This window comes from Streptomyces sp. NBC_01591 (assembly GCF_035918155.1).
Lineage (GTDB): Bacteria > Actinomycetota > Actinomycetes > Streptomycetales > Streptomycetaceae > Streptomyces.
In genome coordinates this window covers 1,095,533-1,151,071 of record NZ_CP109327.1, presented here as the reverse complement: position 1 = coordinate 1,151,071, position 55,539 = coordinate 1,095,533, and the positions used below count along the sequence as shown (strand labels likewise).

Sequence of the window (55,539 nt, the reverse complement as noted above, 5' to 3'; positions counted from 1 at the left end):
CCCTGCCCGCCGATGCCTCGGAAGCGGATCAGGAGCGGGCCGCCCGCGCCCGCCGCGATCTCGCCGTCGAGGGCTTTCTCGCCCTCCGCCGGACCACCGAAGCGGGCGACCCCGAGCCGCTCGCCGCGTTCCATCGGGCCGCGGCCGCACTCGTACGCCCGAAAGCCGAGGACTGGCGTGCCCGCTGGCAGCGGGGGGCCGCCGCCGCCTCCGAGGTGACCGGTGCTCAGCTCGACGCCGTGGCACGCGGCGACGCCGATTACCTCGCCGACGCCTGTGTACAGGCCGAACAGCCCTCCGCATACGGAAAGTTCGGCATGTGCGGCCGCCTGGACGTCTACCGGGGCTGACCGGCTCCGGCGGCGTCACGGGCGGTTCCGCCGGTGGCGTCGTCGTCGGCGGCGGTGTCTTCGAGGGCGTCGAACGCGGCGGAGCGGGTCAGGACCCGGGTCGTGGTGCCGTCATCCTCCACCGTGTCCCGGACATGCCGGAAACCGATCCGGCCCAGCAGCGCCAGTGACGCGTCGTTCTCGGCGGCCACCGTGGCATGCACCTCGGTGAGCCCGAGCGTGTCGAACCCGTACCCGGTCAATGTCTGTGCGATCTCGGTGCCGAACCCCTGCCCCCACGCGGTGGTGGCCAGCGCGTAGACGATCTCGTGGCCGTCCACGTCCGGGGACGGCTTGATCTCCGCGTGGCCGACGAACCGGCCTTCGTGCCGAACCGCCCAGACATCGAACAGGTCCTGTGCGTACACCTTGCTGAAGATCCGTCCGAACAGGGCGCGGTCCTCGGCCTCGGTCTGAGGTCCTTCCCCCATCCAGCGGGAAACCCGGGTGTCCTGGAAGAGCGCGACGAAGTCCTCCTCGTCGTCCGGCGTGTACGGCTCCAGGCGCAGGCGTGCGGTGTGCAGGGCAAGGGTGGTCATGGCCGGTGACGGTACGCAGGGCCCCGGGCGGCCCGCAACGCAATACTCACCGCCCTGAGGCGGCTGCCGCCCCGGGGCCGGATCCGCGAACCCACCTGTGGAACCACGTCGGTTCGCCGGCTTTGGTTGACTGGTCCCCATGACCTCATCAGTGTTCGAGACTGCCACTCCCGACGCGTTCGTCTACCTCGATCGGGTCGCCGCGACCGACCTGGGCCGGTCCTACAAGAAGCACATGCTCGACGAACTCGGAATCCGTCCGGGCGAGACGGTGCTCGACCTCGGCTGCGGCCCCGGCACCGACCTCGGCGCGCTCGCCGAGGCTGTCACCCAGACAGGCACGGTGATCGGCATCGACCACGACCGGGCCACGGTCGACGCCGCCAGGGACCGCACCGCGGAGCGGGGCAACGTGACCGTTCGGATGGGCGACATGCACGATCTGCCGCTGCCGGACCGCACCGCCGACCGGGCCCGCACCGACCGGGTTCTCCAGCATGTCGCCGATCCTGTCGGCGCGCTCCGCGAAGCCCGGCGCGTCCTCCGGCCGGGCGGGCGGCTCGTCATGGGCGAACCGGACTGGGAAACCCTCACGGTCGACCATCCGGACAGCGGCCTGTCGCGCGCCTACACCCAGTACGTTGCGGACGAGGCCGTCCACAACGCCCGCATCGGCAGTCAGCTCGCCCGACTGGCAACAGGCGCGGGATTCGCGGTGCCCCTGGTCATTCCGGTCACCCCCGTCTTCAGGGACGTCCGGGCCGCCGACGGAATTCTCGGTCTGGAGCGCACCGCGCGGCGTGCCATCGGCGCCGGATACTTCACCGAGGAAGCGGCACGACGCTGGCTGGATCACCTCACCGACGGGCCCTTCCTGGCGACCGTGACGTTCTACATCGTCGTGGCCGAGGCATAGGGCGTGTGACGGAAGTGGCGCCGTCCGCCCGGAGAGCCTCAGGCTGTAGGGGCGGACGGGCCGACGAGTGTGCCGGGCCGGCGAACGTACGGGGCCGGCCGGCCGGGCGAAGGGAAGAGTGGAGCGATGACGAGCGGGATCGAGGACGCCGAGGGGCGCGGGGCAACCCTGGACGTGGCCCCCGTCGGGGCGCGGGTCGGGATCAGGGCCGCGGCGCCGTCGGGGGAGCTGTCGCTGATCTGCACCCCCGCCCGGGCCCGGGAGCTGGCGGCGGCGCTCGCCCTCGCGGCGGACGAGGCCGACAGTGCGCGGTCGGCGGAGCCCTTCACCGTCAAGGCGCGCGAACTGCGTCGGGGGGACGTGCGGGACGGTGACCGGGCCATGACGGTGGACGACATCAGGGTCGACGGGTCCACCGCCCACGTCACATGGAAGTCGGGTGCCGGCCGCAGCTGGACCCAGGGCTATGACGCGGACGCCGACATCACGCTCCGGAGGCGCGCCGGGAGCCACTGACCCCGCACCTGTGGCTCCCGGGGGAGGTGAGCACCCGGTCCCGGGCGGCCCGAGTCCGTTGTACGAGAGGCATCGTAATTTGACGGGTGTCGTAGTACGGGATGTATCGTACTAGCGATCCTTCCGTACCCGTCGAAACGGAGTCCGATGTGAGTGCCCTCTTCGAGCCCTACACCCTGCGGTCGCTCGTCATTCCCAACCGGGTCTGGATGGCGCCCATGTGCCAGTACAGCGCCGCACCGGAGGGGCCGGACGCGGGCGTCGCGACCGACTGGCACTTCGCCCATCTCGCGGCGCGCGCCATAGGCGGAACCGGGCTCATCCTCACCGAGGCGACGGCCGTCAGCCCCGAGGGCCGGATCAGCCCCGCCGACCTCGGAATCTGGAACGACACCCAGGTCGCCGCGCTCCGCCGGATCACGGAATTCATCAAGGGACAGGGGTCGGTCCCCGGCATCCAGCTCGCCCACGCCGGGCGCAAGGCCTCCACGGCGGCCCCCTGGCTGGGTGGCGCTCCGGTCGGACCGGAGGCACACGGATGGACGCCGGTCGCCCCCAGCCCGCTGCCGTTCGACGACGGCCACCCCGTGCCGCACGAGCTGACCGTGGACGAGATCCGGGGCATCGTCGACCAGTTCCGCGAGGCCGCGCACCGCGCTCTCGACTCGGGGTTCGAGGTCGCCGAGGTGCACGGCGCCCACGGATATCTCATCGGACAGTTCCTCTCCCCGCACAGCAACCGGCGCACCGACGAGTACGGCGGCAGCTTCGAGAACCGCATCCGCCTCGCCCTGGAGGTCGTCGACGCGGTGCGGGAGGTCTGGCCGGAAGAGCTGCCCGTCTTCTTCCGGATCTCCGCGACGGACTGGCTCACGGAGAACGACGAGGACGAGCGTGAGGGCTGGACCGTCGACGAGACCGTGCGGCTGGCCGCTCGGCTCCAGGCCCATGGGATCGACCTGCTGGACGTCTCCAGCGGCGGAAACGCCCCGCGCGCCCGCATCGGGACCGGGCCGGGGTACCAGGTTCCCTTCGCCGAGCGGGTCAGGGCCGAGACCTCGCTGCCCGTGGCGGCGGTGGGCCTGATCACCGAGCCGCAGCAGGCCGAGAAGATCATCACCGAGGGGCGGGCGGACGCCGTACTCCTCGGGCGCGAACTGCTGCGCAGTCCGTCGTGGGCCCAGGAGGCGGCCCGCGAACTGGGCGGTGAACTCCGCAAGCCGGAGCAGTACCTCCGCGCGGTCTGACCGAGACGCCGCAAGGCCGCAAGGGCCGGTGCGTTCCGACCACAGGACCGCACCGGCCCGCCTCCCGCGCAGCAGGAGCAGGACCGCGACATGCTGCGCCACGAGTGTGACCACCCACCGGGGCGCACGTTCTGTCCATCCCCTCACGCGCCTGACCATCCCAGACCCGGGAGGTCGAGGCACCGGTGGCCCGGCCCGGCGCCTGACGCCGTCCGACCGGCGAATTCCATCCGGCAGGCGCCGAACACCGGCCGCGGCACGTGCTGTTCGTTCACTCCGCGTTCACCGGGGATGTCGTTCCCGGCGTTCCCTCCAGCCCCACGGAGATCTACGCTCAGCGGCGAATCGGTCACCGGACACTGTCACCATCCGGCCGTCGGTCAAGTGGAGACAACGTTGTCCACGCTCCTTTGGAAGGTGCTTCGCCATGCCGCCCGGATGGTTCTCCCGTAGATCGTTCTCCCGCAGGCCGTCGGCCCCCGGATCACTGCCCGCCGCAGCGACACGCTTCGCCGTGCGAACGGCCGCCGTGATCGTCACCGGCGCGCTCGCCGCCGCGGTCACGCCCCCGGCCGCCGAGGCGTCCGCCGGCCTCGTCACGCACCCCACCGCCTACGTCGACCCGCTGATCGGCTCCGCGAACGGAGGCAACACCTACCCGGGTGCCACACTCCCGTACGGCATGATCGGCTGGTCCCCGACGAGCACCAGAGGGGACCAGACGAGTACCGGCGCCGCCAACGGTTACGACTACGGCACCACCCGGCTGCGTGGGCTGAGCCTCACCCATGTCAACGGTGCCGGATGCAACCCCGGCGCGGCTGGTGACGTACCGATCATGCCGTTCGTCGGGGACGTCACCTCCTCGCCGTCCGCCGACACCAAGGACGCCGTCTACGCCGCGGACTTCTCGCACGGCAACGAGCGTGCGGTGCCCGGCCGTTACACCCTGGGAATGGACTCCGGTGCCACCGCCGACCTCGCCGTGAGCCGACGTGCGGGAGTCGCCGACTTCGCCTTCCCGGCAGGCAAGCCCGCCAACCTCCTGTTCAGAGTGTCCAATTCGCTCAACGGCAGCGAGGATGCCCAGGTCGACATCGACAGGGTGAACCGCAAGGTCACCGGTTCGGTACTCACCGGCGCGTTCTGCGGGCGCCGTGCCAACGGCGGCACCAACAACCGCAAGAGCTACTACCGGCTGTACTTCAGCGCCTCCTTCGACCGCGACTTCTCCTCGACCGGCACGTGGCACGACGCCACGCTCGCCCCGGGCTCCACCTCGGGCAGGGGCGGCGAGGGATACGCCACCGGTGCGGACCGGGCCGGCCGGGGATCGGGCGGCTGGGTCGGCTTCGACACGAGCGCGGACCGCGATGTCCACATGCGGATCGGCATCTCCTACGTGAGCCTGGCCGGCGCCGAGGCCAACCTCAGGAACGAGATCGCCCCGCGCGCCGGGGTCGACGACGTCGCGGCGGCCGCCACCCGCACCTGGGACCGTGAACTGAGCTCCGTACGCATCGGCGGAGGCGGCACCGCACAGCGCACCACCTTCTACACCGCGCTGTACCACTCCCTCATGCAGCCCAACCTGATCAGCGACACCGACGGCCGCTACCCCGGCATGGACGGGGTGCCGCACCGGGTGAAGGGGGGACAGGGGGCGCAGTACAGCAACTTCTCCGGATGGGACCAGTACCGGGCCCAGATCCAGCTCCTCGCGCTGCTCAAGCCGGAGATCGCCGGTGACTTCGCCCAGTCGCTGTACAACTTCGCGCGGCAGAACGACGGGGTGTGGGACCGCTGGGTGCACATCAACGGCGCCACGCACGTCATGACCGGAGACCCGACGGCGGCCACTCTGGCCACCTTCTACGCCATGGGCGTACGCAACTTCGACTACGAGGGCGCCTTCGAGTCCCTGGCCCGCCAGGCGACCGTGCCCGTCGACGACGGCCTCTCGGACGCGGGTTGCCCCGGTCAGTGCACCGGGCAGCGGCCCAATCTGGCGCAGTACCTGAAGTCGCACTACGCACCCCAGGACGTGTGCCACTGCTGGGGCGGGGCCGCCGAGACGCTGGAGGACGCGGTCGCCGACGACGCGCTCGGCCGCTGGGCCGGGCTGCTCGGGCGCGACGAGGAGGCGAAGTCCTTCAAGGAGCGCGGCGGCTGGTGGCGCAATGTGTTCAACGCCGAGGCCACCGACGGCGCCGGAACCACCGGCTACATCCAGGCCCGCAACCTCGACGGATCATGGCTGTCCCCGTTCGGCCCCGGCAGCGAGCGCGGCTTCGCGCAGGGCACCAGCGCCACGTACACCTGGATGGTTCCCCAGGACGTCCAGGGGCTGGCCGAGGCCATGGGCGGCCGGGACACCGCGGTGCAGCGGCTCGACGGGTTCTTCCACAAGCCCGACGGATCCTGGTCGGTGAAGGGCGGCGACCCCCTGCGCTACGACCCGACCAATGAGCCCGGCATCCACGCGCCGTGGCTGTACAACGCGCTGGGTCAACCGTGGAAGACGCAGGCGACGGTCCGCGAGATCGTCGGCACGGTGTACGGAACGGGCCCCGGCGGCCTGCCCGGCAACGACGACCTGGGCACCATGTCCGCCTGGTACGTCTTCTCGGCGCTCGGCCTCTACCCGCAGACGCCGGGCAGCGCCACGATGCTGCTGGGCGCACCGCTCTTCCCGAGCGCCGTCATCGACCGCCCGCACGGCAGGGACATCACGATCAGTGCCCCGGCCGCCGACGCCACCCACCCGTACATCGGCTCGGTCTCGGTCAACGGCCGTACCCACGACCGGTCCTGGACGGACGCGGACCTGGTCACCCGAGGGGGTTCGGTGAACCACCGGCTGTCCGAGGAGCCCGACACCGGCTGGGCCACCGACCCCTCGGACCTCCCGCGGTAGTCCTGCCCGGCAGATGGAGCAAGGCGGCGGCGAGTGCCTCCGGCCTTGCTCCATACGGGAGTTCGGCATTGTGCAAGGCGGGTTCGGCACCTCGCAGAAACCACTCGAAGACGTCTTGCCGCTCGTGTCACACCGCCTGTATAACGTTGTAAACGAGCCGCCATGCCTCCACCGCACGCCGGCGAGCGTGCCGTCCTCCCGCCAAGGAGCGTCCCGCGCATGATGATCCAGCGTCGATCCGTACCCTCGCCGTGGCCTGTCTCCTCGCCGTTACCGCCGCGCTGACCGCCTCCGGCTGCGCCAAGTCGGAGACCCTGGAGAACGCGGGGCCGATCCAGTGCGCACCGGTGCGCATCGAGCCGAGTCAGGGAGTGCCGTGGGCGTCAGCCTCAAGGACGTTGCACAACGGGCGGGCGTGTCCATCAAGACCGTGTCGAACGTGGTGAACAACTATCAGCACGTCACACCGAAGATGCGCGCCAAGGTGCAGCAGGCCATCGACGAACTCGGCTACCGGCCGAACCTCACCGCACGCCATTTGCGCAAGGGCCGCACCGGCATCATCGCGCTCGCCGTGCCGGAGTTCGGCAACCCGTACTTCGCGGAGCTCGCGGGCGCGGTCGTCGACGCGGCCGCCCGGCACGACTACACCGTCCTGGTCGACCACACCGCCGGCCTCCGCGAGAAGGAACTCCTGGTCAGCCAAGGCTTCCGGTCCCATGTGATCGACGGACTCATCCTCAGCCCGATCCATCTGGAGACCGAGGACCTCATGGCGCGCACCGAGACCGCGCCCCTGGTCCTGCTCGGCGAGCGGGAGTACGAGGCCCCGTACGACCACATCGCCATCGACAACGTGGCCGCCTCCCGCGACGCCGTACGCCATCTCATCGACCGCGGTCACCGCCGGATCGCCTTCCTCGGCTCCCGCACCGGACGCGAGCGCCAGCCCGCCCATCTGCGGCTGCGCGGCTGGCGTGAGGAACTCGCCGCGGCCGGCATCGAGCCCGACGAGTCGTTGGTCGTGGTCACCGACGGCTACGGACGCGAGGACGGCGCCAGCGCCATGGCCGCTCTCCTGGACCGGGGAGAGCGGCCCGACGCGGTGTTCGCGTACAACGACCTGATCGCCATCGGCGCCATGCGCACCCTCGCCTCACGAGGGCTCCGCATCCCCGAGGACGTCGCCGTCGTCGGCTTCGACAACATCGAGGAGAGCCTGTACGGGGCCACCACGCTCACCACCATCGCCCCCGACAAGGAAGCGATCGCACGGCTCGCCGTCGACAGCCTCGTCGAACGGCTCTCCGGCAGCCCGGTACCCGAACCACGAAGGCCCCGCCCCGGCTACCGACTCGTCGTCCGCGAATCAACCGGTCCTGGTTGAGGTACGGACCCGCCGTGCCGACCTTGCCGGGCGCCGCGTTCCTGCCGCCCAGGTCGAGGACGCAGACGCGCAGATTGCCCTTGCCGGGTGCGGCGACCGAGAGCTTGCCGTTCGGTGAGGGAGTTACCTGGGCGTGAAGGTACGTAAAGAGGTGCGGCGCGACCGGTGGCGCGGTTGCGGGAATGGCGGAATACGCCCTGGGGTTGGGACGTTCATGACTTTCTTCGTTGATGTGACCGTCCGGGGCTACGAGCTCGACACGCAGGGACACCTGAACCAGGCCGTCTATCTCCAGTACGCCGAGCACGCACGCTGGGAGCTCCTGCGCGCCGCCGGCCTGCCGCAGGACAAGCTGCTGGCCGGCGGCGTCGGGCCGGTCGCGCTGGAGACGACGGTGAAGTTCCTGCGGGAGCTCCGGGGCGGCGACCGGGTACGGGTGACCTGCCGGTTCGTGTTCGGCGAGGGCAAGACGTTCACGGCCGCGCAGCAGATCCTCAAGGAGGACGGCACCGTCGCGGCGGAGGTCACGGGCGTGGCGGGCATGCTCGATCTGACGGCCCGCAAGCTGATCGCCGATCCGGCCGGACATCTCGCCTCACTCGCCGAGCACCCGGACCTGCTCAGCGAGTGACGGACGGCGGCCGGTCGATGACCGGCCCCACCGTCCGCCGAATGCGGAAACTACGACGAGTCTCGTATTATGGAGGACCGAGCAACCCCAGGAAGTGGAGCCGTCGTGACCCCCGCCAGCGCCCCTGCCGCAAGCGCCGCCGAGGCGGGCGGTCGCGTACTCGACCACCCCGCGCGGGACGAAATCCGCATCGAAGGGGTGCTCCACGCGCTCTCCGACCCGATGCGACTGCGCATCGTCCGCGAGCTGGCCGCCGCCGATGCCGAACTCACCTGTTCCTGCTTCGAACTTCCGGTGTCCAAATCCACCTCCACGCACCACTTCCGGGTGCTGCGCGAGAGCGGCATCGTCCAGCAGATCTACCGCGGCACGGCCAAGATGAACGGGTTGCGACGAGATGATCTGGAGGCGCTGTTCCCCGGGCTCCTCGACAGTGTCCTCGACGCCACGAACCGGCAGGTTCAGCGCATCGGCGAGGACCGGTAGCCTCACGCTCCGTCCCGGCCGCCACTCCGTGCGGCGCTCAGCAGCCCCGCCCAGTCCGGGATCTTCACCCGCTCCCGGCCCAGCGACCGGCCGAGCGCCGCCTCCGCCCGCTCGATGGACAGCCAGCCGTCCCACTCCACCGGGCGCAGCCCCCATGCCCGCAGCGCGGCCACCGGGTCGGGCGCAGGCGCGCGCCGAGCGAGCAGTGGGGCGTCGTCGAGCAGCGAAGCCACGGTCTCCTTCGCGCACGACCGGTTCGAGCCGATCACCCCGGTCGGCCCCCGCTTGATCCACCCGGCGACGTACTCCCCGGGCGACGGCACCCCGTCCCGCAGCACCCGCCCCGCCAGATGCGGCACCGTCCCGCGCACCGGGTCGAAGGGCAGGCCGGGCAGCGGGATCCCGCGGTAGCCGACCGCCCGCAGCACGAGCTGCGCGCCGATGTCCTCGTACGTACCGGCATCGCGCACACCCCCGCTGCCGTCCGGCACGGTACGGGCGAACCGGACCCCGGCGACCCGGCCGTCCCGCTCCAGCAGCTCGACGGGACGCAGGAAGAACCGCAGGTGGATGGTGCGCACCGGTTGCCCGCCGCGGCCCGCGCCCTCGGGGCCGGCCGCGGCCCAGCCGCGCAGGACCTCGACATTGCGCCGCGCCGCCGCCGTCAGGGGCGGCGCGTTCGGCGGCGAGGACAGGGCGGGGACCGGCCGGGCGGACGGATCCGCGTACGCCGGATCGAGGGCGAGCTCCGCCTCGTCCACCACGACCCGGGCCTGCGGCAGACCACCCAGCTCGCGCAGCTCCTTGGTGGTGAACCTGGCCTGTGACGGGCCGCGTCTGCCTGCCATGTGGACCTCGCGCACCCGGCTGCCGGCCAGTGCGCCGAGCGCACCGTGCGGCACGTCGGTGGGGCACAGCTCCTGCGCGCTCCGCGCGAGAATCCGTGCCACGTCCACCGCCACATTGCCGACCCCGATCACCACGACCGAACGGGCCCGGAGCGCGAAGCCGTCGGCGGCCGCGTCGGGGTGTGCGCTGTACCAGGAGACGAACTCGGTGGCGGAGCAGCTGCCGGGCAGATCCTCGCCGGGAACGGCGAGAGCGCGGTCGGTCGCGGCGCCGACGCAGTAGACCACCGCGTCGTAGAGCTCGCCGAGCCGCTCGGGCGGGATCCCGTCGCCGCCCACCTCGACATTCCCGAGGAAGGTGATCCGCTCGTGCTCCAGAACGGCCCGCAGACTGTTCTGCAGAGACTTGATCTTCTCGTGGTCCGGCGCGACGCCGTAACGGACCAGGCCGTACGGGCAGGGGAGCCGGTCCAGCACATGGACCCGGACATCGGGAACCCGGTCCTGCGTGACCAGGGCCTGAGCGGTGTAGACCCCGCTGGGACCGGAGCCGACGACGGCGACACGGAGCACGGCGCACCTCTTCCCGGAGGATGCCTCCCAGCATGGCACCGGCGGGCGGAGCGGGGGAGAGGCGCGCCCGGGGCTTCGTCAGGACGACATCGTGCGCATTCTGTTGATCTCCACCGTCTGCTGCGCGACGACGTCCCCGGCCATCTCCTCGACCTGCACGTTGTTCCCCTCCGCGAGCGCCTCGGTCGCCATCGTGATCGCCCCTTGGTGGTGGGTGATCATCAGCTTCAGGAAGAGCTTGTCGAAGGCGGTGCCGTCCGCCTCGCGCAACTCCTTCAGCTGGGCCGGGGTCGCCATCCCGGGCATCGCCGAGTGATCGTGGGTGGAGGGGCGCTTCTCTCCGCCGTTGTGTTCGAGCCACCCCTCCATGGCGCCGATCTCCGGCTTCTGGCCCGCGCTGATGCGCTCGGCGAGCCGTTTGACCGAGGAGGATCCGGAGCGCGACGGGGTCAGCTCGGTCAACTCCAGTGCTTGCACGTGGTGTTGGATCATCATCTGCACGTAGCGGTAGTCGGCCGAGTTGGGGGTGTCGTCCCCGGCCGCCTTCGCGGCCTCCTCGGCGGAAAGAGTCCGTGCGGGCTCACCCGGCTTTCCGGGCGCCACCACCGAAGGCCCCCCGCCCGCCTGCGCCTTCGTACGGCTGTCACCGTCTCCCGCATCGCACGCGGCGAGGGCGAGGACGGCGGAGACGGCTGCCGCGACGAGAACGGATCTGCGTACACACATGGTCTGACGGTGGATCAACAAGCGGACCTCCATGGCCGTATGGGTGGTTGCCAACCGTCCTGACACGCTTCCGAACGGCAGTGATCGGTAACTTTCATTACGTCTCTGTTGCCATCTGTTGGGATCACGATGGCAAGGACGATACTGCCGAGGACCGTGAACCGTTCAACTACGTTCGGATGCATGGGAGGACTCAGTGATTTCGTTGCACACGAGCCCGGTGCGGCGCAGACGCCTCGGCGTGGCTACGGCAGCCGCCGGCCTGCTGGCCACTCTGCTGATGGCCGGACCCGCGGCCGCGACGCCCGACCCCGGTGACACCGGCGCGGCCCGGACCGATGTCTCCGCCGCCCAGGAAGCCGAGGCCACGGCCGCCATCAACAGCGGCGAGATACCCGGCGTGGACGAGATCGTCCACAGCGGCAACATCACCCATCTGGCCAACGTCCCGAAGGACGCGCTCAAGGGCACCAACACGGACCTGGCCTTCCAGGGGAAGTACGCCTTCGCCGGAAACTACGACGGCTTCCGGATCTTCGACATCAGCAATCCCCGGTCCCCGAAGACGGTCTCGCAGGTCCTTTGCCCCGGCTCACAGAACGACATCTCGGTCTCGGGCGACCTGCTCTTCCTGTCCACCGACTCCTCGCGCAGCGACAACTCCTGCACCAGCACCACCCAGCCCGCCACGGAGAAGTCCTCCTGGGAGGGCATGAAGGTCTTCGACATCAGCGACAAACGCAACCCGAAGTACGTCGCCGCCGTCGAGACCGCGTGCGGATCGCACACCCATACCCTGGTCCCCGAGCGCAGGAACGTGTACGTGTACGTCTCCTCGTACGCACCCAGCGCGACGTTCCCCGACTGCCGGCCGCCGCACGACGGGATCTCCGTCATCAAGGTGCCGCGCAACGCGCCCGAGAAGGCCGCGGTCGTGAACTTCCCGGTGCTCTTCCCGGACGGCGGCAACCCGGGTGCCCCGGACAACCCGGGCGTCTCGAAGACCACCGGCTGCCACGACATCACCGTGCTGCCCTCGAAGGACCTGGCCGCCGGTGCCTGCATGGGCGACGGCCTGCTGTTCTCCATCAAGGACCCGGAGAACCCGAAGATCATCGACCGGGTGCAGGACAATGTGAACTTCGCGTTCTGGCACTCGGCGACGTTCAACCAGACGACGGACAAGGTCGTCTTCACCGATGAACTCGGCGGCGGTGGCGCGGCCACCTGCAACGAGGAGATCGGCCCGAAGCGCGGCGCCAACGGCATCTACGACATCGTCGGCAGGGGTGACCACCGCAAGCTGGTCTTCCGCAGCTACTTCAAGATCGACCGCCCGCAGGCCGACACCGAGGTCTGCGTCGCCCACAACGGTTCGATCATCCCGGTCAAGGGCCGCGACCTGATGGTCCAGGCCTGGTACCAGGGCGGAGTGTCGGTGTGGGACTTCACCGACTCGTCGAAGCCGAAGGAGATCGGCTACTTCGAGCGCGGCCCGGTCAGGACCGACGCCGTCACCACGGCCGGCCCCTGGTCGGCGTACTACTACAACGGCTACATCTACTCCAACGACATCGCCAAGGGCTTCGACGTCCTGAAGCTCGACGACCGGCGGACCGACCCGGCGAAGCGGGTGCAGCTGGACGAGCTCAATGTGCAGACCCAGCCGGAGTACTTCGACCGCTGACCGGCCGGATCCTCCACCCGGCCGGCGACAGCCGGCTCCACCGCGCACCGAAGGCGTCCCGCACGGCGGACCCCCGCCCTGTGGGACGCCCGGCGATCCGGACAGAGGAGGAGGGCCGCCTCAGGCGGCGGATCTGGCGCTGCCGCCCGTCGCCGCGGCCCACTCCACCAGCAGCCGCTGGTAGTGCTCCTCGTCCTCCGGGGACAGGCAGCCGCCGGAGCGCTGCCACAGGTCGCGGATCTCTTTGTTCACCACAGCGGCAGTGCGCGTGGAATCGGAGGTGTGTGGAGAGCGGGACATACATATAGGCTAAGGCCCCGATGTGACAATCGGACCCATTGGGCGTCAGGGACATCTCTCACATGTCTGTCAGGCAACGCCCGGCACCAGTCCCAGCGTCCGCAGTCCGTCGGGCCGCTCATTCACCGGCAGATGGTGTACAAACCGCACGTCACAGCCCAGTGCCGCGGCCCCGCCGTCCGCATGCCGGTCGTCGCCGACCATCACCACATCCGCCGGATCCAGCCCGAGATATGTGCAGGCCATGTGGAAGAGCCGTGAGTCCGGCTTCTGGACGCCGTGCTCGTACGACAGGACATAGGCATCGATCAGGTCGTCCAGGCCGTGCGCCCGGAATACCGGCCGCAGGTCCCAGCCGATGTTGCTGACCACCCCGATCCGGGTGCCGCTGTCGCGCAGCGCGCCGAGCACCTCCGCCGTGTCCGGGTACGGCTGCCAGGCGGCGGGTGTCCGGTGCCGTTCGTACAGCGCGTCGTACAGGCCGGGATCCGGCAGGGCCACCTGCCGGGCCAGCCCGGTGTACGCCTCCCGGTGCAGCTCCGCGCTCTCGTCGCGGGTGGCCCACGCGGAGGAGAGCCGGGCGGGGACGTGCCGGGGAGACGGGCCGCCCGGCAGCGCCCCGGCGGCCTCCAACTCGCTCACGTACCGTTCGAAGTCGGCCTCGCCCACCGCCACCCCCCGCTCGGCGAGGACCGCGCGCAACCAGGACCGGACCGACTCGATACGGAAGAGGGTCCCGGAGAAGTCGAAGAGCACACCCTTGATCTGCATGTCTGCGATCCTCCCCGGTGCGGGGGCGGCGCGACAAGGCCGGTCGGTGCCGGTTCGGGCGGCGTTCCGCGGCCGGGCCGGCTCAGGAACAACCGGGCGTGCGCGGACCGCCGCGCCGCTCGTACCGGGCGTATCCGGCGATCGAGAAGGCGACCAGGGCCGCCCCCAGCAGCCAGCCGCCCAGCACGTCGCTCAACCAGTGCACACCCAGGTAGAGCCGGGTCAGGCCCACCCCGACGACCGAGACGAACGCCACGACCAGCGCCGTCCGCCACAGCCGGGGCCCGGTGCCGTGCCGGCGCAGCAGCCAGAGCAGCAGGCCACAGCTCACCAATGCCGTCATCGCGTGACCGGAGGGGAACGCCGCGTAATGCGCGGAGTCCACCGGGTCGGGCCACTGCGGCCGCTCCCGGCCGACCGCGGACTTCAGCCCCTGCTGCACCAGCGTGGCCAGCACGCTCGTCGCCGCGACCCACACGGCGAGCAGTCGCTCCCCGCGCCACCACAGCACCACCACGGCCACCGTGATCAGGCCGCGCATGGTCCACGGATCCCAGGCCCAGTCGGTCAGGATCCGGTTGGTGTGAACCAGGCCGGGCTCGGTCACCGCCCTGCGGTGCAGGGCGTCCGCGATGTTGCGGTCCAGCGTCATCAGCGGTGACCAGCGCACGGCGACGAGGGTCAGCACGACCAGTGCGAGGAGCGCGCAGACCGTACCCGTTCCGAAAGGTGTGACACGGGAACGGGTACGGGCTGGCGGGGAGAGCTGAGGGGACGACATGGGGCGATCTTCGCGGAAGGCCGGCGGCCCTGGCTATCGCAGCGCACTGAGTCCCGGAATGAAGGCGATCAGAAGCGGAACCACCGGGACCAGCGCGGCCGCCGCGGTCAGCCGGAGCCGACGGCCCGCGGTGAGCCGGTTTGCCGGGGTCAGCAACCGGTTCACCCGCAGCGGCAGCTGTGCGTCCGGCGCCGGGCAGGGACCGAACACGCCCCGGTCCTCGTTGAGTTCCACCAGGGCCAGGGCGATCGTCAGCCGTCCGAAACGCTTCGACGCCACATCGTCCGCGGCCAGTTCGACCAGTCGGTACATCTCGTCGCGGAACGCCGCGAACACCGGCACCTGCGGAAACCCGGTCGCGAGCGCGCCGGAACAATTCAGCAGCCAGTCGTGCCGTGCCTTCGCGTGCCCCTGCTCATGGGCCAGCACCGCATCCAGCTGACGGCCTTTCAGGCGCCTGAGTGCCGTGGTGGTGATGACCAGTTGAGGTGCGGCGCCCGGCAGCCACCAGGCATCCGGACGCTCTCCCTCCAGCACGACGAGACGGCCACTGCCGGGCTCCTCGCCGGGCATCAGCGGGGCGCGCACCAGCAATTCGGAGCGCCGCTGCCTGCGACGCACCTGGGCCCGGTGGATCTCCCGGGTCAGCATCACCGCCGACCACACCCCGCCGAGCGCCAGCAGCACGGCCATGGCGGCCGACCACCGCCCGTGCCCGCCCAAGGCGTACGCCTCCACCACGGCACGCGGGGCCGGTGCGAACACATGCCCGCGCACCGCCTGCCAGGCAGCGGCCGCGCTGAACGTCATGGAGAGCGCGAAGGAGAGCAACACCCCGGCCACCACGCACTGCCATACCCACAGCGCCACCACGGGCTCACGCTCCGGCCACCGGGCCCTGGCCATCAGCCGCGGGGTCAGGACGGCGGCCAGTGCACCGAGCAGCAGCAGTGCGAGGGAGACCAACATGACGTCAGCCTATGAGGGGCGCGGTACCCACGGGTATGGCTGTGCACGGCAAGTGACGCAGACCACGGTTTGCCGCGCCGGCTGTCTCACAGGGTGAGCAGCATCGCGAACATGGCCATCCCCATCGTCAGCCGGCAGGCGAGCGCCAGCTCGGGCCGCGTACCCCACGTACCCCCGGCAGCGCCACCGCCGCCGCCCGCCGTGGCGGCGGCCATCGGTATCAGCCGGGCGCCCGACCGCAGCACGTACACCGCGTAGTAGGCCAGCAGCAGTCCGGTCAACAAGGGCACGCCCCCGGCCGTCGCCGCGACCCCGTGACCCGTGTGCCCGCCATGTCCGCCGTGTGCCGCCCCACCGCCCGGTGCCATCGTCAGAGCCATGTAGACCATCGCCGAGGACCCGACCAGGTGGTGCAGATGGTGCCCGCTGCGCCGGGAGAACCACAGCGCGCGCAACGACGCGGCGCCGAACAGCGCCGCGTACACCACCCATCCCCACGCGGGGGGTGTCACCACGGCCGTCGGCACCGCCATGGCGGCCATGCCGAACCCCATCAGCGCCTCCGCGCGCGCTGCCCTGCGGCCCTCCCCGGTCTCGCTGCGGGTGCGCAGCAGACAGTACGCACCCGTCGTCGCGCACAACGCCATCAGCAACCAGCCCGACATCGCCGTTCCGTGCACAGCGCACCTCCCCCTGGCCGTACGACGCGGTCCCCTCGGTCGATGCCCGGTCGGGGAGTGTTGTACGCGGCGCACTGAGGTACAAGGGGAGCGCGCGGAGGGGGTGTTCCCGCCGCGCGCTGTGCTTCCGCCCCCTCGTCAGCCGAGCGTGAGGGACTTGAAGGCGCGTGCCTGCTCGGTGATGGCGCGCTCCGTGGGCAGCCGTTCCATGGACGAGGCGCCGAAGAAACCGGCGATCCCGGAGGTGTGGTCCAGGACGTAACGGGCGTCCTCGGGTTCGGCTATCGGCCCGCCGTGACACAGCACGATGATGTCGGGATTGACGCGCTTGGCCGCGTCGTGCATGTCCTGCACGGCGGTGGCGGCCTGATCGAGCGTGAGCGCGGTCGAGGCACCGATGGACCCCTTGGTGGTCAGCCCGACGTGCGGCACCAGGACATCGGCACCGGCCCGCGCCATTTCGGCGGCCTGCTCGGGGTCGAACACATAGGGCGCGGTGAGCAGATCGCGCTCGTGGGCCTGGCGGATCATGTCGATCTCCAGACCGAAGCCCATACCGGTCTCTTCGAGGTTCTCGCGGAACTTGCCGTCGTACAGTCCGACGGTGGGAAAGTTCTGTACGCCGGTGAAGCCGACGGCCTTCAACTGGTCGAGGAAGTTGCCCATGATCCGGAACGGGTCGGTGCCGCACACCCCGGCGAGCACCGGGACGTCCCGCACCACGGGCAGGACCTCGCCCGCCATGTCGAGCACGATGGCGTTGGCGTCGCCGTAGGGCAGCAGGCCCGCCAGTGAGCCCCGGCCGGCCATCCGGTACCGGCCGGAGTTGTAGATGATCAGCAGGTCGACGCCGCCGGCCTCCGCGCACTTGGCGGACAGACCGGTGCCCGCGCCTGCGCCGATGACGGCCTTGCCTGCTGCGACCTGCTCGGTCAGGCGCGACAGGACTTGGTTGCGGTTCACGGATGTACTCCTGTTTCGGTCGGTGTGTTCTCGCTGCTCAGACGTTCGGGTGCGAACGTTCCTGAGCGGTGATCAGCTGGTGGAGGTGGTCGGCGGCGGCGACGGCGAACGACGCGTCGTTGAGATGGGCACCGATCTCGCGCAGATCGACGGCGCTGCCCCGCAGGGCCGTGCGCAGGGACGCCAGCCCGGCCGCGTCGGCCTCCGGGTCGTGGAACGGGCCGCCCGGTGCGTCCACGGCGGAGACGCCGCCCAGCGGCCAGAGCACCGCCGTCGGTCCGTGCGCCGAGGCCAGCTTGTGCCCCATGGAAGCGCCGAGTTCGGCCATCTCACCGGCCGTGGTGCGCATCAGGGTGACGGTCGGGTTGTGTACGAGGAGCCGGCGTTCGGCGAAGCGTTCCGGGACGGTCTCGGCGGCGCCGAAGTTGACCATGTCCAGTGCGCCGGGCGCGACCACCTGCGGCAGGCCCGCCCGGCCTGCCGCGGTGAGCCGGTCGGGGCCGGCGCTCAGCACGCCGCCGACCAGCTCGTCCGCGAGCTCGGTGGTGGTCAGGTCGAGGACACCGGCGAGGAACCCGCCCGCGGCGAGCTTCTCCAGTGCCCGGCCGCCCGCGCCGGTGGCGTGGAAGACCAGGACCTCGTAGCCCAGCTCGTCCAGCCGCTGCCGGGCGGCGTCGACCGCGGGAGTGGTGACGCCGAACATGCTGGCGCCGATCAGTGGACGCCCTTGGGGCTCCGACCGCTTCAGGCTCCGCTCGTGGTGGATGGCCATGCCGGCCGCCGCGGCCGCCGCGTTGCCCAGGATCTGCGACGACACGGAATTGATGCCCGCCATGTCGACCACGCTGTACATCATGGTGATGTCGCTGCTGCCCACGTACGGCGACACGTCCCCGCTGGCCATGGTGGACACCAGCACCTTCGGAACGCCGATGGGCAGCGCCTGCATGGCGCGCGCGGCGATGAACGACCCTCCGCTGCCGGCCACGGCCAGCACCGCGTGCACCTGCCCCTCGCGGTGCAGATCACTGACGATCCGTTCGACACCTTCGGCCATTGCGGTCACTGCCGCACCGCGGTCCCCGGCGGCACGCAGCGCCTCCAGGCCGTGCCCGGCGCGGCGCGCGACGGCCGAGGCGTCGATGTCACCCGTCGGGGTGCCCACGGGCGCAGGCATCACTCCGGCATCGACGAGCACCACGTCGCAGCCCGATTCGCGAAGCCGCGCCGAGAGCCACGCGTACTCCGCCCCCTTGGTGTCCAATGTCCCGACGAGCACCACGGTCGCCATGTTCTTGCTCCTTTGCAACGGCGTTCTCCCGATCATGTGTGAGCCGCCGGAGGGCGGCAAAGACCACTTGAGGGCAATTGGCCTGCGGCGGGCGATGGATGATGGGGTGCATGGACCGCATTCCTCCCACCCGGCTGTCGCGTCTGCTGACCGGGTGGTCCAAGGACGGCACGGGTGCGATGCCGCAGCTGCTGGCGGAGGCGCTGCGCGAGCTGGCGCAGCGCGGAGACGTGGCACCGGGCACGGTGCTTCCCTCGCAGCGAGCCCTGGCGACGGCGCTGGGTGTCAGCCGCTCCACGGTGACGGCCGCGTACGGCCTCCTGGAGGCCGAGGGGTGGCTGGAGAGCCGGCAGGGCAGCGGCTCCCGGCTGCGGGGTTCCGGCGCGGTGGGCGAGCCCGCGACCGAGGGTCGGCTGGCCAGCTTCGGGACCAGGGACGGCGGCATCGACCTGTCCAGCGGCGCGCTGGACGGCCTGCCCGCGGTCGCCGCGGCGGTCGGCGACCTGTCCGCCGACGACCTCACCGCCGCGCTGGCCGGCGACGGCTACCTCCCGTACGGGCTGCCCGAGCTGCGCGAGGGGATCGCCGAGTACCACCGGTCGGCGGGCCTGCCGACCTCTCCGGAACAGATCCTGGTGACCGCCGGATCCCAGCAGGCCGTCTGGCTGATCACCCAGGGCCTGGTCGAGCCCGGTGACACGGTGATCGTGGAGGACCCGACCTACCGCGGCGCACTCGAAGCGCTGCGCGCCCGCGGCGCCCGGCTGGTCCCGCTGCCCGCGGACGGGGCGCACGGCGCCCGCGCACTGGAACGGCTGGCCGGCCACGTCCGGCCCCGCCTCGTCTATCTGCAGCCGTCCGTCCACAACCCCACCGGGCGCGGCATGGACGAGCCCACCCGTCGTGCCTGGGCCGCCGTACTGGCCGAACAGGGCCTGTACGTGGTGGAGGACAACGCCTACGCCGAACTGTCCCTGCACGGCGACGCCGCGCCGGTCGCCCTCGCCGGGCTGCTGCCGCCCGCCGCCACGGCCACCGTCGGCACCTTGTCCAAGCTCTTCTGGGGCGGCCTCCGGCTGGGCTGGATCCGCGCCTCCACCACCGTCATCCGCCGCCTGGCCGACATCAAGAAGTCCGTCGACCTGTCATGCCCGGTGGTGGACCAGATGCTGGCCGTGAAGCTGCTCCGACAACTGCCCGAGGCCCGGTCCCGGCGCCGCTCCCGGCTGCGCGAACGTCTGACGGAGACCGAAGAGCTCCTGTGCGACCGCCGGACCGGCTGGCGATGGGAACGCCCCGACGGGGGCTCCGCCCTCTGGGTGGAGATGCCCGGCGCCGACGCCGAGGCCACCGCCCAGCTGGCCCGCCGCGCGGGCGTACTGATCGTCCCCGGCCCGGCCTTCTCCGCCGTGGACGGCTTCCGCCACCATGTGCGGCTCCCGTTCGCCGACCACGACGGCAGCCTGGCGAAGGCCCTGCCCGTGCTCGTCGAGTGCGCGGAGCGAAGCCGCACCCCGCACTGACAGCGCCACCGCCGACCGGGCACGAGCCCGGCATGGTCCGAACGACGCGCCCTACGGGCGGTACCGCAGCGGATGGTCCGCCGGTACTTCCACCATGACGATCCGGTGCCCGTCCGGATCGCGGATCCACATCTCGACCAGACCCCACGGCTCGCGCACCGGCTCCCGCAGCACCTCGACGCCGCGGCCCGACAGCTCCTCGTGCGCCGCCCGCACGTCCGCGACCTGCATCCACAGTTCGAGACCGGGCACCGGCGGCTCGGCGGCGCGCCCGGACACCTCCAGGAAGCCCCCGCCGAGGAAGTAGACCGTGCCCCGCTCGGGGCCGGTGCCGAACTCCCGGTAGACGGGCAGCCCGAGGGACTCCCCGTAGAAGACCCGCGATCGCTCGGGATCGGCAGGGCGCAACAGGATCCGGCTGCTCAGCACATGCACCATGCGCCCGAATCTAGTTCGGGACACCCGGGTTACGCTGCTCCGGCACGGCCACAGCACGAAACGGAGAGCCATCGCCATGGACATAGCCCCCGCCCGGAACTCGGGACAGCTGACCTTCCGCGACGCGGCCGACGCCGATGTGCCCGCACTGGTGACGCTGATCGAGTCGGCGTACCGCGGAGATTCCAGCCGGGCCGGCTGGACCACCGAGGCGGACATCCTGCAGGGGCAGCGGACGGATCCGGACGGTGTTCGACAGGTGCTCGAAGCGCCCGGCAGCCGGCTGCTGCTGGTGGAGCGGGACGGTGCGCTCGTCGCCTGCTGCCAGCTCGAACACCGCGGCGACGCCGCGTACTTCGGGATGTTCGCGGTCCGTCCCGAACTGCAGGGAGCGGGGCTCGGCAAGGTGATCATCGCCGAGGCCGAGCGCACCGTCCGGGAGCGCTGGGGCGTGAGCGAGATGCACATGACCGTGATCTCCGTGCGCGAGGAGCTGATCGCCTGGTACGAGCGGCGCGGCTACCGCCGTACGGGAAAGCTCAGCCCGTTCCCGTACGGCGACGAGCGCTTCGGAATTCCGCAGCGCGACGATCTCGCCTTCGAGCTGCTGGTCAAGGGCCTGGTCTGACCGGGCCCGTGATCAGGCGGTGAAGCGGCCGGCGCGGCGGATCTCCGGGTAGTCGGTGGTCGCGCCGTCCAGCCGCAGGGCACGTGCCAGCCGCAGATGGTCCTGGGTGTTCACCACCCAGCCGATGACCTTCAGCCCCTCGGCGTGCGCCTGTTCGGCCACCTCCAGGGTGAGACGGCGGATGTTCAGTGCCAGCGTCGCCGCCCCCACCGCCTTTGCCCGGTCCACCACATCGCTCTGCCAGCGGCTCGCGATGAGCACGGTCCGTACTCCCGGCACCAGCCGGGCGATCTCGGCCACCGCCTCGTCGTGGAACGAGGACACCTCGACCCGGTCGACGAGATCGCGTCGCAGCATCACTTCGGCCAGCGCGCGGGCCGCGGCCGCGTCCTTGATCTCGGCCTGCACGGGGGACCGTACGGCGTCGAGCACCTCCTCGAAGACCGGCACCCGCTCGCCCTGCCCGGCATCGAGTTCACGCAGTTCGGACAGGGTCTTCGCGTTGATCGGCCCCTTGCCGTCCGTCGTACGGTCCACGTCGGCGTCGTGCATGACGGCCAGTGCGCCGTCCTTGCTCAGATGAAGGTCCAGCTCGATCGCGTCCATTCCGGCCCGTTCCGCGTGGACGAACGAGCGCAGGGTGTTCTCCGGCTCGACACCCATCACTCCGCGATGTCCGATGGTGAGAAAAGACAAGGCAACCCGCTTCCGTCGACGGCGTCTTCCCGCGTGCGGCCCCTACCCACGAGGCACTACGGCATTACGGCAATTCGGCAGCCTAACGGCCTCCGGGGCGGAGCGAAGGGCGGACACCGGCAGCGCGCGCCCGGCCGACGGAAGTGGCTGCCCGGTGCGTTCCGAACGGGAAAAATCGCGGTGACCATGGGGGGTCCGCAGGATAATTTTCTGGGGCCCACTTGTCTCAAGGAACCGCACATGGATACGGTTGCTTAACGCGAGGTTCTCCCGTGGAGGAAGTGTGATGACGGAAATTCTTGTGCACGACGTCGCCGCAGGCGGCATAGCTACGGACCGGCGGGTGGTCGATCATCCCGGCTGGCCCGCGCTCAAGAATGCCGTGGAGGAGATCCGCCCCTGGCAGTCGAAGGACGGTTCCATCGACTTCGAGGCCGAGGGTGCGCCGTCCCCGGAGGCCGCCCGGTCGACGCTCGACCGCGTGATCGCCGCCGTCGAGGAGCTCTCCCCGCTGCTGCCGCACGACGCCGCGTACCACCGCGCCCTTGCCGAGGACCTGCGCCGCTGGGCCACGGACGGCTTCGGCGTGCCGGACTTCCTCGACTCGCTGCTCGCCTTCCAGCCGGCCAAGGACCGCACCGACGGGCTGCAGCACCTGGTCGTCTTCGCGATGTACACGCAGAACGGCAACCCGGACCGCAACCTCGAAGCGGTCGTGCTGCGGATGGTCTGGCCCGAGTGGCTGGCCGAGCTCGAAGCGACCCGCTACGACAACCCGCTGTTCTGCGGCATCACCTTCGAGGACTTCACCGCGGGATACGACACCAACTCCGCCGTGCTCTTCCCGGAGACCATCGCCGTGCGCGAGGCCCCCGAGCGCTTCAGCTGGGGCGGCATCTTCTGCGACCGCGAGGCGGCCCGCTTCCGCCGGGTCACCGAGGCGTCGGTCGAGCTGCTCGGCGTCGAGCTGCCCGACGACATCCGGGAGATGGTCGCCGACCAGCAGCGCTGCGAGCAGGCCTTCGTGCTCTGGGACATGGTCCACGACCGCACGCACAGCCACGGCGACCTGCCGTTCGACCCCTTCATGATCAAGCAGCGCCAGCCGTTCTGGATGTACGGCCTCGAAGAGCTGCGCTGCGACCTCACCGCCTTCAAGGAGGCCGTGAAGCTGGAGGCCGACGGCTTCGCCCAGGGCCGTGACGTGCAGTACGCCGTGCTGTTCGACCGGATGTTCCGCTTCCCCGTCACCGGCGAGCGCGTCCGGAACTACGACGGCCTCGGCGGCCAGCTGCTCTTCGCGTACCTCCACAAGCACGATGTGGTCCGCTGGACCGACAACACGCTGAAGATCGACTGGGACCGGGCCCCGCAGATCACCAACCAGCTCTGCGCCGAGATCGAGAAGCTCTACCGCGACGGCATCGACCGCCCCAAGCTGGTCCACTGGTTCGCCGCGTACGACCTCGTCTCGACCTACCTCGCCCCGCACCCGGGCTCCCGCTGGGCCAAGGGTCCGGACGCGCTGGACCTGTCGCAGCCGCCCCGTAAGCTCGTCGACGATGTGCTTCCTGACGAGTTTCCCCTGAGCATGTTCTATGAGGCGCTCTCCAAGAAGCTGAAGAACGTGATCGCCTCGACCAAGGGGATCACCGCCGCGGATGCCGAGCGGGCAGCCGCGTGAGCGCCGGGTCTGAGGAGGCGGTGGCCATGAACGCAAACGGCAGGGGCAACGGGAGCGGTGCTCTCGAAGGTGCCGTGGTCGCGGTGGCCGGGGCCGCGGGCCCGGCCGGCCGGGCCACACTGATGAGGCTCGCCGAGGCCGGTGCGACGGTCGTCGCCTCCGACGCGGACGCCGCCCGCCTGGCCGAGGCGGTCGACGCCGCGCGCTACGCCCACGGCGGCGCCACCGTCACCGGTGACACGGTCGATCTGCTGGACCTCGGTGCCACCCGTGAATGGGCGGACAAGACCGAGAAGGAATTCGGCCGGATCGACGGCCTGGTCCACCTCGTCGGCGGCTGGCGCGGCAGCGCGAGCTTCGCCGAGACCGACCTCGCCGACTGGAACCTGCTGGAGAAGCTGCTGATCCGCACGGTCCAGCACACCTCACTGGCCTTCCAGGAGGGTCTGCAGCGCAGCGACCGGGGTCGCTATGTGCTGATCAGCGCGGCCGGGGCGAGCAAGCCCACCGCGGGAAACGCGGCCTACGCCGCGTCGAAGGCGGCGGCCGAGGCCTGGACGCTCGCGCTCGCGGACGCGTTCCGCAAGGCGGGGGGCGACGAAGGGCCGAGGACCGCGGCTGCGATCCTGATCGTCAAGGCACTGGTGCACGACGCGATGCGCGCCGAGCGCCCCAATGCGAAATTCGCGGGCTTCACCGACGTCAAGGAGCTGGCCGATGCCATCGCCGGCGTCTGGGACCGGCCCGCCCCGGAAGTGAACGGAAAGCGCCTGTGGCTGACCCCACAACCGTAAGGACCGACGCGCGGCGCCATCACGACCCGCAGATCCGAGGCTTCGCCAGCGACAATTACGCGGGCACGCACCCGGAGATCCTCGCGGCCCTCGCCCTCGCCAACGGCGGTCATCAGATCGCCTACGGCGAGGACGAGTACACCGAGCACCTCCAGCGCGTCATGCACAGTCACTTCGGCCCCACCGCCGAAGCCTTCCCGGTGTTCAACGGAACCGGTGCCAACGTCGTCTCCCTCCAGGCGATGACCGACCGCTGGGGCGCGGTGATCTGTGCCGAGTCCGCCCATATCAATGTGGACGAGGGCGGCGCTCCGGAGCGGGTGGGCGGCCTCAAGCTGCTCACCGTGCCCACCCCGGACGGCAAGCTCACCCCCGACCTCATCGACCGGCAGGCATACGGCTGGGACGACGAGCACCGCGCCATGCCGCAGGTCGTCTCGATCACCCAGAACACCGAACTGGGCACGGTCTACACACCCGACGAGATCCGCGCCATCTGCGACCACGCCCACGGACACGGCATGAAGGTCCATCTGGACGGGGCCCGGATAGCCAACGCCGCGGCGTCGCTGGACGTACCGATGCGTACGTTCACCAACACCGTCGGCGTCGACGTGCTGTCCTTCGGCGGTACGAAGAACGGGGCGATCTTCGGCGAGGCCGTGGTCGTCCTGAACCCGGACGCCGTCCGTGCCATGAAGCACCTGCGCAAGCTGTCGATGCAGCTCGCGTCGAAGATGCGCTTCGTCTCCGTACAACTGGAGGCGCTGCTGGCCGGGGACCTCTGGCTGCGCAACGCCCGGCACGCCAACGCGATGGCCCAGCGGCTCGCCGAGGGCGTGCGGGCGGTGCACGGCGTGGAGATCCTCCACCCCGTCCAGGCCAACGCTGTCTTCGCCCGGCTGCCCCACGAGGTGAGCGAGCGGCTGCAGAAGCGCTTCCGCTTCTACTTCTGGGACGAGGCGGCCGGCGATGTGCGCTGGATGTGCGCCTTCGACACGACGGAGGACGACGTCGACGCGTTCGTCCTCGCTCTGAAGGAAGAGATGGCGAAGTAGCCAGAAGTGAATAGATATGCGGTCGACTGGAAGGTCATTGACTCCTGGTCGGCCGCACATCTACGCTCGGCGACCATGGAGCTGATCCAGCAGGTCCCTGAACTCTCCGCTTACCTCGCTGCCGACGAGGTCATCGACCACGAGCATCCGCTGGTGCGGGAGACGGTCGCCGAGCTCCGTGGCGACACGGCCGACGCATATGCATACGCATCCGCCGCCTATGCCTTTGTGCGCGACGCCATCGTGCACTCTGCCGATTCCGGCGACATGCGGGTCACCTGGCGCGCCTCCGACGTCCTCGCGACGCGCAACGGCATCTGCCATGCCAAGTCCCACGCCCTGGCCGCCCTCCTGCGCGCGGCGGGCATCCCGACCGCTCTCTGCTACCAGGCCCTCGCCGACGACAACGGGGAGCCCGATCCCGTGCACGGGCTGATCGCGATCCGGCTGCCCGGCCGTGACCGCTGGTACCGGCAGGACCCCCGCGGCAACAAGCCCGGTGTCGACGCGCAGTTCTCGCTCGACGAGGAGCGGCTGGCCTGGCCCGTCCGCCCCGAGGCCGGCGAGGTGGACTACCCGCTCCTGTACGCGGCCCCGCATCCGGCGGTGCTGCGCGGCCTGCGGTCCGCCGGGGACCGCCCGCGGCTGTGGTGCACTCTTCCCACGGCGCTCTGAGCCGGGGAGACGTCACCCCGGGGGCGGATCAATGCCCGGCTCCCCGGAGTGACGTTTCGGCCGCGTCAGCTCTTCTCGCGCACCTCGGCGGGGGTCGGGGCCGTACCGCCGAGGTGGGCGGGCACCCACCAGGTGTCGCTCGCGTCCTTCGGGCGTACGGGATAGGCGCGCTGGGCCGCCTCCAGGAGCTCCTGGACCCGCTCCCGCAGCCGTCGGGTGATCGCGCCCGCGTACTGGTCGGTGGGTGCCTCCACCGGCTCGCCGACCCGGATCGTCACCGGCACGTGGTTGCGCTTGAAATTGCGCGGCCTGCCCTTGGTCCACACCCGCTGCGTCCCCCACAGCGCCATCGGGATCAGCGGTACGCCGGCCTCCTGGGCCAGCCGGGCGGCGCCCGACTTGAAGCTCTTCAGCGTGAACGACTCCGAGATGGTGGCCTCGGGGAACACGCCGACGATCTCGCCGGAGCGCAGCGAGGCGAGCGCGTGCGCATACGCGTCCTCGCCCTGCTTACGGTCGACGGGGATGTGCTTCATGCCGCGCATCAGCGGTCCCGAGACCTTGTGCCGGAAGACCGATTCCTTCGCCATGAAGCGGACGAGCCGCTTCTGCGGCAGGGCCGCGAGCCCAGTGAAGATGAAGTCCAGATAGCTGATGTGGTTGCTTACCAGTACCGCGCCACCGGTCTTCGGGATGTGCTCGGAACCCTGAGTGTCGATCTTCAGGTCAAGCGCCTTGAAAAACGTACGAGCGGCGCCGATGACCGGTCGATAGACGAGTTCTGCCATCTGGGGAAGACCCTTCTTCAGCGCCTGAGGAGGGTTCTCCCGGCGGAAGTTACGCAGCCGTAGGTTTGCGGCATTGCGCCGATCGTGCCCCATGCGCGACGCGGTGGCCAGTCTCCGAGGGCTCGGGGCGCGAGATTCTCGTCACGTGGAACCTCCGGGAATGTCTCGCGGGCCGGTGGTGCTGACGTCTTGCGATGAGCTCTGACAGGAGGCCGAAGGTGGAGAGGCAGGCACGTGGGGGATCGCTGGACGCGGCCCGGCTCGGCGCTGAACTGGGGGAGCGGGCCACCCTCGTACAGTTCTCCAGCGCGTTCTGTCAGCCCTGCCGGGCGACCCGCCGCACCCTCGTCGAGGTGGCCCGCATGGTGGACGGCGTGGCCCATGTCGAGATCGACGCGGAGGCGCATCTCACTCTCGTGCGGGAGCTGGAGATCAGCCGGACACCGACCGTACTGGTCCTCGACGCGGCCGGCCGGATCGTCCGCCGGGCCGTCGGACAGCCGCGCACCGTCGACGTGGTCGCCGCGCTGGGGCAGGCGATGTGACGGACCGTGACGCATCTCCCACATTGCGGAACACCCTTGACTGCACCCACCACGCATCGTCAGTCTGACGCTATGCCGCCGGAACTCCTTCTCTACGGCCGGGTCCATGTGGATCTCGCCCGCAACGCGAGTGCGCGCTGTCCGGGTGTCTGAGCAACCACGGCCCTGTACGCCTCTTCCGCAGAAGGACATGTCCATGACGGCTTCGCCCGAGCTCGGTACCCCCCGCCAGGCTTCTCCCGAACTGCTCCGCTCGGTCTTCCGGCAGCACGCCGCCGGCGTGGCGGTGATCACCGCCGCAGGTGACCGGCCGGTCGGCTTCACCGCCACCTCTCTCAACTCCGTCGCCGCCGAACCGCCGCTGATCTCCTTCGGAGTCGGCACCTCGTCCTCCAGTTGGCCGGTCCTGGCCGAGGCCGAGCACATCGGCGTCCACATACTCGGCGAGCACCAGCAGGAGCTGGCCGCCACTTTCGCCCGCAGCGGCGCCGACCGGTTCGGCCCGTCCACCTATTGGCGCAGTGGGCCCGAAGGAGTGCCGGTGCTCGACGGCGTACTGGCGTGGCTGGTCTGCCGTGTGGTCGCCCGGGTCCCGGCGGGGGACCACCGGATCGTGATCGCGCAGGTCGTGGTCGGCGATCCGGCCGGAGGTGGTCGTCCGCTGATCTATCACCAGGGCCGTTTCAACGCTCTGCGAGACTGATTCCACCCAGGCGGCACATGGGCGCCGTACGTTGGGCATATCACAGTTCCAAGCGCTTGCTCATGGGCGAGCCACTGGGTGTACTGGCTAGTAATATTCCGGTCGGGGCGTCGGTCGCCCCGACCGGAATCCGCCCCATCAGGCGCCTATGCTGCCTGCAACAAGGCAGCCCGGAAATGACGACGCAGTAGGAGAGCCGGCGTGAGCTTGAGGATCGTTGTCTGTGTGAAGTACGTGCCCGACGCCACCGGTGACCGGCATTTCGCCGATGACCTGACGGTGGACCGTGAGGATGTGGACGGTCTGCTGTCGGAGCTGGACGAGTACGCGGTGGAGCAGGCGCTGCAGATCGCGGACGAGGCGGACGATGCGGAGATCACTGTGTTGACGGTGGGTCCGGAGGATGCCAAGGACGCGTTGCGCAAGGCGTTGTCGATGGGTGCGGACAAGGCTGTTCATGTCGAGGACGACGGTCTGCACGGCAGTGATGTGATGGGTACGTCGCTGGTGCTGGCGAAGGCGGTGGAGAAGGCCGGGTACGACCTGGTCATTTCCGGGATGGCGTCGACGGACGGCACGATGGGTGTGGTTCCGGCGTTGCTGGCGGAGCGGTTGGGTGTTCCGCAGGTGTCGTTGTTGTCCGAGGTGTCGGTCGAGGGTGGTGTGGTGCGGGGGCGTCGTGACGGTGACACGGCGTCCGAGCAGCTGGAGGCGTCGTTGCCGGCGGTGGTGTCGGTGACGGACCAGTCGGGTGAGGCGCGTTACCCGTCGTTCAAGGGGATCATGGCGGCGAAGAAGAAGCCGGTGGAGTCCTGGGATCTGGGGGATCTGGGGATCGGGGCGGACGAGGTGGGTCTGGCGGGTGCGTGGACGGTGGTCGATTCGGCTGCGGAGCGTCCGGCGCGGAGCGCGGGCACGATCGTGAAGGACGAGGGTGAGGGCGGGCGTCGGCTGGCCGAGTTCCTCGCGGGTCAGAAGTTCATCTGATCGGGTTCCGGTTCCGGTCCCTCTGTTCCTCTTCCCTTCTTTGCTACTCGCAGGAGATTGAAGTCCCATGGCTGAAGTTCTTGTTCTTGTCGATCACGTGGACGGTGCGGTCCGCAAGCCCACGCTGGAGCTTTTGACGCTGGCGCGTCGGGTCGGTGAGCCGGTCGCGCTCGCGGTGGGTGCCGGTGCTGCGGGTACGGCCGCGGTGCTGGCGGAGCACGGTGCGGTGAGGGTGCTGACGGTGGATGCTCCGGAGTTCGCGGAGTACCTGGTCGTGCCGAAGGTGGATGCGCTGCAGGCGGCGTACGCGGTGGTGTCGCCGGTGGCGGTGCTGGTGCCGTCGTCGGCGGAGGGCAAGGAGATTGCGGCGCGTCTCGCGGTGCGGATCGGTTCCGGTCTGATCACCGACGCGGTCGACATCGAGGCGGGTGAGGAGGGTCCGGTCGCGACGCAGTCCGCGTTCGCGGCGTCGTTCACGACGAGGTCCCGGGTCTCCCGGGGTACTCCGGTGATCACGGTGAAGCCGAACTCGGCTCCGGTGGAGGCGGCTGCGGCGGCGGGTGCGGTCGAGGCGCTGGAGGTGTCGTTCTCGGCGCAGGCGACGGGGACCAGGGTCACTTCGCGGACGCCGCGGGAGTCGACGGGCCGTCCGGAGCTGACCGAGGCCGCGATCGTCGTCTCCGGCGGGCGTGGTGTCAACGGTGCGGAGAACTTCCACCTCATCGAGTCGCTCGCCGACTCCCTCGGTGCGGCCGTCGGTGCCTCGCGGGCCGCGGTGGACGCCGGGTGGTACCCGCACTCCAGCCAGGTCGGGCAGACCGGCAAGTCCGTCTCGCCGCAGCTGTACATCGCGTCGGGCATCTCGGGTGCGATCCAGCACCGGGCGGGCATGCAGACGTCCAAGACGATCGTCGCGATCAACAAGGACGCCGAGGCCCCGATCTTCGACCTCGTCGACTACGGCGTCGTCGGCGACCTCTTCCAGGTCGTCCCCCAGCTCACCGAAGAGGTCAACTCCCGCAAGGGCTGACCCGCGGCCGAGCCGCAACCCTCTCGACGGTCCGGGGCCGTGTGGTGCGTGTGCACCACACGGCCCCGCACCGTTCCCGATCGCCATTGACGCAGGTCCGACGGCCTTATAGCTTCACTATACGGATTGTTGATTCCGGGAAGCGGAAACAGCTTGACTGCGGAGGGTGTGGAAATGGGTCAGCAGGAGAAGGTGGCAACGAGCCTCGCCGGTGCGGTCAGCGAGGAGATCAGCGCCTCCCTCACCGCAGTCGACGCCGAGCTCGCGCGCCGCTACCCGGGAGACCCGGGCACGCGCCAGCCGGTCCACACGGTCTACGTCCCCGGCGACACATTCGCCGCGGGCACCATCCGCTCCTGGGGCGACCAGGCGCTGAAGGCCCTCGACGAGCATGCCCCCGACGCCGCCTCGTTCGCCGCCGTCCTCGGCATCCCGGACGAACTCGCCGCGCCCGTCCACGACCGGGTGCGCGCCAAGCTGGAGCGCGAGCCCGTCGAGGACCTCCGCATCGACTTCGAGGACGGCTACGGACCCCGCCCCGACGCCGAGGAGGACGAGGCCGCCGCCCGCGCCGCCCGACTGGTCTCGGAGGCGTACGGGAACGGCACGGCGGCCCCGTACATGGGCATCCGGATGAAGTGCATGGAGGCCGCCGTACGCGACCGCTCCATCCGCACCACGGACATCTTCCTCACCGGTCTGATGCAGGCAGGCGGCCTTCCCGACGGGCTGGTCCTCACGCTCCCCAAGGTGACGTACCCCAAGCAGGTCACCGCCTTCGTCCGGCTGCTCGAAGCGTTCGAGCAGGCACACGGGCTGCCCGCCGGGCGGCTCGGCTTCGAGATCCAGATCGAGACGAGCCAGTCCATCCTCGCCGCCGACGGCACCGCCGCCGTCGCCCGCATGATCGACGCGGCGCAGGGCCGCGCCACCGGCCTGCACTACGGCACCTTCGACTACAGCGCCTGCGTCGGCGTCAGCGCCGCCTACCAGGCCAGCGACCACCCGGCCGCCGACCACGCCAAGGCCGTCATGCAGGTCGCCGCCGCGGGCACCGGCGTACGGGTCTCGGACGGCTCCACCAACATCCTGCCGGTCGGCCCCACCCATCAGGTCCACGAGGCCTGGCGGCTCCACTACGGCCTCACCCGCCGAGCCCTGGCCCGCGCCTACTACCAGGGCTGGGACATGCACCCGGGCCACCTGCCGACCCGGTACGCGGCCGTGTACACCTTCTACCGCGAGGGTCTGGAACAGGCCGCCGCACGGCTCGCCGCGTACGTGGCCAAGGCCGGCGGCGACGTCATGGACGAACCCGCCACCGCCAAGGCGCTCAGCGGCTACCTCCTGCGCGGCATCGACTGCGGCGCCCTGGACACCGAAGAGGTCGCCCGCCTGACCGGGCTGACGCGCGCGGAGCTGGACGCGTTCGCATCGCCGCGGCGGGCCGACCTCACGGTGACCGCACCGTAGGGCCTGTCCGGCGGATCACGGCCGGGGCCGCCGGCCACGCGGGAACCGCACGGCTCAGGCGGGCGGCAGCTCGCCCGAGCCGCGCGTGATGAGCGTCGTCGGCAGCTGCACGCGGGCCGGGGCGTGGTTGGCGCCGTCCAGACGGCGGAAGAGATGCTCGGCGGCGGTGCGGCCGACGGCGGCGGCGTCCTGGGAGACGACGGTGATACCGAGCAGGTCGGCCAGTTCGATGTCGTCGAAGCCGACCAGGGCGATGCGGCGTTCCTGCTCGGAGAGGACCCGCACCACCGTCACCGTCACCCGGTTGTTGCCCGCGAAGATCGCGGTGACGGGCTCGGGGCCGGAGAGCATCTGCTCGGCGGCGGCCCGGACCCGGTCGGGTTCGGTCGAGCCGAGGGACACCCAGGAGTCCTCGACCCGCGTCCCCGCGTCCGCCATCGCCGCGTGGTAGCCGCGCAGCCGCTCGGTGGCGGTGTGGATGCGCGGCTGGTCGCCGATGAAGCCGATCCGGCGGTGGCCGTGCGCGATCAGATGCGCGACGCCCTCGCGGGCGCCGCCGAAGCTGTCGGAGAGGACCATGTCGGCGTCGATGCGGCCCGCGGGGCGGTCCACGAAGACGGTGGCGATGCCCGCCTTTATCTCCGGTGCCAGATAGCGGTGGTCGTCACCGGCCGGAATCACGATGAGCCCGTCCACCCGGCGCGCGCACAGGGCGAGTACGAGCTCCTGCTCGCGCTCCGGGTCCTCGGCGCTCGACCCGTTGATGAGCAGGGCGCCGTGCGCCCGCGCGACCTCCTCCACCGCTCGGCTCAGCGGCCCGTAGAACGGGTCGGCGAGGTCCTCCAGGACCAGTCCGATCGAGGCGGTGCGGCCCTTGCGCAGGACGCGCGCGCTGTCGTTGCGCCGGAAGCCGAGCGCTTCGATGGCCTCCTGGACCCGGCGCTCGGTGTCGGGGGTGACTCCCGGCTCGCTGTTGACCACGCGCGAGACCGTCTTGAGGCCCACTCCGGCGCGGGCGGCCACATCCTTCATGGTCGGCCGGTTGCCGTAACGGGTCTCGGAGTGACGGGCGGTCTCGGCCACGGTGCGCTGTCCTGTCCTCGGGTGCGGCGGTCCGGCGGGTCCGCGGGCGGTGCTGCGGAGCCGGCCGGAGGCTGTGCCGTCGAGCATAGGCCCTGGACAACGTTGTCAGCTGAATGGAGACTGGGCAGACTGTTTCCTGAAGCCGCAGGTCCCCGCCCCCTACTCACGGAGCCACACCGATGCATACCGACCTCGTCGCCGCGCTGGACATCGGCGGCACCAAGATCGCCGCCGCGTTGGTGGACGGCGACGGCGCTCTTCTCGTACGGGCGCAGCGGCCGACGCCCGCACGCGAGAGCGCCGAGACGGTGATGAGCGCCGTGACGGAGGTCCTCACCGAGCTGTCCGGCTCTCCCCTGTGGGGGCGGGCGACGGCGGTCGGCATCGGCAGCGCGGGCCCGGTCGACGCCTCGGCCGGCACGGTCAGCCCGGTCAACGTCCCCGGCTGGCGCGACTTCCCGCTGGTGGAGCGGGTCGGCAAGGCGGTCGGCGGACTGCCCGTCGAGCTGGTCGGCGACGGGGTCGCGATGACGGCTGCCGAGCACTGGCTGGGCGCCGCCCGCGGCTACGACAACGCGCTCTGCATGGTCGTGTCGACCGGTGTCGGCGGCGGGCTCGTCCTCGGCGGCAAGCTCCACCCCGGCCCCACGGGCAACGCGGGGCACATCGGTCATGTCAGCGTGGACCTGGACGGCGACCCCTGCCCGTGCGGTTCGCGCGGCTGTGTCGAGCGCATCGCCAGCGGTCCGAACATCGCCCGCCGGGCTCTGGAGGCCGGTTGGCGGCCCGGACCGGACGGCGATGCCTCGGCCGCCGCGGTGGCCGCCGCGGCGGCCGCGGGGGACCCGATCGCCATCGCCTCGTTCGAGCGCGCCGCCCAGGCGCTGGCCGCCGGAATCGCCGCCACCGCCACGCTCGTCGAGATCGACATCGCGGTGATCGGCGGGGGAGTGGCCGGTGCGGGCGACATCCTCTTCGCGCCGTTGCGCCGGGCCCTTCGCCAGTACGCCACCCTCTCCTTCGTCCGGCAGATCAAGGTGGCCCCGGCGGTGATGGGCACCGACGCGGGACTGGTGGGCGCCGCCGCGGCGGCACGGGTGGGTCCGGGCGGCGTGGTGGCCGTCCAGAGCTGACCGGCGTCCCGCGGACGCCGGGCGGGCTCCGGGGGCATGTCCTGGAGCCCGCCCGGCGGCCGAACGCGTGGCGTCGCCGCACCGCGATCCCTCGTCAGCAGGTGATCCGCAGGTCCGCCCAGTCCGCGTGGTCGGAATCGGAGCCGTCCCCGCCGTCGGTGACCACCAGACGTACCATCTGCGCACCGCTCACCTCCGCGGTGAGCGGCTGGGCGGGCATCGCGTTGGTCAGTACGCCGGTCGACGCCACCTTCGTGCCGTCGGCCCAGACCTCGAAGGCGACCGTCCCCTTGGCGCCCTTCTCGTCGTCGACCCCGACCTGCGCCGTCACGGTGGTGCACGCCCTGCCGGTGTAGAACTCGACGGCGCTGTAGGCGTGCACGCCGAGGCCCTTGGTGAAGACCGTGCCGCCGATCGTCAGCGGATTCCCGTCGCCCGCACCGCTCTCACCGTTGCTGGTGTCCCGCTCCACGGGGCCCCAGCCGTTGGCCGCCGAGAGCTGCGGCAGATCGCCCAGGTAGCCGCCGCCCGTCGGCGGCGCGACCACCACGTGGGCCCGGAGCGGGACCGTGGACCGTACCCGCGTCCCGGTCGGTGAGCGGTACTGGGCGGCGAGTGCCAGATCGTACGCACCGGTGGGGGTGCCCGAGGGGGCCGTCACCTGCCAGCGGGTGGTCAGGGACCGGCCGGTCGGCAGAGCCGGTGAACCGGTCGGCGACACCGCCTTCACCTGCCAGCCCGAGGGGCCGGTGAGCAGCGCCGAGACCTTCCTGGCGGGGGTGCGGCCCAGATCGGTGACCGTCGTGGTCAGTGTGGTGGTGCGCCCCGCCTCGACCAACGGACTGGATTCCAGGCCGAGTTCCACCGCAGGGGGCTGCGCGGCCCACTCGCCGTCGGCGGCGACCCGCAGCAGCACCGTGCCGTGCGCCGGGACGGTCGCGGCCACGGTGCCCGCGGTGTTGTACGACCGGTGCTCCCACAGGTCGCGCATCGTGTACCCGTCGGCCTGCGGCAGCCCCACCTCCGCGGCGGTCGTCGCGATGCGCTGTGCGCTGCCGGTCTCGTTGAACAGGGCGACGGCGCGGCTGCCGTCCCGCATCTCCTTGGCGACCACCCAGCGCCCGCCGGCGGAGGAGACCACGGTGCCCTGCTTGCCGAGCGGGTCCTGGTCGACCGCGATGACCTCGTGGTTGGAGAGGATCTCGAAGGTCTCCGCGCTCGCCTCGCGCAGATCGGAACCGATGAGCAGTGGCGCCGCCATCACGGACCACATGGAGAAGTGCGTGCGGTACTCCGTGTCCGTCATGCCGCCGTTGCCGACCTCCAGCATGTCGGGGTCGTTCCAGTGCCCGGGTCCGGCCGCGGCCGCGAGGGGCAGGTTCTTCTTCATGATCGACAGCATGCTGCCCCAGCTGTCGTTGATGTCGCCGGTCGTGCGCCAGAGATTGCCGAGCTCGCCGGCCCACTCCCAGGGCTTGTTCTCGCCCCATTCGCAGATGCTGTAGACGATGGGGCGGCCGGTCGCCGCCAGTGCGTCCCGCATTGTCGTATAGCGCTTCTTCGCGTCGACGCCCTGGTTGTTGCAGTTGTCGTACTTCAGGTAGTCGATGCCCCAGTCGGCGAACTGCTGTGCGTCGCTGTACTCGTGGCCCAGCGCGCCCGGAAGTCCCACGCTGTCACAGGTCTTGGTGCCGGCGCTGGTGTAGATGCCGATTTTGAGGCCCTTGGAGTGGACATAGTCCGCGACTGCCTTGATCCCGTTCGGGAATCGCTGCGGATCGGCCTCCAGTTTGCCGTCCGCATTGCGCTGCGGCTTCGCCCAGCAGTCGTCGAGATTGACGTACTGGTAGCCGGCCTCCTTGAGGCCCTTCTCGACAAAGATGTCGGCGATGCCCTTGACCATCGACTCGTCGAACTCGGCCCGGCAGTGCGTCGAGTTCCAATTGTTGAACCCCATCGGCGGGGTGAGCGCAAGACCGTTTCCGGACTGCGGAGTCACGGCGTGGGCGGGAGCGGGATCGGGCGATTTCGCGACGGCGGGAACGGTCGTTCCCGCGGCGCACAGCAGCCCGGCCATCAGCGCTCCGATGACTCCACGACGGCTGGTTCGGGTTGTACGGGTTGGAAGATGACGCATCGTTACGTTCCTCCATACTCGTCCATGATCGGATGACGGCATGTGCACGCCAAGACGTGCGATTACGTTAGAGCGTGTTGAAGTGTGTTGGAAGGGGGGTGGCGGCGGTTGCCCGGCATCTCGTCAAAACCCTTGACTGCGCCATCACTTGAGAGTGAGATCCAATCGCACGTTCGGTTGTGTTGGGTTGCATCTCCGGAGGGGTTGGGCATGACGCAGTCTGATTACGACAGGTCGGGTGTGCCGGGCAGCGTCGCAGGACATCGGATGTCCCGGCGAAGTCTGCTGCGCGGTACGGCCGTTGGCGCCGGAGCCGTAGCGCTGCCCGCGTTGCTCACTGCCTGCGGGAGCGGCCCCGGTGGTGACGGGAAGACGATCACCTTGGGGTCGAATTCCTCCGACCCGGTTCCGAAGAAGGCATTCGCCGACGCTTTCGCCGCGTACGAGGCGCAGTCGGACGGGCGGAAGGTGAGGGTCAACACCGTCGACCACAACACCTTTCAGGAGAACATCAACCGGTATCTCCAGGGCAAGCCGGACGATGTCTTCATGTGGTTCGCCGGATACCGGATGCAATTCTTCGCCGAGAAGGGACTGCTGTACGACATCAGCGACAACTGGCAGGACTACAAAGGCTTCTCGGCCGCGCTGAAAGCCCAGTCCACCGGAGCGGACGGCAAGCAGTACCTCACTCCGTACTACTACTATCCGTGGGCCGTCTTCCACCGCAAGAGCCTGTTCGCCGACCGCGGCTATCAGGCACCGAAGACGCTCGACGAGTACGTGGCGCTCGCCGAGCAGATGAAGAAGGACAAGCTCGATCCCATCGCGTTCTGCGACAAGGACGGCTGGCCCGCCATGGGCACCTTCGACTACATCGACATGCGGACCAACGGCTACGAATTCCACAAGAGCCTGATGGCGGGCGAGGTCGCCTGGACCGACAGACGGGTCAGGGAGGTCTTCGACACCTGGCGCCGGCTCCTCCCGTACTGCCAGCAGGGCGCCAACGGCCGTACCTGGCAGGAGGCCGCCAACAGTCTCCAGAAGAAGGAGGCCGGCATGGCCGTCCTCGGACTGCCGCACCCCGGAGCCCAGTTCCCCGAGGGCGAACAGGGCGACATCGACTTCTTCCCCTTCCCCGTGATCAACCCGGAGCACGGGCAGGACGCGGTCGAGGCACCCATCGACGGATTCCTGCTGGCCAAGAAGTCGAAGAACCTCAAGAACAAGAAGACCCTGGAGAGCGCGAAGGACCTGCTCAAGTGGCTGGCCACGGGGAAGGCCGAGGACATCTACCTGAAGAGCGACCCGAACAACATCGCGGTCAGCGACCAGGCGGACATCTCCGCGTACTCACCGCTCCAGAAGAAGGCCGTGGAGCTGGTCTCCGGGGCGAAGCAGATCTCCCAGTTCCTGGACCGGGACACCCGGCCGGACTTCTCCTCCACGGTCATGATCCCGGCGATCCAGAAGTTCATCAGCGACCCGGACGACGTGGACGGCCTGGTCAACGACATCGAACGGCAGAAGAAGACCATCTTCGCTGCCGACTGACCCCGGACGACCCCGATGGCATCCGACCGAACCTGGAGTACCGACCGTGTCGTTCATCCCGGCCCGGCGCAACCGACGGCGGGTCTCGCGGCGGTTCACCGGCCGCGACCTCGCCGTACTCGGTGTGCTGCTCGGCATACCCGTCCTGCTCGACATCGCCATCGTCTGGGGACCGACCCTCGCCTCCGTGGTGCTCTCCTTCACCGGTTGGGACGGCATCGGCGACATCGAGTGGGTCGGTACGCGGAACTACGAGAACCTCTTCACCAACTACCCGCAGTTCTGGCCCGCGGCCCGGCACAATCTGCTCTGGCTCGCCTTCCTCGGCCTGGTCGCCGCGCCGTTCGGGCTGCTGCTGGCCGTGCTCATCGACCGGGGGGTGCGCTTCAGCCGCTTCTACCAGTCGACGCTCTACATGCCCGTCGTGCTCTCGCTCGCCGTGGTCGGATTCATCGCCCAGCTGATCTTCTCCCGTGACCAGGGCGCCCTCAACGCGGTCATCGGCGACACGGGTTCACCGACGGACTGGCTCGGCGACCCGGACCTCAACATCTGGATGGTCCTGCTCGCCGCCGCCTGGCGGCACACCGGCTATGTGATGATCCTCTACCTCGCCGGGCTGAAGGCCGTCGACCCCTCGCTGAAGGAGGCCGCGGCGATCGACGGGGCGGGCGAGGCCCAGACCTTCTTCCGCATCGTCCTGCCCACCCTGCGGCCGGTCAACGTCATCGTCGGCGTCATCACCGTCATCGAGTCCCTGCGCGCCTTCGACATCGTGTACGCGGTCAACCACGGCCGCAACGGACTCGAACTGCTCTCGGTGCTGGTCACCGACAACATCATCGGTGAGGCCAGCCGGATCGGCTTCGGCTCCGCCATCGCCGTCGTCCTGCTGGTCGTCTCCCTGGGATTCGTCGTGACGTACCTGGTCCAGGAGATCCGAGGGGAGAAGAACCGTTGACCGTCGAAGCCGCCCCCGCCCGCCCTGCCGCCCCACCGGCGCCGCCGGTTCCCGCCGCCCGGCGCCGGACCCGCCCCGGGCGGATCGGCGTCCATGCCTTCCTGATGGCGGTCTCCCTCGCCTTCCTCGCCCCGCTCCTGCTCGCGGTGTACGCGTCGCTGCGGCCGTACGACGAGACCTCGGAGCACGGCTACTTCTCGCTGCCGCGCCATCTCTCCCTGGACTACTACCGGCAGGCGTTCTCCGACTCCGGCATGACGAAATACTTCGTCAACACCGTGATCATCGCGGTCCCGGGAGTACTCGTCACCCTCTTCCTCGCCTCGTTCGTGGCCTTCGCGCTGGCGCGCCTCAGGATGCGCGGCGGGCTCGTCCTGCTGATGCTCTTCACCGCCGGGAACCTGCTGCCGCAACAGGTGATCGTGACGCCCCTGTACGTGGTGTTCAACCGCATCCCGCTGCCCTACTGGATGTCCGACTCGATGACGATGTTCGACTCGTACTGGGCCGTCGTCGTCGTCCAGATCGGCTTCCAGCTCGGCTTCTGCGTCTTCGTCCTGGCCAACTTCATGCGCGCCCTGCCGCAGGAGATCCTGGAAGCCGCCATCGTCGACGGCGCGGGCGTGTGGACCCAGTACTGGCGGATCACCCTGCCCCTGTGCCGCCCGGCCCTGGCCGCGCTCGGTACGCTCCAGTTCACCTGGATGTACAACGACTTCCTGTGGGCGCTGGTCTTCATCTCCGACGGCGACAAGCTCCCCATCACCTCGGCGCTGAACAACCTCAGGGGCCAGTTCTTCACGGACTACAACCTGCTCGCCGCCGGCTCGGTGATCGTCGCCCTGCCCACGCTCGTGGTCTTCCTGCTGCTCCAGCGCCACTTCATCGCGGGCCTCACCCTGGGCTCCAGCAAGGGGTAGACACGACCGTCGTACGACTGAGAGGTTCGGATGCCGCCCACGGGCATCGGACGGTTCCGTTCGGGAAACAAGCATCGCCACAGCCGGGTTTTCGCGGCAGGGTGTTGCGGGCAAGCCACAGGGGGCTACGGAAGAGGGGGAACCGTGATCGTCTGGATCAACGGTGCGTTCGGCGCGGGCAAGACGAGCGCCGCGCGTGAACTGATCGATCTGATCCCGAACAGCACCTTCTACGACCCCGAACTGATCGGCGCGGGGCTGCGGCATCTGCTGCCCCAGAAGAGACTTGCCGAGGTGACGGACTTCCAGGACCTGCCGATCTGGCGGCGTCTGGTGGTGGACACCGCGGCGGCCCTGCTCGCCGAGGTGTCCGGTGTGCTGGTGGTGCCGATGACTCTGCTGCGACAGGAGTACCGCGACGAGATCTTCGGAGGGCTGGCCTCCCGGCGCATCGCGGTGCGTCATGTCCTGCTCTCATCTGAGGAAACGATCCTGCGCAAACGGATCGCCGACCGCGTCGAGTATCCCGACGACCCGGCGCACAGCGAACGGGTACGGCAGTGGGCCCACCAGCACATCGAGCCGTACCGGGCGGCGCTCGGCTGGCTCACCCGGGATGCCCACACCATCGACACCGGCTCGCTCACCCCGTACGAGACGGCCGAGCGCATCGCCGAGGCGGTCAGCAGCGGGGCCGCCACCCCGTGCGAGATCGTGCAGACACCCGAGCCGACCGCGGAGACCGTGGCGGCCGGCGTACTGCTCTTCGACGAGCACGACCGGGTGCTGCTCGTCGACCCGACGTACAAGCCGGGCTGGGAATTCCCCGGCGGAGTGGTCGAGTCCGGCGAGGCGCCGGCCCAGGCCGGGATCCGCGAAGTGGCCGAGGAGATAGGCATCCAACTCGACCGGGTGCCGAAACTCCTCGTCGTCGACTGGGAAGCACCCCGGCCGCCCGGCTACGGAGGCCTTCGACTGCTCTTCGACGGCGGGCTGCTGACCGGCGCGGACGCGAAGCGGCTGCTGCTGCCCGGATCCGAACTGCGCGGCTGGCGGTTCGTCACCGAGACGGAAGCGGCCACCATGCTGCCCCCCACCCGGTACGAACGGCTGCGCTGGGCGCTGCGCGCCCGCGAGCGGTCGGCCGTGCTCAACCTGGAGGCCGGAGTCCCGGTCGGCTGAGGCACGCAGCGCCGCGGGGGCGTCGACGGTGAGCGGATCGCCGTGGCCGAAGCAGACCGTGGCCGGTTCCAGCGCGGCCAGCCGCCGGAGCGAGGCCACGGCCTGCGCCCGGTCGATGTTGAAGACGCCCAGGATCACCCGGTCGACCTTGGCCACGCAGTCCCCGGTGAACAGCACACTGTGGTGCGGCAGATGGATTCCGATGGAGCCGGGGGTGTGGCCCGGGGAGTGGACCACCCGGGCCCCCTGGCCGAACCCGAGCTCGTCGCCGTCGGCCAGCTCGCGGTCCACCCGGGTCGGCGGGGCGGGGGGAACGGTCCGCGCGTGCTCCCACAGCGGGAGCTCCCAGTCGAGCAGGACGGGATCGGCGATCTCGTACCGGACGATGCGCCGTACCAGCTCCGGGTCCGTACCGACCGTGGCGGGTGGTCCGGACCCGGTCCGCCGCGGACGGAGGGCCAGTGACGCGAAGTCAGGGGCGCTTGGACTCCGCGTAGTTCCGCAGGAACAGAGCCTCGGCGAGCGACAGGCGCTCCAGCTCCTGGGGCGACACGCTCTCGTTCACCGCGTGGATCTGCGCCTCCGGCTCGCTCAGGCCGATCAGCAGGATCTCCGCCTCCGGGTAGAGGGCGGCGAGGGTGTTGCAGAGCGGGATCGAGCCGCCCATGCCGGACGTCTGCATCTTCTCGCCCGGGTACGCGACCTCCATCGCCTGCGCCATCGACGTGTACGCCGGGCTGGAGGTGTCCGCGCGGAACGGCTGGCCCTGGCCGACCTGTTCCACCGTCACCCTGGCCCCCCACGGGGCGTGGGCCTTGAGGTGGGCGGTCAGCAGCGCTGTCGCCTCGGCGGCGTCCTGGCCCGGCGGGACCCGCAGGCTGATCTGGGCCCGCGCGCTCGCCTGCAGCGACGGCGTCGCGCCGATCACCGGCGGGCAGTCGATGCCGATGACGGTGACGGCGGGCCGGGCCCAGATGCGGTCGGCGACCGTGCCCGCGCCGATCAGCCCGACACCGTCCAGGACCTTCGCGTCCTTGCGGAACTCGGCCTCCGGGTACTGCAGTCCGTCCCACTCGGTGTCCGTGGCGAGCCCGTCGACGGTCGTGGTGCCGTCCTTGGCGCGCAGCGACGCCAGCAGCTGGATCATCGCGGCCAGCGCGTCCGGGGCGGCGCCGCCGAACTGCCCGGAGTGCAGGTTCCCTTCGAGGGTGTCGAGGGTGACGCGCAGCATCGTCATGCCGCGCAGCGTCGCGGTGACCGTCGGCAGACCGACCCGGAAGTTGCCGGTGTCACCGATGACGATGGTGTCGGCGGCCAGCAGTTCGGGGTGCGCCTCCGCGTACCGCTCCAGTCCGCCGGTGCCCTGCTCCTCGGAACCCTCGGCGATCACCTTCACGGAGACCGGGACGCCGCCGTCGGCCTTGAGCGCGCGCAGGGCGAGGAGATGCATGACGAAGCCGCCCTTGCAGTCGGCCGAGCCGCGGCCGTACCAGCGGCCGTCGCGCTCCGTCAGCTCGAACGGGGGCGAGAGCCAGGCGGACTCGTCGAGCGGCGGCTGCACGTCGTAGTGCGCGTAGAGCAGTACGGTCGGGGCGCCGGCCGGGCCGGGCAGGAAGCCGTAGACCGACTGGGTGCCGTCGGGGGTGTCGAGAAGGGCGACATCCTGGAAGTCCTCGGCGCGCAGCGCATCGGCGACCCAGTTGGCGGCCGCCTCGCACTCGCTCTTCGGGAACTGCGCGGGATCCGCCACCGACTGGAAGGCCACCAGCTCGGCCAGCTCCGCCTTGGCGCGGGGCATCAGCGAGGAGATGGTCTCGGAAATCGGACGGGAGGTCATGGGCACGCTCCTCGTGGGTGCGACGTTATATGTACGAATCCGGCCACATGCGCACCGAGTGTGCGGCGTCGCATGCAGGACGAACGTACGGTCGATCCTCCCACAGCGGGGGCCGGGGGCAACGCGCCGTAGGATGCCGTGAGCAGCATGGGCCACTGGTGGGATCGGGAGCAGAAGCACATCGTGAGCAGCGAGAACGCAGACGCCGTACAGGAGCACGAAGAGTCGTCCGTGTGGGATGTCGTCGTAGTCGGCGGCGGACCGGCCGGAGCCTCGGCGGCATACGCGGCGGCGGTCGCCGGCCGACGGGTGCTGCTCCTCGAGAAGGCGGAGCTTCCCCGGTACAAGACATGTGGCGGCGGCATCATCGGATTTTCGCGTGATTCGCTGCCGCCCGGGTTCGAACTGCCGCTGCGGGACCGGATCCACGCGGTCACGTTCTCGCTCAACGGCAGGCTGGCCCGGACCCGCCGCTCCAAGCGGATGCTCTTCGGGCTCATCAACCGTCCCGAGTTCGACGCGGGTCTGGTCGAGGAGGCGCAGAAGGCGGGCGCCGAACTCCGCACCGGCGCGACGGTGACGAGGGTCGAGCAGCACGGCGCCTCGGTGCCCGACCGGCGTACGGTCGCCGTGGTGCTGTCCGGCGGCGAGACGGTCCTGGCCCGCGCGGTCGTCGGCGCCGACGGCAGTGCGGGGCGGATAGGGGCTCATGTCGGGGTGAAGCTCGACCAGGTGGACCTCGGCCTGGAGGCGGAGATCCCGGTTCCGCCCACGGTCGCGGAGGACTGGGCGGGGCGAGTGCTGATCGACTGGGGCCCCATGCCCGGCAGTTACGGCTGGGTCTTCCCCAAGGGCGATGTCCTGACCGTCGGTGTGATCTCGGCGCGAGGTGACGGGGCAGGCACCAAGCGGTACCTGGAGGACTTCATCGCCCGGCTCGGCCTGGCCGGCTTCGAGCCGAAGATCTCCTCCGGGCATCTGACGCGCTGCCGCAGCGACGACTCGCCGCTCTCACGCGGGCGGGTGCTGGTGTGCGGCGATGCGGCGGGGCTGTTGGAGCCGTGGACCCGCGAAGGGATCTCCTTCGCGCTGCGGTCGGGGCGGCTTGCCGGCGAGTGGGCGGTCCGGATCGCGGAGTCGCACGATGCGGTGGATGCCCGGCGGCAGGCGTTGAACTACGCGTTCGCCATCAAGGCTGGCCTCGGCGTCGAGATGGGCGTCGGACGGCGCATGCTGAAGCTGTTCGAGCGCCGTCCGGGGGTGCTGCACGCGGTGCTTACGGGATTCCGCCCGGCCTGGAACGCGTTCGCGGGCATCACCCGCGGAACGACCTCGCTCGGCGAACTGGTCCGTACGCATCCACTGGCGCAGCGGGCCCTGAACGCGATGGACCGCTAGGACCTGTCCGTCGGACGACTTCCGGTCCCCGGGATCCGGGAGGGCCTGGCCGCATGGTCAGCCCTCCACGGTGATCCGGAAGACGGGGTGGTCCGGGCAGGCGGCCAGGAGTTCGGCGTCCGAGGACTTCGCGGTGACGCCCTGGAAGTAGTCGTTGACCTGCCAGCCCCACCGCCCCAGGTAGGTGCGGACGGCCAACGCCTTCTCCGCGTCGTCCGCGATCTCCACGGCCTCGAAGGTGCGGACCCTCCGACCCACCCGCAGCTCGCCGCCGCCGGCCGCCCGCATGTTGCGCACCCACTGGGAGTGGCCCCGGGCGGAGACGAGGTACTGCGCGCCCTGGTGGGTGTGCGGATTTACGGGGATGCGCTGCATCTGCCCGCTCTTGCGGCCGCGAACCGACAGTTCGGCCGAACCCTGAAGGCTGATGCCGTGCCTGGCGAGCCAGCCGATGATGCTGTTGATCCGGGTGCTGAAAGCGTTGGCCCGGAGGTAGTACGGCTGCGGCATGGGCTGGGACTGGGACATGGGCGACTCCCTCGCGTTTCGAGAGCGGTGCTCTCGCTTGAGATCAGTGTGCACGGGATGGGTATGCAAAAGCAAGAGCGCTGCTCTCGTTATTGGTCGGTGCTCTGCTTCCGTGGCAGACTGCTGACCATGAGTACTGTCCGAGGAGCCAGGGAACGGGCCCGCATCGAGGTCACCGCCGCCATCAAGGACGAGGCGAAGAAACAGCTCGCGGCCGAGGGCGCCGCGAAGCTGTCGCTGCGCGCCGTCGCACGCGAGCTCGGCATGGCGTCCTCCGCCCTCTACCGCTACTTCCCCAGCCGGGACGAGCTGCTCACCGCCCTGATCGTCGACGCGTACGACTCCGTGGGCGAGGCCGCCGAGGCCGCCCACCGAGCCGCCGGTGCCGAGGCCGCCACCCACCTCGCCCGCTGGATCGCGGTCACCCGTGCCGTGCGCGACTGGGCCCTCGCCCACCCCCATGAATACGCGCTGATCTACGGCTCGCCCGTGCCCGGCTACACGGCCCCGCAGGCGACGATCGGCCCCGCCTCCCGCGTCGGCCTCGTCCTGATCGCCGTGGTCGCGGACGCCTACCGCACGGACGGCCTGGCTCTGCCGCCGCTCGCCGACGATCTGCGCGCCGAGGCCGCGCGGATGGTCACCGACTTCGCCCCGGACCTTCCCCCGGAGGCCGCTCCCCCACTGATTGCCGCCTGGTCACAGCTGTTCGGGCTGATCTCCTTCGAGATCTTCGGCCAGTTCCACCGGGTGGTGGAGGCCAGAGAGATCTTCTTCCGGGAAGCCGTCACCGAACTGGCCCGCTCGGTCGGCCTGCTCGGCGGCAAGAACGGCTGAGGACTCTCCCGTACGACGTACTCCCCGGGGAGTACGGGGGATCACCACGCCCGGCTGACGCCCCGGGCGCGGCCCGCGGTCTAGCGTGGCCGGCATGGAAGAGCAGCGCTCACACGGAAGCGGTGGCGGTCCCCCCTGGGCACACGGCGAGCCGCCGCGGTGGCTGACCGGGGCGCCGGGGCGGTCCGCCACCCGGCTGCCCTGGCCGTCGACGATCCTGATCGGTGCCGTCGTCATGATCGGCTCGACCATCGCGGCCCGGGGGCAGGTGGACGAGCGGGCCCCGCTGGACCTCTTCGCGCGGCTGCTGCTCTTCCTGGCCGTCGCGGTACTCCTGCTGCGCCACCGTCACCCCGTGGCGGCCGCCTTCGGCAGCTCGGCCGCGGCGATGATCTATCTGGCGGCCGGCTATCCGTACGGGCCGGTCTTCCTGGCCGTCGCCGTCGGCTGCTTCAGCGCCGTCGTCTCGGGACACCGGCGGGCCGCCTGGTCGGCCGTCGGCATGGTGTGGCTGGGATACGTCCTGGTGGCGCACTGGCTCTACCGGTGGCTGCCGCCCTCCGACGACCATGCCGCCGCCTGGGGACAGGAACTGGGCATCGCCGCCTGGGTGGTGGCCATCATCGCCGCCGCCGAGTTCGTACGCGTACGCCGTGAGCAATGGGCGGACCGACGGGCGGAACGGGAGGCCGCGGAGCGGCGCCGGGCCGATGAGGAACGGCTCCGGATCGCGCGCGAACTCCATGACGTCCTGGCCCACAGCATCTCCGTCATCAACGTCCAGTCGAGCGTGGGCCTTGCGTTGCTGGACTCCGACCCCGAGCAGGCACGTGCGGCCCTCACCACCATCAAGGCCGCCAGCAAGGAGGCGCTGGGCGAGGTCCGCCAGGTCCTCGACACCCTGCGTGCCCCCGGAGACGCCCCGAGAGCCCCGGCCCCCGGACTCGACCGTCTCCCCGAGCTCGTCGAGCAGGCGGCGAGCGCCGGACTGACCGTCACCGTCGCGACCGACGGCGTACGCCCGTCGGTGCCGCCCGGCGTGGATCTCGCAGCCTTCCGCATCGTGCAGGAGGCGCTGACGAACGTCGTCCGGCACTCCGGATCCCGTACCGCGCAGGTCCGTGTCGCATACGAGCCCGGCCGCATCCGGCTCCGTATCGACGACGAAGGACCCGCCACCGGCGGCGACGCCGGAGGCAGCGGCAACGGACTGGCGGGAATGCGGGAGCGGGCCGCCGCGCTGGGTGGCACGATCGAGGCGGGCCCCCGGGCCGACGGCGGCTTCCGGGTGCGCGCCGAGCTTCCGCTGCCGTCCGGTTCGTCCGGCACGGCGGCAGACGAGGAGGAGACACCGTGATCCGCGTACTGCTCGCCGACGACCAGTCTTTGGTCCGGGCGGGCTTCCGGGCCCTGCTGGACGCCCAGCCCGACATCGAGGTGGCGGGGGAGGCCGCCGACGGCGCGGCAGCCGTGCGCATGGTGAGCGAACTGCGGCCCGACATCGTGCTGATGGACATCCGGATGCCGCGTCTCGACGGCCTCGCCGCGACCCGCGCCATCACCGGGGACGCCCGGCTGGACGACGTCAAGGTGGTCATGCTCACCACCTTCGAGCTCGACGAGTACGTCTTCGAGGCGATCCGGGCCGGGGCCTCCGGCTTTCTCGTCAAGGACACCGAACCGGACGAACTGCTGCGCGCCGTACGCGCGGTGGTGGGCGGCGACGCTCTGCTCTCGCCGGGGGTCACCCGGCGCCTGATCGCCGAGTTCGCGGCCCGTTCCAAGGAGCCCGCGGCATCGACCGGACTGCGCGAACTCACCGAACGGGAGCGGGAGGTGATGGCGCTCGTCGGCATAGGGCTCTCCAACGAGGAGATCGCCCGACGGCTGGTCGTCAGCCCGCTCACCGCCAAGACCCACGTCAGCCGCACCATGGTGAAGCTGGGGGCCCGCGACCGGGCCCAACTCGTCGTGCTCGCCTACGAGTCGGGGCTGGTGCGGCCGGGCTGGCTCGGCTGAGCTCGCGGCAGTGCACAGGCGCGGTGCCCGGCCGACGGGCAATCGCCCCGGCCGGGCACCGCACCGTCCCCCTCGCCCGGTGGTCAGTCCTGCACGGACACCTTCTGCGCGGGGGCCGTCGTCCCGGCCTCGGCCGCGCGGTCCATCTCCGACGACGCGACCAGCACGGTGTGCTGAACGGGCCGGTTCCGCCGCAGACCGGTGAGCGTGATCAGCAGCCCGGCGAACGCGACCACGGTCACCACCACCAGGCCGGGCCGGTAGCTGTCCAGGACCGCCTGGCGCGATCCGTCGCCGCTGCCGTGCGCCGTGATCACCGCGGTCACGATCGCCAGGAAGATCGCGCCCCCGACCTGGATCGAGGTGTTCAGCAGACCCGACACCATGCCCTGTTCGTCGTCGTCCACCCCGTTGGTCGCCTGGATGTTGAGCGAGGGGAAGGTCAGCGCGCAGGCCGCGCCGAGCAGCAGCATGGACGGCAGGATCACCACGGCGTACGACGGAGTGAGCGTGATCCGCAGGAAGAGCGCGTAGCCGATGACGAGGAACGTGAAGCCGGCCGCGATGACGCGCGGTGTCCCGAACCGGTCCACCACATCACCGATCTTCGTCGAGGAGAGGGCGACCAGCACCCCCGCGGGCAGGAAGGCCAGCGCGGTCTCCAGTGCGGACCAGCCCAGCAGCGACTGCATGTACTGGGTGACGAGGAACTGGAAGCCCACGTAACTGCCGAAGAACGCCGCGGCGCCCAACTGCGCCCTGACCTGGCTCCCGGAGCGCAGCACCCCGAGGCGGATCAGCGGGTTCGAGGTGCGCCGTTCGATGGTGACGAAGACGGTGAGCAGCACGGCGACGGCGAGGAACGAGAGCAGCGTGCGGGCGGAGGTCCAGCCGGCCCCGGGTGCCTGCACGACCGTGAACACCAGCAGCAGCATGGAGGCCGTGCCGGTGATGGCGCCCGGCAGGTCGTAGCCGCGGTGGGTGTCCTCGCGTTCGCTGTGCGGGATCAGCTTGAGACCCACGATCAGGGCGATCAGGGCGATCGGGGCGGGCAGCAGCATCGTCCACCGCCAGGACAGCTGGGTGAGCAGACCCGAGAGGACCAGGCCCATGGAGAAACCGGTGGCCGCGCAGGTGGTGTAGATGGACAGGGCGCGATTGCGCTGCGGGCCCTCCTTGAACGTGGTGGTGATGATCGAGAGCCCGGCCGGCGCGGTGAAGGCGGCGCTCAGTCCCTTGATGAAGCGACTGGCGATCAGCAGCGGTCCGGAGTCGACGAAGCCGCCGAGCAGCGAGGCGAGGGCGAAGACGGCGAGTGCGACGAGGAAGACCTGGCGCCTGCCCAGCAGATCGGCAGCCCGGCCGCCGAGGAGCAGCAGCCCGCCGTAACCGAGGATGTAGCCGCTGACGATCCACTGAAGGGTCGAAGTGGTCAGTCCGAGATCGTCGGCGATGGACGGCAGCGCGACGCCGACCATGGAGACGTCGAGGGCGTCCAGGAACATCGCGGCGCAGAGCACGAGAAGAGTGCCCCACAGGCGCGGGCTCCAACGCTCATGGGAATCGGGGACGTTGAGCGGAGTGGTCATGCGGAGCACAGTACATGCACATGCATTGAATGTAAGTGCATTTAATTCCGACGCAACAATTGGCCTCATCTCTGCTAACGTGCGGTTATGGCAGCGAACAAGTCCGAGCGGGTGCTCGTCGACGAGTGGCGGGACATCCTCGCGCTGCACGCCAGGACGCTCTGTGAGCTCGACCGCGAGCTGCACCGGCACGGCCTCGGCGCCAGCGATTTCGAGGTGCTCGATGTGCTGGCGGAGGGCGCGTCCGAGGACGGCGGCTCCGCCTATCGTGTACAGGACCTGGCCTCCCGGGTCCATCTCAGCCAGAGTGCGCTGTCCCGTCTGGTCGCGCGGCTGGAGAAGGACGACCTCGTGTGCCGGGGGATGTGCAGCGAGGACCGGCGAGGCGTCCGGGTGGAGCTGACGGCGAAGGGCCGGGCGCGCCATGCCGAGGTGAAACCGCTGCAGAGGTCGGTGCTCGCCCGGATGCTGAACGGGCCGGAGGACTGAGCGCGGCGTCGGACGCCGGCCCGCCCCGGCCGGGGGTCAGGACCAGGTGACTCCGGACTTCTCGCACCAGGTCCGGGCGGGCTCCGGGTCGCCCGTCACGGTGATCGCGGTGAGCGGCAGCCGGTTCCAGAGCGTCAGGTAGAGCTCCGCGGCCGACGCGCTCAACTCGCAGTCCACGGCTCCCTCTTCGAGTGCTGCGTCCGTCCGCACGGCCTGCGGCGGTTCCGGCGAGAGCCGTACGGTCCAGACGGCGTCGGCGTCCGTGGCGCGTACCCGGAGGGAGCGCGGCGCCGAGGTGCGTACCCGGCTCGTCCGGCGGGCATGGAATCCGCGCAGCAACTCGTCGATCCCGTCCACCGCGTGAGCGGCCGGAACCGGTGACGGACGCCCGCCCCGGGCCGACTCCGCGTCCACCCGGTGGATCGTGGTCTCGTGCGCCTGCCGTCGGGCCCAGAAGGCAAGGGGCGACGGCGCGGGCAGGAAGGTCCAGCACTCCAGCCCGGCCGGTGCGGTGCCCAGTGCGTCCATCAGGAGGCCGTGGCCCTCGCGGAACCAGTCGAGCAGTTCCGGCCCGTCCAGATCGGGTTCCCCGCCGTCGGGGTGGTACGAGGTGTGGCCGTCGACGACGAACGCGGTCGCCCAGCGGTGCACCATCCCGGTGTGGCGCAGCAGATCGCGCACCCGCCAGTCCGGACACGTCGGCACCCGGGCCCCGGTCCCCGCCTCCTGCGCGGCGGCCGCCAGCAACTGTCCTTCGACGGCCAGCGACTTGATGTGGTCCGTGATCTCCATGGCTTCGATTGTGCCAGCGGTCCGGGCTTCTCGGCGCGGTGAGTCAGGCCACTCCCGCGTGGGTCGCGTTGCGTGCTCCGTACCCCAGTGCCGCGGCCGCGGTGGCCAGCAGAGCCACCGTGGTGAGGGCCACCGGGAGCGAGAACCAGTCGGTCAGGAAGCCGATGGCGGGCGGCCCGAGCAGCATGCCGCCGTAGCCGAGCGTCGATGCGGCGGCGACCCCGCCGGGCCCGGCCAGTTCACCGGCCCGGCCGACCGCGACCGGGAAGATGTTGGCCAGGCCGAGACCGGTGACGGCGAAGCCGAGGAGGGCCGCCCATGTGGTGGGGGCGAGCGAGCCGAGCAGCATCCCGGCGGCGGCCGTCGCACCGCCCGCGACGAGGGTGCGGGTCTGGCCGAGCCGTTCGAGCAGCGCCGTTCCGCTGAGCCGGCCCGCCGTCATGGTCAGCGCGAACAAGGAGTAGCCGGCGGCCGCGACGCCGGGGTGGGCGTGCAGGTCCTGTTCGAGATGGAGGGCGCCCCAGTCGGCCAGTGCGCCTTCGCCGTAGGCGGTGCAGAGCGCGATCACGCCGAACAGGAGCACCAGCCGGCGGGCCCTTCCGCTCAGTCGACGCGGCGCCCCGGTGCCATCGGCCCCGACCGCGGGCCGGGGCGCCGGGTGGCGCAGCAGCACCGGCCCCGCCGCCGCGGTGACCAGGAGTCCGACCCCGGTGAGGACGTAGAGGTGGGTGGCGGGGGAGAGGCCGCCCGCGACCAGTCCGCCGAGTCCGGCGCCGACCATGCCGCCGAGGCTGAAGGCGGCGTGGAAGCCGGGCATCACGGGTCGCCTCAGGGCGGCGACCAGATCGACCGCCGCGCTGTTCATCGCCACGTTGATCCCGCCGTACGCGGCACCGAAGACCAGCAGGACCAGGCCGAGCGCGAGCGCCGAATGCGTCTGGGCGGGCAGGGCGATGGCGAGCGAGAGCAGCACGCCGCAGACCACGGTCACCGGATGGCTGCCGAAGCGCCGGCACAGCCGGCCGGTGAGCATCATGGTGACCACCGCCCCGGCGGACACTCCGAGCAGGGCGAGGCCCAGGGTGGCGGCGGAGGCGCCGGTCTGGTGCTTGATGGCCGGGATACGGACCACCCAGCCGGCGAAGAGGAAACCGTCGAGGGCGAAGAACACGGTCAGGGCGGAACGGAGGCGGGCCGACGGAGGTGCGGCGGTGTTTCCGCCCGGTCCCCCCGGTAGGGCCGTCCGCAGTTTGTTTAGTTGCGGCACAAACTCAGCATAGGGGCGCCGGGACAGCGGGCGCAAGACGGTCGTCAGGGCCACGACCGCGCCACCGGGGCGTCGGCCGCACCCCGGGACCATGGGAGACTCGCCCCCATGAACGGCAAGGTGTCCACCACCCGGACAAAGTTGGAGAGGGGCCGCAGCGCGCTCGGACCCGCGCTGGAACTGGTCCACACCGGACGTGCGCCCACCCGCGCCGTCCTCACCTCCGAGCTCGGCGTCACCCGGGCGACCGCCGGTGCGGTCGCCGCGGAACTGGAGGCGCTCGGCCTGATCCGGGTCGACTCCCGGCCCGGTTCCGCCGCCGGCTCGCAGGGCCGCCCCTCGCACCGGTTGTCCGTCCGGGAGTCCGGCCCCGTCGCCATTGCCGCTCAGGTGCACGCCGACGGATTCCGGGCCGCGCTCGTCGGGCTCGGTGGGCGGCTCGTGGCCACCGCTCCCGGCTGTGTCACCGTCACGGCGGACCCGGCGCAGGTCATCGGCGAAGTGGTCGACGACTGTGCCCGGTTGCTGCGGGACAGCGGACTGCGCTGCGTCGGCGCGGGCCTCGCGGTGCCGTCGGCGGTCGCCGAACCGGAGGGCACCGCGCTCAACCCGCTGCACATCGCCTGGCCGGCGGGCGCCCCGGTGAGCGAGATCTTCGCCGACTGCGTACGTGAAGCAGGCATCCCCGGACCCGCGTTCACCGGGAACGACGTCAACCTCGCCGCGCTCGCCGAACACCGCCACGGCGCGGGCCGGGGCGCCCAGCATCTGCTCTGCGTGGCCACCGGCCACCGGGGGGTGGGCGGCGCCCTGGTCCTCGACGGCCGCCTGCACACCGGGAGTTCGGGACTCGCGCTGGAGGTGGGGCATCTCACGGTGAACCCCGAGGGGCGCCCCTGCCACTGCGGCGGGCGCGGCTGTCTGGACGTCGAGACCGACCCGCTGGCCTTCCTCGTCACCGCCCGACGCGAACCCGGTCCGGAGGAGTCGCTGCTCAAGCAGGCCGGCGATCTGCTGCGCACGGAGTACGAGGACGCGGCGGTAAGGGGCGCGGCCGAGGAGCTGATCGACCGGCTCGGCCTCGGGCTCGCCGGTCTGGTCAACATCCTCAACCCGGACCGCATCATCCTAGGCGGACTGCACCGAGCCCTGCTCGACGCGGACCCGGAGCGGCTGCGTGCCGTGGTCGCCGACCGCAGCCTGTGGGGGCGGAGCGGCAGTGTGCCGATCCTGCCGTGCACGCTCAACCACAACAGCCTGGTGGGCGCGGCGGAACTGGCCTGGCAGCCGGTGCTGGACGATCCACTGGCCGCGCTGGCCTGACGGGGGCTCAGGGCCTGCCCGACCCTGATCCCTCGTACGGGTCCGAAGGTGTCCGCCAGGCGAACGCCCGTGCCGCGTTGGCCACCAGGATCGTGTCCAACGCCTGCTTTCCCAGGTCCTGTTCGAGGCGAGGGCGCAGCCGTCGCAGCAGATACGGCATGCCCGGGGTCCCGGGCACGGTCGTGTCGCCGCCACCACGTGCGCGCTCGTCGTGCGGGTCGGCGACGCCAGGGTTTCGGGCTCACGCCCCATCCCGTACGGGGTCCACTGCACGACCGACCGGCCGCCCAGTGCGACGGAGGCGTGCAGTTGTCCGGCCGCCCGCTCGGGGTCGTCCAGCTCCTGCCCCGGAAGCAACGGGCTGCGCAGGAAGAGGTGGTCATGTGCGTCGCAGACGCCCAACTCGGCTGCCGGGATGTCGCCCAGGACCGTACGGACGGTCGCTACCACTGCCGTCCCTCCCCGAGCCGGTCCCGCTCCGGCGTGCTCAGGTGCAGCACCTGGTAGCGGTCCTCGGGGGCCTCGGGGGCGTCGTGCTCCCAGAGGGTGAAGTGGAGCAGTTCCCAGCGGCGGGGGTCGACGGCCAGGGCCGTGAGGGCGGCCTCGACCGCGTCGGCGGGCGGGACGGAGGTCGCGACGGCCGTGCGATGGCGGGTCGCCGTGCGGGGGAGGGCGGCCGATGCGGGCCCTTCCCGGTACGCCAGTCCGGTCCAGTGCTGCACCTCGGGGCGGCCGAAGTCCTGGACGACGCCCTGGAATCCGGGGCCCCAGAGGAAGGAGTTCGGCGTCGGCGGGGGCGAGCAGCGAGAGCAGCCCGCGGACGCCCGCGTCGAAGGCGTCCGGCGAACCGGAGGCGCGGGCCAGCACATAGCCGCCCTGCACCGTCGCGACGATCGTCGCCGCCACCTCGTCGGCGACGAGGTGGCGGGCGAACTCGCCCTCGTCCAGGCCCTCCTGGACGATCTCGGCGAGCCGGCAGCGCAGCCGGCCGATCGTCTCGTCGACCGGCGCGCGCAACTCGTCACTGGCGATGACGTCAGGGTCCATCGTGAGCCGACCGACCGGGCAGCCGCGCATCACATCACGCTCGCGCAGGAGGTACGCGGAGATCCGCTCGTAGACGTTCCCGGGCCGTCGAGCAGCCGGTCGGCCGTCTCGCGCAGCTGCGCGGCGTACGGCGGATGGCCGCGAGCGCGAGATCGGGCTTGCCCGCGAAGTGGTGGTACATGCTGCCCTGGCCCGCGCCCGCCTGCTGCTGGATGGCCTTGGGGCTGGTGCCCACGTAGCCGCGCTCCCACAGGAGCTCCTGGGTGGCCTCGACCCCGGTCGCCGACGGGAGCAGCCGCAGCGGCGCCACGTACTCCCGAGGGGGTATGCGTGCGGCCGCTGGCCGTACGACGACTCGGAGCCCCTCTCGGGGCGAGGCTCGAAAGCGTCAGGAAAACCTGAACGCGAACCCTGAACCGAGGGAGCTGAACGAGATGAACACCCTGGCGCACAGCGGTGGACCCGGGCCCTGGATCCTCCTCTTCCCGCTCTTCTGGGCGGCCGTCGTCATCGGCGGCGTCACCCTGCTGCGCCGTACCGCGTGGCGCGGCCGTCGAGGCCCCTGGCAGGCACGTACCACCCGGGAAGCACCTGTCGAGCCATCACCGATCACTCTGCTCGGCCGGCGCTTCGCGGCCGGCGAGATCGACGAGGACGAGTACTGGCGCCGACTCTCCGTCCTGGACGAACAGTTCGGCCGCGGCAGCAAGGGCGGCGTGGCATGACCACCACCGTCCCCATCTCCGAACCCACCCCCGGGCCCGCTCCCGCACCCGCCGCCCGGGTCGTCGACGCCGTGAAGCTCTACGGCGCGGGCGACACCCGGGTCAGGGCCCTGGACGGGGTGAGCGTCGACTTCCCGGCCGGACGCTTCACCGCGATCATGGGGCCCTCCGGATCCGGCAAATCCACCCTGATGCACTGCGCCGCCGGACTCGACACGCTCACCTCGGGCTCCGCGTTCATCGGCGACACCGACATCAGCACGCTCGACGACCGCAGGCTCACCCTGCTGCGCCGCCGCCGGATCGGCTTCGTCTTCCAGTCCTTCAACCTGCTGCCGACGCTCACCGTCGCCGAGAACATCACCCTGCCCCTCGACCTCGCGGGGGAGCGGCCCGACCAGGAGTGGCTCGACGCACTCGTCGACACCGTCGGGCTCCGGGACCGGCTGCACCACCGGCCCGGCGAACTGTCCGGCGGACAACAGCAGCGGGTGGCGGTGGCCCGGGCCTTCGCGGGCAGCCCCGATGTCGTCTTCGCCGACGAACCGACCGGCAATCTCGACTCCCGCTCCAGCCAGGAAGTGCTCCGGCTGCTCGGCCGCACCGTCCGGCAGACCGCCCGTACGGTCGTCATGGTCACCCACGACCCGGTCGCCGCCGCCCACGCCGACGAGGTCGTCTTCCTCGCCGACGGCCGGCTCGTCGACCGGATGCCCGACCCCACGGCGGAGCGCGTGCTCGACCGCTTCAAGTCCTTCGCCCCCCACTCCTCACGCGGGCGGTGACGGCATGAACGGCATTTGGGCCTCCGTACGCCTGAGCATCTCCTCGCTCCGCGCCCACAAGCGCCGCTTCGCCGGTACGTTCGTCGCCGTTCTGCTCGGCGTCGCGTTCCTCACCGGCACGCTCGTCATGGGCGACACACTGCGCGCGAGCTTCGACACCATGTTCACCGACGCCAACGCCGGTACCGACGCCGTCGTGCGCGGCTCCGACGCGGTCACCGTCGCAGGTGAGTCCCAGGGCACCCGGCGGCCGGTGAGTACCGCACTCGTGCAGCGGATCGAACGGACCCC

At 70.7% G+C, this 55,539-nt stretch carries 56 protein-coding genes and 3 pseudogenes (2 of these 59 only partly in view); 34 read left to right on the top strand and 25 right to left on the bottom strand.

Going from position 1 to position 55,539, the window contains the following annotated elements; translation table 11 throughout:
* Positions 1-350, top strand: partial view of a cupin domain-containing protein gene (locus tag OG978_RS05555; protein ID WP_326764111.1) — the end only. 367 nt of this gene lie to the left of the window's left edge; 350 of the gene's 717 nt are visible here — the last part of the coding sequence; the start codon falls outside the window, past its left edge; its stop codon occupies positions 348-350.
* On the opposite strand, the gene OG978_RS05550 is transcribed toward OG978_RS05555, so the two are convergent.
* Positions 338-928 carry a GNAT family N-acetyltransferase gene (locus tag OG978_RS05550; RefSeq protein WP_326764110.1) on the bottom strand — a complete coding sequence of 197 codons (591 nt, stop codon included), beginning with the start codon at positions 926-928 and terminating at the stop codon, positions 338-340. The genes OG978_RS05555 and OG978_RS05550 overlap by 13 nt on opposite strands.
* Positions 929-1,067: 139 nt before the next feature.
* Here OG978_RS05550 and OG978_RS05545 point away from each other — a divergent pair, with 139 nt between their 5' ends.
* The 7 genes from OG978_RS05545 (at position 1,068) to OG978_RS05510 (ending at position 9,028) form a co-directional block, all read left to right on the top strand.
* Positions 1,068-1,844 carry a methyltransferase domain-containing protein gene (locus OG978_RS05545; protein WP_326764109.1) on the top strand — a complete coding sequence of 259 codons (777 nt, stop codon included), beginning with the start codon at positions 1,068-1,070 and terminating at the stop codon, positions 1,842-1,844.
* Positions 1,845-1,970: 126 nt separating this feature from the next.
* Entirely contained in the window at positions 1,971-2,360 is a 390-nt protein-coding gene (locus OG978_RS05540; RefSeq protein ID WP_326764108.1) for a hypothetical protein, read from the top strand.
* 149 nt (positions 2,361-2,509) lie between these two features.
* The gene (locus tag OG978_RS05535) at positions 2,510-3,607 is read left to right on the top strand and encodes an NADH:flavin oxidoreductase/NADH oxidase (RefSeq protein WP_326764107.1); all 1,098 of its coding nucleotides are present in this window, start codon (positions 2,510-2,512) and stop codon (positions 3,605-3,607) included.
* Between the two features lie 427 nt (positions 3,608-4,034).
* Positions 4,035-6,524: a GH92 family glycosyl hydrolase gene (locus OG978_RS05530; RefSeq protein WP_326764106.1), complete on the top strand. Its 2,490-nt coding sequence runs from the start codon at positions 4,035-4,037 to the stop codon at positions 6,522-6,524.
* A 376-nt stretch (positions 6,525-6,900) separates the two neighbouring features.
* Positions 6,901-7,911 carry a LacI family DNA-binding transcriptional regulator gene (locus OG978_RS05520; protein ID WP_326764105.1) on the top strand — a complete coding sequence of 337 codons (1,011 nt, stop codon included), beginning with the start codon at positions 6,901-6,903 and terminating at the stop codon, positions 7,909-7,911.
* A 214-nt stretch (positions 7,912-8,125) separates the two neighbouring features.
* On the top strand, positions 8,126-8,542 hold the full coding sequence (locus tag OG978_RS05515; RefSeq protein WP_326764104.1) for an acyl-CoA thioesterase: 417 nt from the start codon (positions 8,126-8,128) through the stop codon (positions 8,540-8,542).
* Positions 8,543-8,647: 105 nt separating this feature from the next.
* Positions 8,648-9,028, top strand: coding sequence for an ArsR/SmtB family transcription factor (locus tag OG978_RS05510; protein ID WP_326764103.1), 381 nt, complete (start codon positions 8,648-8,650; stop codon positions 9,026-9,028).
* Positions 9,029-9,030: 2 nt separating this feature from the next.
* On the opposite strand, the gene OG978_RS05505 is transcribed toward OG978_RS05510, so the two are convergent.
* A complete protein-coding gene (locus OG978_RS05505; protein WP_326764102.1) occupies positions 9,031-10,449 on the bottom strand; it encodes an FAD-dependent oxidoreductase in 1,419 nt (472 codons plus the stop codon).
* A gap of 78 nt (positions 10,450-10,527) precedes the next feature.
* Entirely contained in the window at positions 10,528-11,175 is a 648-nt protein-coding gene (locus tag OG978_RS05500; protein WP_326764101.1) for a DUF305 domain-containing protein, read from the bottom strand.
* A gap of 196 nt (positions 11,176-11,371) precedes the next feature.
* Here OG978_RS05500 and OG978_RS05495 point away from each other — a divergent pair, with 196 nt between their 5' ends.
* A complete protein-coding gene (locus OG978_RS05495; RefSeq protein WP_326764100.1) occupies positions 11,372-12,862 on the top strand; it encodes an LVIVD repeat-containing protein in 1,491 nt (496 codons plus the stop codon).
* Positions 12,863-12,982: 120 nt separating this feature from the next.
* On the opposite strand, the gene OG978_RS05490 is transcribed toward OG978_RS05495, so the two are convergent.
* From OG978_RS05490 to OG978_RS05460, 7 genes are all read right to left on the bottom strand, one after another.
* Complete coding sequence (locus OG978_RS05490; RefSeq protein WP_326764099.1) at positions 12,983-13,162, bottom strand: hypothetical protein; 180 nt, start codon at positions 13,160-13,162, stop codon at positions 12,983-12,985.
* Positions 13,163-13,231: 69 nt separating this feature from the next.
* Complete coding sequence (locus OG978_RS05485; RefSeq protein WP_326764098.1) at positions 13,232-13,933, bottom strand: HAD family hydrolase; 702 nt, start codon at positions 13,931-13,933, stop codon at positions 13,232-13,234.
* Positions 13,934-14,015: 82 nt separating this feature from the next.
* Positions 14,016-14,714 (bottom strand): phosphatase PAP2 family protein, encoded by a 699-nt coding sequence (locus tag OG978_RS05480; RefSeq protein ID WP_326764097.1) that lies wholly within the window; start codon positions 14,712-14,714, stop codon positions 14,016-14,018.
* Positions 14,715-14,747: 33 nt separating this feature from the next.
* Positions 14,748-15,683, bottom strand: a complete 936-nt coding sequence (locus tag OG978_RS05475; protein ID WP_326764096.1) for a M56 family metallopeptidase — start codon at positions 15,681-15,683, stop codon at positions 14,748-14,750.
* An 86-nt stretch (positions 15,684-15,769) separates the two neighbouring features.
* The gene (locus OG978_RS05470) at positions 15,770-16,363 is read right to left on the bottom strand and encodes a DUF5134 domain-containing protein (RefSeq protein WP_326764095.1); all 594 of its coding nucleotides are present in this window, start codon (positions 16,361-16,363) and stop codon (positions 15,770-15,772) included.
* A gap of 138 nt (positions 16,364-16,501) precedes the next feature.
* Entirely contained in the window at positions 16,502-17,326 is an 825-nt protein-coding gene (locus tag OG978_RS05465) for a phosphoenolpyruvate hydrolase family protein (protein WP_326764094.1), read from the bottom strand.
* A 37-nt stretch (positions 17,327-17,363) separates the two neighbouring features.
* A complete protein-coding gene (locus OG978_RS05460; RefSeq protein ID WP_326764093.1) occupies positions 17,364-18,617 on the bottom strand; it encodes a Tm-1-like ATP-binding domain-containing protein in 1,254 nt (417 codons plus the stop codon).
* Between the two features lie 110 nt (positions 18,618-18,727).
* Here OG978_RS05460 and yczR point away from each other — a divergent pair, with 110 nt between their 5' ends.
* Positions 18,728-20,140, top strand: a complete 1,413-nt coding sequence (gene yczR / locus OG978_RS05455; protein ID WP_326764092.1) for an aminotransferase-like domain-containing protein — start codon at positions 18,728-18,730, stop codon at positions 20,138-20,140.
* Between the two features lie 51 nt (positions 20,141-20,191).
* Here yczR and OG978_RS05450 read toward each other — a convergent pair whose 3' ends face one another.
* Positions 20,192-20,578, bottom strand: coding sequence for a VOC family protein (locus tag OG978_RS05450; protein WP_326764091.1), 387 nt, complete (start codon positions 20,576-20,578; stop codon positions 20,192-20,194).
* Between the two features lie 76 nt (positions 20,579-20,654).
* Between OG978_RS05450 and OG978_RS05445 the strand changes: the two genes are divergently transcribed.
* Positions 20,655-21,206 carry a GNAT family N-acetyltransferase gene (locus OG978_RS05445; RefSeq protein ID WP_326764090.1) on the top strand — a complete coding sequence of 184 codons (552 nt, stop codon included), beginning with the start codon at positions 20,655-20,657 and terminating at the stop codon, positions 21,204-21,206.
* Between the two features lie 12 nt (positions 21,207-21,218).
* Here the strand turns inward: OG978_RS05445 and OG978_RS05440 are convergent, their stop codons facing one another.
* Entirely contained in the window at positions 21,219-21,869 is a 651-nt protein-coding gene (locus OG978_RS05440; RefSeq protein ID WP_326764089.1) for a glycerophosphodiester phosphodiesterase, read from the bottom strand.
* Between the two features lie 319 nt (positions 21,870-22,188).
* On the opposite strand from OG978_RS05440, the gene OG978_RS05435 reads away from it, so the two are divergent.
* From OG978_RS05435 to OG978_RS05420, 4 genes are all read left to right on the top strand, one after another.
* Positions 22,189-23,586: a DUF6421 family protein gene (locus tag OG978_RS05435; RefSeq protein ID WP_326764088.1), complete on the top strand. Its 1,398-nt coding sequence runs from the start codon at positions 22,189-22,191 to the stop codon at positions 23,584-23,586.
* Positions 23,587-23,612: 26 nt separating this feature from the next.
* Complete coding sequence (locus tag OG978_RS05430; RefSeq protein WP_326764087.1) at positions 23,613-24,380, top strand: SDR family NAD(P)-dependent oxidoreductase; 768 nt, start codon at positions 23,613-23,615, stop codon at positions 24,378-24,380.
* Positions 24,359-25,438, top strand: coding sequence for a threonine aldolase family protein (locus OG978_RS05425; RefSeq protein WP_326764086.1), 1,080 nt, complete (start codon positions 24,359-24,361; stop codon positions 25,436-25,438). Before OG978_RS05430 ends, OG978_RS05425 begins: the two co-directional genes overlap by 22 nt.
* Before the next feature lie 75 nt (positions 25,439-25,513).
* A complete protein-coding gene (locus OG978_RS05420; protein WP_326764085.1) occupies positions 25,514-26,113 on the top strand; it encodes a transglutaminase domain-containing protein in 600 nt (199 codons plus the stop codon).
* A 65-nt stretch (positions 26,114-26,178) separates the two neighbouring features.
* On the opposite strand, the gene OG978_RS05415 is transcribed toward OG978_RS05420, so the two are convergent.
* The gene (locus tag OG978_RS05415; RefSeq protein WP_326764084.1) at positions 26,179-26,901 is read right to left on the bottom strand and encodes a lysophospholipid acyltransferase family protein; all 723 of its coding nucleotides are present in this window, start codon (positions 26,899-26,901) and stop codon (positions 26,179-26,181) included.
* Between the two features lie 194 nt (positions 26,902-27,095).
* Here OG978_RS05415 and OG978_RS05410 point away from each other — a divergent pair, with 194 nt between their 5' ends.
* The 5 genes from OG978_RS05410 to OG978_RS05390 all read left to right on the top strand — a co-directional run bounded on the left by OG978_RS05410 (position 27,096) and on the right by OG978_RS05390 (position 31,639).
* Positions 27,096-27,446, top strand: coding sequence for a TlpA family protein disulfide reductase (locus tag OG978_RS05410; protein ID WP_442817658.1), 351 nt, complete (start codon positions 27,096-27,098; stop codon positions 27,444-27,446).
* Between the two features lie 196 nt (positions 27,447-27,642).
* Complete coding sequence (locus OG978_RS05405) at positions 27,643-28,149, top strand: flavin reductase family protein (RefSeq protein WP_326764082.1); 507 nt, start codon at positions 27,643-27,645, stop codon at positions 28,147-28,149.
* 201 nt (positions 28,150-28,350) lie between these two features.
* Entirely contained in the window at positions 28,351-29,136 is a 786-nt protein-coding gene (locus OG978_RS05400) for an electron transfer flavoprotein subunit beta/FixA family protein (protein ID WP_326764081.1), read from the top strand.
* Positions 29,137-29,203: 67 nt separating this feature from the next.
* Positions 29,204-30,166: an electron transfer flavoprotein subunit alpha/FixB family protein gene (locus tag OG978_RS05395; protein ID WP_326764080.1), complete on the top strand. Its 963-nt coding sequence runs from the start codon at positions 29,204-29,206 to the stop codon at positions 30,164-30,166.
* A gap of 174 nt (positions 30,167-30,340) precedes the next feature.
* A complete protein-coding gene (locus OG978_RS05390) occupies positions 30,341-31,639 on the top strand; it encodes a DUF6986 family protein (protein ID WP_326764079.1) in 1,299 nt (432 codons plus the stop codon).
* A gap of 54 nt (positions 31,640-31,693) precedes the next feature.
* Here the strand turns inward: OG978_RS05390 and OG978_RS05385 are convergent, their stop codons facing one another.
* On the bottom strand, positions 31,694-32,722 hold the full coding sequence (locus OG978_RS05385) for a LacI family DNA-binding transcriptional regulator (RefSeq protein WP_326764078.1): 1,029 nt from the start codon (positions 32,720-32,722) through the stop codon (positions 31,694-31,696).
* 179 nt (positions 32,723-32,901) lie between these two features.
* Between OG978_RS05385 and OG978_RS05380 the strand changes: the two genes are divergently transcribed.
* Positions 32,902-33,855, top strand: coding sequence for an ROK family protein (locus OG978_RS05380; protein WP_326764077.1), 954 nt, complete (start codon positions 32,902-32,904; stop codon positions 33,853-33,855).
* A gap of 94 nt (positions 33,856-33,949) precedes the next feature.
* On the opposite strand, the gene OG978_RS05375 is transcribed toward OG978_RS05380, so the two are convergent.
* A complete protein-coding gene (locus OG978_RS05375; protein WP_442817823.1) occupies positions 33,950-35,932 on the bottom strand; it encodes an NPCBM/NEW2 domain-containing protein in 1,983 nt (660 codons plus the stop codon).
* A gap of 327 nt (positions 35,933-36,259) precedes the next feature.
* Here OG978_RS05375 and OG978_RS05370 point away from each other — a divergent pair, with 327 nt between their 5' ends.
* The 4 genes from OG978_RS05370 (at position 36,260) to OG978_RS05355 (ending at position 40,612) form a co-directional block, all read left to right on the top strand.
* A complete protein-coding gene (locus OG978_RS05370; RefSeq protein ID WP_326769936.1) occupies positions 36,260-37,549 on the top strand; it encodes an ABC transporter substrate-binding protein in 1,290 nt (429 codons plus the stop codon).
* A gap of 46 nt (positions 37,550-37,595) precedes the next feature.
* Complete coding sequence (locus OG978_RS05365) at positions 37,596-38,510, top strand: carbohydrate ABC transporter permease (protein WP_326764075.1); 915 nt, start codon at positions 37,596-37,598, stop codon at positions 38,508-38,510.
* Positions 38,507-39,430 carry a carbohydrate ABC transporter permease gene (locus OG978_RS05360; protein WP_326764074.1) on the top strand — a complete coding sequence of 308 codons (924 nt, stop codon included), beginning with the start codon at positions 38,507-38,509 and terminating at the stop codon, positions 39,428-39,430. Before OG978_RS05365 ends, OG978_RS05360 begins: the two co-directional genes overlap by 4 nt.
* Before the next feature lie 144 nt (positions 39,431-39,574).
* Positions 39,575-40,612: an NUDIX hydrolase gene (locus OG978_RS05355; RefSeq protein WP_326764073.1), complete on the top strand. Its 1,038-nt coding sequence runs from the start codon at positions 39,575-39,577 to the stop codon at positions 40,610-40,612.
* On the opposite strand, the pseudogene OG978_RS05350 reads toward OG978_RS05355, so the two are convergent.
* Positions 40,574-40,987: pseudogene (locus OG978_RS05350) on the bottom strand (MBL fold metallo-hydrolase); the annotation flags it as partial. The gene OG978_RS05355 and the pseudogene OG978_RS05350 overlap by 39 nt on opposite strands.
* Positions 40,988-41,084: 97 nt before the next feature.
* A complete protein-coding gene (locus OG978_RS05345; protein WP_326764072.1) occupies positions 41,085-42,449 on the bottom strand; it encodes a dipeptidase in 1,365 nt (454 codons plus the stop codon).
* Between the two features lie 183 nt (positions 42,450-42,632).
* Here OG978_RS05345 and OG978_RS05340 point away from each other — a divergent pair, with 183 nt between their 5' ends.
* Entirely contained in the window at positions 42,633-43,847 is a 1,215-nt protein-coding gene (locus tag OG978_RS05340; protein ID WP_326764071.1) for a geranylgeranyl reductase family protein, read from the top strand.
* Between the two features lie 57 nt (positions 43,848-43,904).
* On the opposite strand, the gene OG978_RS05335 is transcribed toward OG978_RS05340, so the two are convergent.
* Positions 43,905-44,375: a nitroreductase family deazaflavin-dependent oxidoreductase gene (locus OG978_RS05335; RefSeq protein ID WP_326764070.1), complete on the bottom strand. Its 471-nt coding sequence runs from the start codon at positions 44,373-44,375 to the stop codon at positions 43,905-43,907.
* Positions 44,376-44,504: 129 nt separating this feature from the next.
* Here OG978_RS05335 and OG978_RS05330 point away from each other — a divergent pair, with 129 nt between their 5' ends.
* From OG978_RS05330 to OG978_RS05320, 3 genes are all read left to right on the top strand, one after another.
* Positions 44,505-45,212 (top strand): TetR/AcrR family transcriptional regulator, encoded by a 708-nt coding sequence (locus tag OG978_RS05330; RefSeq protein ID WP_326764069.1) that lies wholly within the window; start codon positions 44,505-44,507, stop codon positions 45,210-45,212.
* 94 nt (positions 45,213-45,306) lie between these two features.
* Positions 45,307-46,569 (top strand): sensor histidine kinase, encoded by a 1,263-nt coding sequence (locus tag OG978_RS05325; protein WP_326764068.1) that lies wholly within the window; start codon positions 45,307-45,309, stop codon positions 46,567-46,569.
* A complete protein-coding gene (locus tag OG978_RS05320; protein ID WP_326764067.1) occupies positions 46,566-47,231 on the top strand; it encodes a response regulator transcription factor in 666 nt (221 codons plus the stop codon). Before OG978_RS05325 ends, OG978_RS05320 begins: the two co-directional genes overlap by 4 nt.
* 83 nt (positions 47,232-47,314) lie before the next feature.
* Here OG978_RS05320 and OG978_RS05315 read toward each other — a convergent pair whose 3' ends face one another.
* Complete coding sequence (locus OG978_RS05315; protein WP_326764066.1) at positions 47,315-48,820, bottom strand: MFS transporter; 1,506 nt, start codon at positions 48,818-48,820, stop codon at positions 47,315-47,317.
* Positions 48,821-48,907: 87 nt separating this feature from the next.
* On the opposite strand from OG978_RS05315, the gene OG978_RS05310 reads away from it, so the two are divergent.
* Complete coding sequence (locus tag OG978_RS05310; RefSeq protein WP_326764065.1) at positions 48,908-49,309, top strand: MarR family winged helix-turn-helix transcriptional regulator; 402 nt, start codon at positions 48,908-48,910, stop codon at positions 49,307-49,309.
* Between the two features lie 36 nt (positions 49,310-49,345).
* Here the strand turns inward: OG978_RS05310 and OG978_RS05305 are convergent, their stop codons facing one another.
* Both OG978_RS05305 and OG978_RS05300 read right to left on the bottom strand, forming a co-directional pair.
* Complete coding sequence (locus OG978_RS05305) at positions 49,346-50,101, bottom strand: maleylpyruvate isomerase family mycothiol-dependent enzyme (RefSeq protein ID WP_326764064.1); 756 nt, start codon at positions 50,099-50,101, stop codon at positions 49,346-49,348.
* Positions 50,102-50,144: 43 nt separating this feature from the next.
* Positions 50,145-51,368, bottom strand: a complete 1,224-nt coding sequence (locus OG978_RS05300) for an MFS transporter (RefSeq protein ID WP_326764063.1) — start codon at positions 51,366-51,368, stop codon at positions 50,145-50,147.
* A gap of 108 nt (positions 51,369-51,476) precedes the next feature.
* On the opposite strand from OG978_RS05300, the gene OG978_RS05295 reads away from it, so the two are divergent.
* Positions 51,477-52,691 (top strand): ROK family protein, encoded by a 1,215-nt coding sequence (locus tag OG978_RS05295; protein ID WP_326764062.1) that lies wholly within the window; start codon positions 51,477-51,479, stop codon positions 52,689-52,691.
* A gap of 7 nt (positions 52,692-52,698) precedes the next feature.
* Here the strand turns inward: OG978_RS05295 and OG978_RS05290 are convergent, their stop codons facing one another.
* From OG978_RS05290 to OG978_RS05280, 4 genes and pseudogenes are all read right to left on the bottom strand, one after another.
* Entirely contained in the window at positions 52,699-52,869 is a 171-nt protein-coding gene (locus OG978_RS05290; RefSeq protein WP_326764061.1) for a hypothetical protein, read from the bottom strand.
* Between the two features lie 5 nt (positions 52,870-52,874).
* Positions 52,875-53,141 (bottom strand): annotated as a pseudogene (locus tag OG978_RS48240) (phosphotriesterase); the annotation flags it as partial.
* Positions 53,135-53,560, bottom strand: a complete 426-nt coding sequence (locus OG978_RS05285) for a DUF4865 family protein (protein WP_326764060.1) — start codon at positions 53,558-53,560, stop codon at positions 53,135-53,137. The gene OG978_RS05285 and the pseudogene OG978_RS48240, both read right to left, overlap by 7 nt.
* Positions 53,484-54,033: pseudogene (locus tag OG978_RS05280) on the bottom strand (TetR/AcrR family transcriptional regulator); the annotation flags it as partial. The gene OG978_RS05285 and the pseudogene OG978_RS05280, both read right to left, overlap by 77 nt.
* A gap of 139 nt (positions 54,034-54,172) precedes the next feature.
* Between OG978_RS05280 and OG978_RS05275 the strand changes: the two are divergent.
* The 3 genes in view from OG978_RS05275 to OG978_RS05265 are tightly spaced (at most 13 nt apart) and all read left to right on the top strand, a layout consistent with a single transcriptional unit that may run on beyond the window.
* Positions 54,173-54,463 (top strand): SHOCT domain-containing protein, encoded by a 291-nt coding sequence (locus OG978_RS05275; protein WP_326764059.1) that lies wholly within the window; start codon positions 54,173-54,175, stop codon positions 54,461-54,463.
* Entirely contained in the window at positions 54,460-55,248 is a 789-nt protein-coding gene (locus OG978_RS05270; protein WP_326764058.1) for an ABC transporter ATP-binding protein, read from the top strand. Before OG978_RS05275 ends, OG978_RS05270 begins: the two co-directional genes overlap by 4 nt.
* A 13-nt stretch (positions 55,249-55,261) precedes the next feature.
* Positions 55,262-55,539: the beginning of an ABC transporter permease gene (locus tag OG978_RS05265; RefSeq protein WP_442817822.1), read on the top strand. 2,278 nt of this gene lie beyond the right edge of the window; only the first 278 of its 2,556 coding nucleotides appear in the window; it begins with the start codon at positions 55,262-55,264; the stop codon falls past the right edge of the window.

What these genes read in the sequence shown, in the direction of transcription:
- OG978_RS05550 (WP_326764110.1), bottom strand. Translation starts at nt 928, where the DNA reads ATGACCACCCTTGCCCTGCACACCGCACGCCTGCGCCTGGAGCCGTAC.
- OG978_RS05545 (WP_326764109.1), top strand. Translation starts at nt 1,068, where the DNA reads ATGACCTCATCAGTGTTCGAGACTGCCACTCCCGACGCGTTCGTCTAC.
- OG978_RS05540 (WP_326764108.1), top strand. Translation starts at nt 1,971, where the DNA reads ATGACGAGCGGGATCGAGGACGCCGAGGGGCGCGGGGCAACCCTGGAC.
- OG978_RS05530 (WP_326764106.1), top strand. Translation starts at nt 4,035, where the DNA reads ATGCCGCCCGGATGGTTCTCCCGTAGATCGTTCTCCCGCAGGCCGTCG.
- OG978_RS05515 (WP_326764104.1), top strand. Translation starts at nt 8,126, where the DNA reads ATGACTTTCTTCGTTGATGTGACCGTCCGGGGCTACGAGCTCGACACG.
- OG978_RS05500 (WP_326764101.1), bottom strand. Translation starts at nt 11,175, where the DNA reads ATGTGTGTACGCAGATCCGTTCTCGTCGCGGCAGCCGTCTCCGCCGTC.
- OG978_RS05490 (WP_326764099.1), bottom strand. Translation starts at nt 13,162, where the DNA reads ATGTCCCGCTCTCCACACACCTCCGATTCCACGCGCACTGCCGCTGTG.
- OG978_RS05485 (WP_326764098.1), bottom strand. Translation starts at nt 13,933, where the DNA reads ATGCAGATCAAGGGTGTGCTCTTCGACTTCTCCGGGACCCTCTTCCGT.
- OG978_RS05480 (WP_326764097.1), bottom strand. Translation starts at nt 14,714, where the DNA reads ATGTCGTCCCCTCAGCTCTCCCCGCCAGCCCGTACCCGTTCCCGTGTC.
- OG978_RS05475 (WP_326764096.1), bottom strand. Translation starts at nt 15,683, where the DNA reads ATGTTGGTCTCCCTCGCACTGCTGCTGCTCGGTGCACTGGCCGCCGTC.
- OG978_RS05460 (WP_326764093.1), bottom strand. Translation starts at nt 18,617, where the DNA reads ATGGCGACCGTGGTGCTCGTCGGGACATTGGACACCAAGGGGGCGGAG.
- yczR (WP_326764092.1), top strand. Translation starts at nt 18,728, where the DNA reads ATGGACCGCATTCCTCCCACCCGGCTGTCGCGTCTGCTGACCGGGTGG.
- OG978_RS05450 (WP_326764091.1), bottom strand. Translation starts at nt 20,578, where the DNA reads ATGGTGCATGTGCTGAGCAGCCGGATCCTGTTGCGCCCTGCCGATCCC.
- OG978_RS05445 (WP_326764090.1), top strand. Translation starts at nt 20,655, where the DNA reads ATGGACATAGCCCCCGCCCGGAACTCGGGACAGCTGACCTTCCGCGAC.
- OG978_RS05440 (WP_326764089.1), bottom strand. Translation starts at nt 21,869, where the DNA reads ATGGGTGTCGAGCCGGAGAACACCCTGCGCTCGTTCGTCCACGCGGAA.
- OG978_RS05435 (WP_326764088.1), top strand. Translation starts at nt 22,189, where the DNA reads ATGACGGAAATTCTTGTGCACGACGTCGCCGCAGGCGGCATAGCTACG.
- OG978_RS05430 (WP_326764087.1), top strand. Translation starts at nt 23,613, where the DNA reads ATGAACGCAAACGGCAGGGGCAACGGGAGCGGTGCTCTCGAAGGTGCC.
- OG978_RS05420 (WP_326764085.1), top strand. Translation starts at nt 25,514, where the DNA reads ATGGAGCTGATCCAGCAGGTCCCTGAACTCTCCGCTTACCTCGCTGCC.
- OG978_RS05415 (WP_326764084.1), bottom strand. Translation starts at nt 26,901, where the DNA reads ATGGCAGAACTCGTCTATCGACCGGTCATCGGCGCCGCTCGTACGTTT.
- OG978_RS05410 (WP_442817658.1), top strand. Translation starts at nt 27,096, where the DNA reads ATGAGCTCTGACAGGAGGCCGAAGGTGGAGAGGCAGGCACGTGGGGGA.
- OG978_RS05405 (WP_326764082.1), top strand. Translation starts at nt 27,643, where the DNA reads ATGACGGCTTCGCCCGAGCTCGGTACCCCCCGCCAGGCTTCTCCCGAA.
- OG978_RS05395 (WP_326764080.1), top strand. Translation starts at nt 29,204, where the DNA reads ATGGCTGAAGTTCTTGTTCTTGTCGATCACGTGGACGGTGCGGTCCGC.
- OG978_RS05390 (WP_326764079.1), top strand. Translation starts at nt 30,341, where the DNA reads ATGGGTCAGCAGGAGAAGGTGGCAACGAGCCTCGCCGGTGCGGTCAGC.
- OG978_RS05380 (WP_326764077.1), top strand. Translation starts at nt 32,902, where the DNA reads ATGCATACCGACCTCGTCGCCGCGCTGGACATCGGCGGCACCAAGATC.
- OG978_RS05375 (WP_442817823.1), bottom strand. Translation starts at nt 35,932, where the DNA reads ATGGCCGGGCTGCTGTGCGCCGCGGGAACGACCGTTCCCGCCGTCGCG.
- OG978_RS05370 (WP_326769936.1), top strand. Translation starts at nt 36,260, where the DNA reads ATGTCCCGGCGAAGTCTGCTGCGCGGTACGGCCGTTGGCGCCGGAGCC.
- OG978_RS05345 (WP_326764072.1), bottom strand. Translation starts at nt 42,449, where the DNA reads ATGACCTCCCGTCCGATTTCCGAGACCATCTCCTCGCTGATGCCCCGC.
- OG978_RS05335 (WP_326764070.1), bottom strand. Translation starts at nt 44,375, where the DNA reads ATGTCCCAGTCCCAGCCCATGCCGCAGCCGTACTACCTCCGGGCCAAC.
- OG978_RS05330 (WP_326764069.1), top strand. Translation starts at nt 44,505, where the DNA reads ATGAGTACTGTCCGAGGAGCCAGGGAACGGGCCCGCATCGAGGTCACC.
- OG978_RS05325 (WP_326764068.1), top strand. Translation starts at nt 45,307, where the DNA reads ATGGAAGAGCAGCGCTCACACGGAAGCGGTGGCGGTCCCCCCTGGGCA.
- OG978_RS05315 (WP_326764066.1), bottom strand. Translation starts at nt 48,820, where the DNA reads ATGACCACTCCGCTCAACGTCCCCGATTCCCATGAGCGTTGGAGCCCG.
- OG978_RS05310 (WP_326764065.1), top strand. Translation starts at nt 48,908, where the DNA reads ATGGCAGCGAACAAGTCCGAGCGGGTGCTCGTCGACGAGTGGCGGGAC.
- OG978_RS05305 (WP_326764064.1), bottom strand. Translation starts at nt 50,101, where the DNA reads ATGGAGATCACGGACCACATCAAGTCGCTGGCCGTCGAAGGACAGTTG.
- OG978_RS05295 (WP_326764062.1), top strand. Translation starts at nt 51,477, where the DNA reads ATGAACGGCAAGGTGTCCACCACCCGGACAAAGTTGGAGAGGGGCCGC.
- OG978_RS05285 (WP_326764060.1), bottom strand. Translation starts at nt 53,560, where the DNA reads ATGTGCTGGCCCGCGCCTCCGGTTCGCCGGACGCCTTCGACGCGGGCG.
- OG978_RS05275 (WP_326764059.1), top strand. Translation starts at nt 54,173, where the DNA reads ATGAACACCCTGGCGCACAGCGGTGGACCCGGGCCCTGGATCCTCCTC.
- OG978_RS05270 (WP_326764058.1), top strand. Translation starts at nt 54,460, where the DNA reads ATGACCACCACCGTCCCCATCTCCGAACCCACCCCCGGGCCCGCTCCC.